General features: G+C 42.8%; 59 protein-coding genes, 1 tRNA gene, 1 other RNA gene and 2 pseudogenes (2 of these 63 cut by a window edge). 28 read left to right on the top strand and 35 right to left on the bottom strand.

Going from position 1 to position 57,144, the window contains the following annotated elements; translation table 11 throughout:
* Positions 1-343 carry the beginning of a mechanosensitive ion channel family protein gene (locus ACK1U4_RS01390; protein WP_419399898.1) on the bottom strand. The gene continues 1,307 nt to the left of window position 1, outside the view, so only the first 343 of its 1,650 coding nucleotides appear in the window; it begins with the start codon at positions 341-343; the stop codon falls past the left edge of the window.
* 260 nt (positions 344-603) lie between these two features.
* Between ACK1U4_RS01390 and ACK1U4_RS01385 the strand changes: the two genes are divergently transcribed.
* Both ACK1U4_RS01385 and ACK1U4_RS01380 read left to right on the top strand, forming a co-directional pair.
* The gene (locus ACK1U4_RS01385; RefSeq protein ID WP_419399897.1) at positions 604-1,044 is read left to right on the top strand and encodes an HIT domain-containing protein; all 441 of its coding nucleotides are present in this window, start codon (positions 604-606) and stop codon (positions 1,042-1,044) included.
* A 258-nt stretch (positions 1,045-1,302) separates the two neighbouring features.
* On the top strand, positions 1,303-2,478 hold the full coding sequence (locus tag ACK1U4_RS01380; protein WP_419399896.1) for an adenylate/guanylate cyclase domain-containing protein: 1,176 nt from the start codon (positions 1,303-1,305) through the stop codon (positions 2,476-2,478).
* A gap of 58 nt (positions 2,479-2,536) precedes the next feature.
* Here ACK1U4_RS01380 and fdx read toward each other — a convergent pair whose 3' ends face one another.
* From fdx to ACK1U4_RS01330, 10 genes are all read right to left on the bottom strand, one after another.
* Positions 2,537-2,875, bottom strand: a complete 339-nt coding sequence (fdx, locus tag ACK1U4_RS01375) for an ISC system 2Fe-2S type ferredoxin (protein ID WP_419399895.1) — start codon at positions 2,873-2,875, stop codon at positions 2,537-2,539.
* A gap of 118 nt (positions 2,876-2,993) precedes the next feature.
* Positions 2,994-4,916 (bottom strand): Fe-S protein assembly chaperone HscA, encoded by a 1,923-nt coding sequence (gene hscA / locus ACK1U4_RS01370; RefSeq protein ID WP_419399894.1) that lies wholly within the window; start codon positions 4,914-4,916, stop codon positions 2,994-2,996.
* A gap of 200 nt (positions 4,917-5,116) precedes the next feature.
* A complete protein-coding gene (gene hscB / locus ACK1U4_RS01365; protein WP_419399893.1) occupies positions 5,117-5,680 on the bottom strand; it encodes a Fe-S protein assembly co-chaperone HscB in 564 nt (187 codons plus the stop codon).
* A 29-nt stretch (positions 5,681-5,709) separates the two neighbouring features.
* Positions 5,710-5,964, bottom strand: a complete 255-nt coding sequence (locus tag ACK1U4_RS01360; protein ID WP_419399892.1) for a hypothetical protein — start codon at positions 5,962-5,964, stop codon at positions 5,710-5,712.
* Complete coding sequence (locus tag ACK1U4_RS01355) at positions 5,948-6,232, bottom strand: BrnT family toxin (RefSeq protein WP_419399891.1); 285 nt, start codon at positions 6,230-6,232, stop codon at positions 5,948-5,950. The genes ACK1U4_RS01360 and ACK1U4_RS01355 overlap by 17 nt, the downstream gene beginning before the upstream one ends.
* 14 nt (positions 6,233-6,246) lie before the next feature.
* Positions 6,247-6,567 (bottom strand): iron-sulfur cluster assembly protein IscA, encoded by a 321-nt coding sequence (gene iscA / locus ACK1U4_RS01350; protein WP_419399890.1) that lies wholly within the window; start codon positions 6,565-6,567, stop codon positions 6,247-6,249.
* A 103-nt stretch (positions 6,568-6,670) separates the two neighbouring features.
* Positions 6,671-7,060, bottom strand: a complete 390-nt coding sequence (gene iscU / locus ACK1U4_RS01345; protein WP_419399889.1) for a Fe-S cluster assembly scaffold IscU — start codon at positions 7,058-7,060, stop codon at positions 6,671-6,673.
* A gap of 57 nt (positions 7,061-7,117) precedes the next feature.
* Complete coding sequence (locus ACK1U4_RS01340; RefSeq protein ID WP_419399888.1) at positions 7,118-7,861, bottom strand: carbon-nitrogen hydrolase family protein; 744 nt, start codon at positions 7,859-7,861, stop codon at positions 7,118-7,120.
* A 140-nt stretch (positions 7,862-8,001) separates the two neighbouring features.
* Positions 8,002-9,219: an IscS subfamily cysteine desulfurase gene (locus ACK1U4_RS01335; RefSeq protein WP_419399887.1), complete on the bottom strand. Its 1,218-nt coding sequence runs from the start codon at positions 9,217-9,219 to the stop codon at positions 8,002-8,004.
* Positions 9,216-9,779, bottom strand: a complete 564-nt coding sequence (locus ACK1U4_RS01330) for an Rrf2 family transcriptional regulator (protein ID WP_419399886.1) — start codon at positions 9,777-9,779, stop codon at positions 9,216-9,218. Before ACK1U4_RS01330 ends, ACK1U4_RS01335 begins: the two co-directional genes overlap by 4 nt.
* Positions 9,780-10,055: 276 nt before the next feature.
* Between ACK1U4_RS01330 and ACK1U4_RS01325 the strand changes: the two genes are divergently transcribed.
* On the top strand, positions 10,056-10,631 hold the full coding sequence (locus ACK1U4_RS01325; protein WP_419399885.1) for a DUF924 family protein: 576 nt from the start codon (positions 10,056-10,058) through the stop codon (positions 10,629-10,631).
* Here the strand turns inward: ACK1U4_RS01325 and queG are convergent.
* Positions 10,605-11,789 (bottom strand): tRNA epoxyqueuosine(34) reductase QueG, encoded by a 1,185-nt coding sequence (gene queG / locus ACK1U4_RS01320; RefSeq protein WP_419399884.1) that lies wholly within the window; start codon positions 11,787-11,789, stop codon positions 10,605-10,607. The two genes, ACK1U4_RS01325 and queG, sit on opposite strands and share 27 nt — an antisense overlap.
* 46 nt (positions 11,790-11,835) lie before the next feature.
* On the opposite strand from queG, the gene pgeF reads away from it, so the two are divergent.
* Positions 11,836-12,681, top strand: a complete 846-nt coding sequence (gene pgeF, locus ACK1U4_RS01315) for a peptidoglycan editing factor PgeF (RefSeq protein WP_419399883.1) — start codon at positions 11,836-11,838, stop codon at positions 12,679-12,681.
* Between the two features lie 98 nt (positions 12,682-12,779).
* Here the strand turns inward: pgeF and ACK1U4_RS01310 are convergent, their stop codons facing one another.
* Together ACK1U4_RS01310 and ACK1U4_RS01305 are read right to left on the bottom strand one after the other, a co-directional pair.
* Entirely contained in the window at positions 12,780-13,556 is a 777-nt protein-coding gene (locus ACK1U4_RS01310; protein ID WP_419399882.1) for a tetratricopeptide repeat protein, read from the bottom strand.
* A 268-nt stretch (positions 13,557-13,824) separates the two neighbouring features.
* Positions 13,825-14,046 carry a (2Fe-2S)-binding protein gene (locus tag ACK1U4_RS01305; protein ID WP_419399881.1) on the bottom strand — a complete coding sequence of 74 codons (222 nt, stop codon included), beginning with the start codon at positions 14,044-14,046 and terminating at the stop codon, positions 13,825-13,827.
* A 223-nt stretch (positions 14,047-14,269) separates the two neighbouring features.
* Here ACK1U4_RS01305 and ACK1U4_RS01300 point away from each other — a divergent pair, with 223 nt between their 5' ends.
* Complete coding sequence (locus ACK1U4_RS01300) at positions 14,270-14,686, top strand: hypothetical protein (protein WP_419399880.1); 417 nt, start codon at positions 14,270-14,272, stop codon at positions 14,684-14,686.
* A 13-nt stretch (positions 14,687-14,699) separates the two neighbouring features.
* Here ACK1U4_RS01300 and ACK1U4_RS01295 read toward each other — a convergent pair whose 3' ends face one another.
* Positions 14,700-15,011, bottom strand: a complete 312-nt coding sequence (locus ACK1U4_RS01295) for a hypothetical protein (RefSeq protein ID WP_419399879.1) — start codon at positions 15,009-15,011, stop codon at positions 14,700-14,702.
* Between the two features lie 149 nt (positions 15,012-15,160).
* Here ACK1U4_RS01295 and tusD point away from each other — a divergent pair, with 149 nt between their 5' ends.
* The 4 genes and pseudogenes from tusD to ACK1U4_RS01275 all read left to right on the top strand — a co-directional run bounded on the left by tusD (position 15,161) and on the right by ACK1U4_RS01275 (position 17,538).
* Positions 15,161-15,568: a sulfurtransferase complex subunit TusD gene (tusD, locus tag ACK1U4_RS01290; protein WP_419399878.1), complete on the top strand. Its 408-nt coding sequence runs from the start codon at positions 15,161-15,163 to the stop codon at positions 15,566-15,568.
* A gap of 29 nt (positions 15,569-15,597) precedes the next feature.
* Complete coding sequence (locus ACK1U4_RS01285) at positions 15,598-15,930, top strand: hypothetical protein (protein WP_419399877.1); 333 nt, start codon at positions 15,598-15,600, stop codon at positions 15,928-15,930.
* 25 nt (positions 15,931-15,955) lie between these two features.
* Positions 15,956-16,303: a TusE/DsrC/DsvC family sulfur relay protein gene (locus ACK1U4_RS01280; protein WP_419399876.1), complete on the top strand. Its 348-nt coding sequence runs from the start codon at positions 15,956-15,958 to the stop codon at positions 16,301-16,303.
* Positions 16,304-16,518: 215 nt separating this feature from the next.
* Positions 16,519-17,538: pseudogene (locus ACK1U4_RS01275) on the top strand (transposase).
* A gap of 93 nt (positions 17,539-17,631) precedes the next feature.
* Here ACK1U4_RS01275 and xseA read toward each other — a convergent pair.
* Positions 17,632-19,098 carry an exodeoxyribonuclease VII large subunit gene (gene xseA, locus ACK1U4_RS01270; RefSeq protein ID WP_419399875.1) on the bottom strand — a complete coding sequence of 489 codons (1,467 nt, stop codon included), beginning with the start codon at positions 19,096-19,098 and terminating at the stop codon, positions 17,632-17,634.
* A gap of 357 nt (positions 19,099-19,455) precedes the next feature.
* Between xseA and ACK1U4_RS01265 the strand changes: the two genes are divergently transcribed.
* From ACK1U4_RS01265 to ACK1U4_RS01250, 4 genes and pseudogenes are all read left to right on the top strand, one after another.
* Positions 19,456-20,586 carry a sulfate ABC transporter substrate-binding protein gene (locus ACK1U4_RS01265; protein WP_419399874.1) on the top strand — a complete coding sequence of 377 codons (1,131 nt, stop codon included), beginning with the start codon at positions 19,456-19,458 and terminating at the stop codon, positions 20,584-20,586.
* Between the two features lie 485 nt (positions 20,587-21,071).
* On the top strand, positions 21,072-21,704 hold the full coding sequence (locus ACK1U4_RS01260; protein WP_419399873.1) for an endonuclease/exonuclease/phosphatase family protein: 633 nt from the start codon (positions 21,072-21,074) through the stop codon (positions 21,702-21,704).
* Between the two features lie 15 nt (positions 21,705-21,719).
* Positions 21,720-22,094: pseudogene (locus tag ACK1U4_RS01255) on the top strand (endonuclease/exonuclease/phosphatase family protein); the annotation flags it as partial.
* Positions 22,095-22,147: 53 nt separating this feature from the next.
* Positions 22,148-22,837, top strand: coding sequence for a TetR/AcrR family transcriptional regulator (locus ACK1U4_RS01250; RefSeq protein ID WP_419399872.1), 690 nt, complete (start codon positions 22,148-22,150; stop codon positions 22,835-22,837).
* 61 nt (positions 22,838-22,898) lie between these two features.
* Here ACK1U4_RS01250 and ACK1U4_RS01245 read toward each other — a convergent pair whose 3' ends face one another.
* Complete coding sequence (locus ACK1U4_RS01245) at positions 22,899-23,039, bottom strand: entericidin A/B family lipoprotein (protein ID WP_419399871.1); 141 nt, start codon at positions 23,037-23,039, stop codon at positions 22,899-22,901.
* A 212-nt stretch (positions 23,040-23,251) separates the two neighbouring features.
* Here ACK1U4_RS01245 and ACK1U4_RS01240 point away from each other — a divergent pair, with 212 nt between their 5' ends.
* Positions 23,252-23,776, top strand: coding sequence for a tRNA (cytidine(34)-2'-O)-methyltransferase (locus tag ACK1U4_RS01240; protein ID WP_419399870.1), 525 nt, complete (start codon positions 23,252-23,254; stop codon positions 23,774-23,776).
* 242 nt (positions 23,777-24,018) lie between these two features.
* On the top strand, positions 24,019-24,213 hold the full coding sequence (xseB, locus tag ACK1U4_RS01235) for an exodeoxyribonuclease VII small subunit (protein WP_419399869.1): 195 nt from the start codon (positions 24,019-24,021) through the stop codon (positions 24,211-24,213).
* Positions 24,214-24,227: 14 nt separating this feature from the next.
* On the opposite strand, the gene ACK1U4_RS01230 is transcribed toward xseB, so the two are convergent.
* A tRNA-Arg gene (locus ACK1U4_RS01230) sits at positions 24,228-24,300 on the bottom strand.
* A 124-nt stretch (positions 24,301-24,424) separates the two neighbouring features.
* Here ACK1U4_RS01230 and dnaE point away from each other — a divergent pair.
* From dnaE to cysE, 4 genes are all read left to right on the top strand, one after another.
* On the top strand, positions 24,425-27,964 hold the full coding sequence (gene dnaE, locus ACK1U4_RS01225) for a DNA polymerase III subunit alpha (protein ID WP_419399868.1): 3,540 nt from the start codon (positions 24,425-24,427) through the stop codon (positions 27,962-27,964).
* A gap of 289 nt (positions 27,965-28,253) precedes the next feature.
* Positions 28,254-28,589 carry an Hpt domain-containing protein gene (locus ACK1U4_RS01220; RefSeq protein WP_419399867.1) on the top strand — a complete coding sequence of 112 codons (336 nt, stop codon included), beginning with the start codon at positions 28,254-28,256 and terminating at the stop codon, positions 28,587-28,589.
* 10 nt (positions 28,590-28,599) lie between these two features.
* Positions 28,600-29,520, top strand: coding sequence for an RNA methyltransferase (locus ACK1U4_RS01215; RefSeq protein ID WP_419421657.1), 921 nt, complete (start codon positions 28,600-28,602; stop codon positions 29,518-29,520).
* 85 nt (positions 29,521-29,605) lie between these two features.
* Entirely contained in the window at positions 29,606-30,565 is a 960-nt protein-coding gene (gene cysE / locus ACK1U4_RS01210; RefSeq protein ID WP_419399865.1) for a serine O-acetyltransferase, read from the top strand.
* Positions 30,566-30,618: 53 nt separating this feature from the next.
* Here the strand turns inward: cysE and ACK1U4_RS01205 are convergent, their stop codons facing one another.
* Positions 30,619-32,079: a S41 family peptidase gene (locus tag ACK1U4_RS01205; RefSeq protein ID WP_419399864.1), complete on the bottom strand. Its 1,461-nt coding sequence runs from the start codon at positions 32,077-32,079 to the stop codon at positions 30,619-30,621.
* Positions 32,080-32,206: 127 nt separating this feature from the next.
* Positions 32,207-33,805, bottom strand: coding sequence for a 2,3-bisphosphoglycerate-independent phosphoglycerate mutase (gpmI, locus tag ACK1U4_RS01200; RefSeq protein ID WP_419399863.1), 1,599 nt, complete (start codon positions 33,803-33,805; stop codon positions 32,207-32,209).
* Between the two features lie 131 nt (positions 33,806-33,936).
* Between gpmI and ssrS the strand changes: the two genes are divergently transcribed.
* Positions 33,937-34,127: non-coding RNA, 6S RNA (gene ssrS / locus ACK1U4_RS01195), on the top strand.
* Between the two features lie 6 nt (positions 34,128-34,133).
* Here ssrS and ACK1U4_RS01190 read toward each other — a convergent pair.
* The 9 genes from ACK1U4_RS01190 to pdxH form a co-directional block, all read right to left on the bottom strand.
* Positions 34,134-35,435 carry an NCS2 family permease gene (locus tag ACK1U4_RS01190; RefSeq protein WP_419399862.1) on the bottom strand — a complete coding sequence of 434 codons (1,302 nt, stop codon included), beginning with the start codon at positions 35,433-35,435 and terminating at the stop codon, positions 34,134-34,136.
* Between the two features lie 149 nt (positions 35,436-35,584).
* A complete protein-coding gene (gene gspK, locus ACK1U4_RS01185) occupies positions 35,585-36,778 on the bottom strand; it encodes a type II secretion system minor pseudopilin GspK (RefSeq protein WP_419399861.1) in 1,194 nt (397 codons plus the stop codon).
* Positions 36,778-37,752 (bottom strand): type II secretion system minor pseudopilin GspJ, encoded by a 975-nt coding sequence (gspJ, locus tag ACK1U4_RS01180; RefSeq protein WP_419399860.1) that lies wholly within the window; start codon positions 37,750-37,752, stop codon positions 36,778-36,780. The genes gspK and gspJ overlap by 1 nt, the downstream gene beginning before the upstream one ends.
* Positions 37,753-37,778: 26 nt before the next feature.
* Complete coding sequence (gspI, locus tag ACK1U4_RS01175) at positions 37,779-38,204, bottom strand: type II secretion system minor pseudopilin GspI (RefSeq protein WP_419399859.1); 426 nt, start codon at positions 38,202-38,204, stop codon at positions 37,779-37,781.
* Positions 38,201-38,821 (bottom strand): type II secretion system protein, encoded by a 621-nt coding sequence (locus ACK1U4_RS01170; protein ID WP_419399858.1) that lies wholly within the window; start codon positions 38,819-38,821, stop codon positions 38,201-38,203. Before ACK1U4_RS01170 ends, gspI begins: the two co-directional genes overlap by 4 nt.
* Before the next feature lie 12 nt (positions 38,822-38,833).
* Complete coding sequence (locus ACK1U4_RS01165; RefSeq protein ID WP_419399857.1) at positions 38,834-39,487, bottom strand: TetR/AcrR family transcriptional regulator; 654 nt, start codon at positions 39,485-39,487, stop codon at positions 38,834-38,836.
* A 90-nt stretch (positions 39,488-39,577) separates the two neighbouring features.
* A complete protein-coding gene (locus ACK1U4_RS01160) occupies positions 39,578-40,366 on the bottom strand; it encodes a TatD family hydrolase (protein WP_419399856.1) in 789 nt (262 codons plus the stop codon).
* Between the two features lie 314 nt (positions 40,367-40,680).
* Positions 40,681-41,580, bottom strand: a complete 900-nt coding sequence (locus ACK1U4_RS01155; RefSeq protein ID WP_419399855.1) for a metallophosphoesterase — start codon at positions 41,578-41,580, stop codon at positions 40,681-40,683.
* A gap of 134 nt (positions 41,581-41,714) precedes the next feature.
* On the bottom strand, positions 41,715-42,374 hold the full coding sequence (gene pdxH, locus ACK1U4_RS01150) for a pyridoxamine 5'-phosphate oxidase (RefSeq protein WP_419399854.1): 660 nt from the start codon (positions 42,372-42,374) through the stop codon (positions 41,715-41,717).
* A 188-nt stretch (positions 42,375-42,562) separates the two neighbouring features.
* Here pdxH and hemF point away from each other — a divergent pair, with 188 nt between their 5' ends.
* Positions 42,563-43,567: an oxygen-dependent coproporphyrinogen oxidase gene (gene hemF, locus ACK1U4_RS01145; RefSeq protein ID WP_419399853.1), complete on the top strand. Its 1,005-nt coding sequence runs from the start codon at positions 42,563-42,565 to the stop codon at positions 43,565-43,567.
* Positions 43,568-43,746: 179 nt separating this feature from the next.
* On the opposite strand, the gene gloA is transcribed toward hemF, so the two are convergent.
* Positions 43,747-44,244: a lactoylglutathione lyase gene (gene gloA, locus ACK1U4_RS01140; RefSeq protein WP_419399852.1), complete on the bottom strand. Its 498-nt coding sequence runs from the start codon at positions 44,242-44,244 to the stop codon at positions 43,747-43,749.
* Positions 44,245-44,448: 204 nt separating this feature from the next.
* Between gloA and ACK1U4_RS01135 the strand changes: the two genes are divergently transcribed.
* Positions 44,449-44,892, top strand: a complete 444-nt coding sequence (locus ACK1U4_RS01135; protein WP_419399851.1) for a hypothetical protein — start codon at positions 44,449-44,451, stop codon at positions 44,890-44,892.
* A 27-nt stretch (positions 44,893-44,919) separates the two neighbouring features.
* Here ACK1U4_RS01135 and ACK1U4_RS01130 read toward each other — a convergent pair whose 3' ends face one another.
* On the bottom strand, positions 44,920-45,555 hold the full coding sequence (locus ACK1U4_RS01130; RefSeq protein WP_419399850.1) for a carbonic anhydrase: 636 nt from the start codon (positions 45,553-45,555) through the stop codon (positions 44,920-44,922).
* 520 nt (positions 45,556-46,075) lie between these two features.
* On the opposite strand from ACK1U4_RS01130, the gene potA reads away from it, so the two are divergent.
* The 5 genes from potA (at position 46,076) to ACK1U4_RS01105 (ending at position 52,104) form a co-directional block, all read left to right on the top strand.
* The gene (gene potA / locus ACK1U4_RS01125) at positions 46,076-47,227 is read left to right on the top strand and encodes a spermidine/putrescine ABC transporter ATP-binding protein PotA (RefSeq protein ID WP_419399849.1); all 1,152 of its coding nucleotides are present in this window, start codon (positions 46,076-46,078) and stop codon (positions 47,225-47,227) included.
* On the top strand, positions 47,220-48,140 hold the full coding sequence (gene potB / locus ACK1U4_RS01120; RefSeq protein ID WP_419399848.1) for a spermidine/putrescine ABC transporter permease PotB: 921 nt from the start codon (positions 47,220-47,222) through the stop codon (positions 48,138-48,140). The genes potA and potB overlap by 8 nt, the downstream gene beginning before the upstream one ends.
* 9 nt (positions 48,141-48,149) lie before the next feature.
* The gene (gene potC, locus ACK1U4_RS01115; protein ID WP_419399847.1) at positions 48,150-48,941 is read left to right on the top strand and encodes a spermidine/putrescine ABC transporter permease PotC; all 792 of its coding nucleotides are present in this window, start codon (positions 48,150-48,152) and stop codon (positions 48,939-48,941) included.
* A gap of 10 nt (positions 48,942-48,951) precedes the next feature.
* Complete coding sequence (locus ACK1U4_RS01110; RefSeq protein ID WP_419399846.1) at positions 48,952-50,097, top strand: ABC transporter substrate-binding protein; 1,146 nt, start codon at positions 48,952-48,954, stop codon at positions 50,095-50,097.
* 90 nt (positions 50,098-50,187) lie between these two features.
* Positions 50,188-52,104 carry an NAD(P)-binding protein gene (locus tag ACK1U4_RS01105; RefSeq protein ID WP_419399845.1) on the top strand — a complete coding sequence of 639 codons (1,917 nt, stop codon included), beginning with the start codon at positions 50,188-50,190 and terminating at the stop codon, positions 52,102-52,104.
* Positions 52,105-52,113: 9 nt separating this feature from the next.
* On the opposite strand, the gene gorA is transcribed toward ACK1U4_RS01105, so the two are convergent.
* From gorA to ACK1U4_RS01085, 4 genes are all read right to left on the bottom strand, one after another.
* Positions 52,114-53,469, bottom strand: a complete 1,356-nt coding sequence (gorA, locus tag ACK1U4_RS01100; RefSeq protein WP_419399844.1) for a glutathione-disulfide reductase — start codon at positions 53,467-53,469, stop codon at positions 52,114-52,116.
* Between the two features lie 122 nt (positions 53,470-53,591).
* Entirely contained in the window at positions 53,592-54,779 is a 1,188-nt protein-coding gene (locus tag ACK1U4_RS01095; protein WP_419399843.1) for an McrC family protein, read from the bottom strand.
* 38 nt (positions 54,780-54,817) lie between these two features.
* On the bottom strand, positions 54,818-56,095 hold the full coding sequence (locus ACK1U4_RS01090; protein ID WP_419399842.1) for an McrB family protein: 1,278 nt from the start codon (positions 56,093-56,095) through the stop codon (positions 54,818-54,820).
* A 131-nt stretch (positions 56,096-56,226) separates the two neighbouring features.
* Positions 56,227-56,532, bottom strand: coding sequence for a rhodanese-like domain-containing protein (locus ACK1U4_RS01085; RefSeq protein WP_419399841.1), 306 nt, complete (start codon positions 56,530-56,532; stop codon positions 56,227-56,229).
* Between the two features lie 340 nt (positions 56,533-56,872).
* Between ACK1U4_RS01085 and ACK1U4_RS01080 the strand changes: the two genes are divergently transcribed.
* Positions 56,873-57,144: the start of a metabolite/H+ symporter gene (locus ACK1U4_RS01080; protein WP_419399920.1), read on the top strand. The gene runs 994 nt beyond the window's last position; only the first 272 of its 1,266 coding nucleotides appear in the window; the start codon lies at positions 56,873-56,875; its stop codon lies off the right edge, out of view.

Here is a 57,144-nt window from a genome sequence, read left to right as displayed (position 1 = left end):
CTGTAGCGGTGTTGTTAATTTGCAACTCACTGTTAATCTTACCCCCACTATCTAACACCGCTTTAAAATCTTCCACAACCTTAGTAGCGTTGCTATTATTGCTAACATTTAGATAACGGCTGGCTAATGCCACATCATTTTTTGCCAATGCTTGCAAAAACCCTTGCACTGTGCCACGAGGCGTATCACGCCCAAAGGTATCTTGGACTTGAGTAGTCGCTGGCGTGCTGGCAGGGGGCGTATCCAGTAACGCATTCGCCATGGGTGAAAAAGCAAGGCTCACCAATAGCAATAAGCTTGAAAATACAAACGTTATCAGTCGATGGGAAAATAAAACAAACATAGCATCATCAAATATCGGTTAAACATTGGCAGTATTTTAGCGAATTTCATTTATGAATACCAATGACTTAAAAAATCATCACCATCGGCTGATTTATTGGTAAGTTTATGACTTTGTTTGCATAAATTGTTTCACTTTTTTGCTGAGAAACTGCTAAAATACGAGCTAATTTTATATCTTAAATGAATTAGATGACAATTATAGTTTTTATTAATTAATACCTTTTAATTTTTAGTTTTTATTAATATTGATGAGAGATTATGTTTAACTTACATCCCCAATTAGCAAAAGATACATTTTTGGTCGGCGAATTCCCCCTATCAACCTGTCGATTAATGAACGATTGTCAATTTCCTTGGTTGATTTTAGTGCCTCGTGTTGCAGGTGTTAAAGAGCTGTATGAGCTATCTGCTAGTGACCAAGCCCAATTTTTACGTGAATCTAGCTGGCTATCCAGCCAACTGGCAAAAACATTCCAAGCGGATAAAATGAACATCGCCGCCTTGGGCAATCAAGTGCCACAATTACATTTTCATCATATCGTCCGTTATCACAATGACTTAGCGTGGCCAAACCCTGTTTGGGGCAATCCTGCGATTCCTTATACCCCACAAGTCCTCAATCATATGCAACAAACATTGATGATGGCGTTGCGTGGGCATCGTGATATGCCGTTTGATTGGCAGATGCAAGTCAACTAATTATGATTTGCATCATCCCATCATTTCAACCTTATTTTAGATAAGTTAGAAAAAATAAATTATTAATCAAGGTGATTTTACTTGCAGTTGGTATTCACAAAAGTATGGCGTAATATTCGACAATCCCAATTCCCTGAATTGTTGGTTTTTTTTGTGGTCGTGATTAGTTTTTTAAGTTTTAAATTACCAAATCCTTATCCCATACTGTTTGGCATTTTATTGTTACTGGGATTGAGTGTATTATCACTTGTTGTCACCTTGCCCCGTCATTTTCTTACCCATACCTCGGTATTGGTTTTATTAGCCATCACCTCAGGGATGTTACAATTTAATTTTTTACCCAGTGTAGCAATTTGGCTAATGATTTTTAGTCGTCTGATGATTAGCCCTAAGCCCTATCTTAACCGCTTGATCATGACAGCTGTACCCATTGCAGTATTGACATTATTAAGTACCCGATATGCTCTACCTGCTCTATGGCTTACCGAAAAACAACAATCCGTTATTGAATTTTCGAGCATTTGTTCTGCAATTATTGTGATTGGTCTTCAAGTATGGCGACTGATTGCTCGCATCCATGACTATCAAATTCAGCTCAATGAAAAACAGTACCGTATTGAAACCTTAGTTTCTATTACCAATAAACTGACTCGCTTTGTACCACCGCAAATTTGGCAACCGATTATCAAAACCAATAGCCCGGTTGCAGTGGTAAACCAACGCCGTAAATTAACTATCTTATTTTCGGATATTGTGGGTTTTACCGATTTGTCTGATACCATCAGTCCTGACCATCTTGCCAATATTCTGAACACCTATTTTGATCGCATGACCCAAATCACCCTAAAATATGGGGCTACGCTTGATAAATTCCTAGGTGATGGGTTGCTGTGTTATTTTGGTGACAGCCAAACCAACAATGAACGTGATAATGCCATTTTATGTATCAATATGGCGATTGATATGAGGCGAGAGATGGGCGTGTTACGCCAACAATGGCGTTTGTTGGGTTTTGAAGGCTTATATGTGCGGTTTGGGATTAATACAGGTTATTGCTATGTGGGTAACTTCGGTAGTCGCAACCGCATGGCATATACGGTAATTGGAAAAGAAGCCAATTTCGCCTCTCGCCTTGAGTCAGCAGCCCAAAAGAACCAAATTTTAATCAGCGAAAGTACCTACCATTTGGTCAGCCATGTACATAACTGCCAATATGTCGGGGAAATTCGATTAAAAGGTTTGCATCAGCCCATGAAAGTATGGGAAGTGCTAGACCCCCAGCAAAATCAACAAAAAAATGACTGGGTTGGCCTAAGTCTACCCGGATTTAATCTACACCTTAACTTCCAAGACATTCGTAATTATGATAGACGTACTATTTTAACTGAGCTAAACAATGCGTTAGAATTAGTGGAAAAGAAAAAATTAAAATAATAAAAAATCTAATAAATAAAGGACGTATGCAATACGCCCCTACATAAACAAGAGTTTTTTAGTGACTTTCAGAGGCGTGATTGATGGTGTATTTTGGAATCTCAATCGTTAAATCTTGGTCTTCGACTATTACTTGGCAAGAAAGACGAGAATCAGGCTCAAGTCCCCATGCACGGTCAAGCAAGTCCGCTTCGACATCATCCATCTCATCAAGGCTGTTAAAACCTTTTCTGACGACCACATGACAAGTGGTACAGGCTTTTGACATATCACAAGCGTGTTCGATTTTTACGCCATTGGCAAGCATACCTTGACATAGGTTTTCGCCTGCATTAAGTTCGATTTGTTTGCCCTCTGGACAAATGCTGTGATGCGGTAAAATGGTAATTTTTGGCATAATGTTCTCGGCTATTTTCACCAAATAAGGTAAGGTGCAGAATACGCACCATTTAGAAATTTATCATTTTTGAATAAGGGCGTATGCAATACGCCCCTACCGTCTGTATCAATCAAACTTAGTTCGTCCAATCAGCGGTCGTTGTCCCTGTCATGGTTTGGCTAACCGCTTGGTTCATAATCAAACTGGCAAATTCATCGCTAAGTTCTTTTAACTGTGATTCGGCATTGGTAAGTTTTTCGGCGTTATTCTCTTGAATTGCTTGTTCGACCAATGCCATTTGCTCATTTAACTGATTGATTTGGTTATCATTTAACAACTGCGAAAATTCCATCATGGCAGATTGTACCGCCAATACTTCTCGTCTTGCTTCGACTTGTTGCTCAATCAGACTACGAGCGTCTTTATCCTGTTTGGCATTATCAAAACCTGCTTGGAGCAGTTTTTCTTGTTCGCTTTCGGACAGCCCATATGAAGGTTTGACTTGGATTTCGCTGTGTTTGCCTGTGGTCAATTCTTTGGCAGTCACCGTTAATTGTCCATTAGCATCAATGGCAAAGGTCACTTCAATCCGAGCCAAGCCTGCTTTCATCGCAGGAATGTCGGTGAGTTTGAACTGTGCCAACGAGCGATTATCCGCCACCGTGTCACGCTCACCCTGTAGCACATGAATAATCATGGCATTTTGGTAATCTTGGTAAGTGGTGAACACTTGCTGGCGTTTGACAGGAATGGGCGTATTACGTGGAATGATGACTTCGGTCAAACCGCCCATCGTTTCTAACCCTAGCGATAATGGCGTGACATCGAGCAATAGCACAGCATTATTTTGTTGGGTATTAAGCAGTTGGTCGGCATATTTGGCAGCCCCTAACGCCACCACTTCATCTGGGTTTAGGCGTGAGAGTGGCTTTTGCCCAAACACTTGCTCAACTTGTTGCTGAATAATCGGCATACGGGTCGAGCCGCCTACTAACACCACGGCATCCAGTTGGCTTGCCTCGATATTGGCATCTCGTAGCACTTGCTCACATACGCTAAAGGTACGCTCGGTAACAGGGGCAATAATGTCACGAAGCATGGCTTCGGTCAATGCACCTTGCCATGTTTGACCGTTTACACTAACGCTCACCTCTACACTTAGGGCATTACTTAATTGTTGCTTGTAGTCTTTAGCAAGTTGGTTCAGGCGTTGTTTATCGTGATTATCCACAGTTTTTGGGTCAATACCTGTTTGTTTAATCAGCCAATTTGCCAATAGACGGTCAATGTCATCACCGCCCAACGCACTGTTACCGCCTGTGGCTAGCACTTCGTACACGCCATGATTCAGCTTAAGCAAAGACACGTCAAACGTACCACCGCCCAAATCATAAATCAGATAATGGGCATCGCTTTGATGTTGCTCTAGCCCATACGCCATCGCCGCTGCAGTTGGCTCATTGAGCAGTCGCAAGACATGAAGTCCTGCAAGGCTTGCCGAGTCTTTAGTGGCTTGGCGTTGAGCCTCATCAAAATACGCAGGTACGGTAATCACCGCCCCCACAATGCTGTTATTCGGTAGGGCAAGTTTGGCACGGTCGTACAAATGGCTGAGTAAAATACTGGAAATCTCAACAGGGTTTTTCGCCCCTTGTGGCGTGTCAATGCTTGGCATAAAGCCATCTTCACCGACCAAGGTATAAGGGTGGTTAAATTTGATATCGGCTTTGGTACGCCCCATAAAGCGTTTGACCGAACGCACGGTATGCTGTGGGAAATCCTCTGCCTTGGCTTCAGCAAAGCTACCGACTAGGGTCTGGTCTTCACCGTTTTCATCTTTGCCAAAGTACACCACAGATGGCAATAAGCGTTGGCAATCAACGCTATTGCCTATCACACCTGACTGGCAATCGCTGACTTTATCACCAATCACTTGCGGTTCGCCAGAGCGTACGACAGCCACCAGTGAACGAGTTGTCCCTAAGTCAATACCAAGGGCATAACGATGGGCGTGGGGTTTGGCGGATTGGTTGGGTTCAGCGATTTGCAATAATGACATAAAATGGCTCAAGACAATAGGTTAAAAATAAATGCACTATAATAGCAAAAAAGCAAGGGAAATTGAATTTATAGCTGTTTCAAATCAGAAATAATACCAATTTTGTAGGGGCGTATTGCATACGCCCTTCGGTGACAATTAGTAACTTGGGCTTATTCAATAAGCCCCTACCTTATCACCATATAAAATTTATTGATTAATCAAACATATAAATCATCATCATTATCGTGTGCTTGGTTCACCAATTCATCAGTCTTTTTGGCAAAATCATGCTGTAATTTAATCAAAAACTTTAACTGTTGGGTGGCAGTTTTGGCGGTTTGCCAGTTTTGTGTTTGATAAGCTTGATAAAAATTCTGCTCAACTTGAGTTATCCAATCTTGCAATTTTGCCTTCAAACTTGGCAACGCCGTCATATCGGCTTCATCAAGCGAAATCCGCAAGTCCATCGCATTATCCAAAAAATCCAAATCTCGGATAGAGTCTTGCAAACCATCCGCTTGATTGATAAGTTCTAGCAGATGGGTCGCTCGGCTATCAGAATTTTTCAGCGTGTGATAAGCAGTATTAATCACGGCAGAGGCTTGTTCATTGCTCAAATTGGCAAGTGACGGTAAGTTTTGAGAAGTCGAAGTTTGATTGGCAGAATTATTGGCGATATCGGGGTGATATTGGATTTGTAGTGTGCGAAAGGTGATATCAAGTTGGTTTTTATCTAGGTTAAAATCAATGGGTAAGCCCATCAGTTCAAAATAATTTACCACGTTTACCTCTTTAATTTGAGAATTTTGCTTTATGCAAAGCTCACACCTTGCATTGCCAACGCATGACGTACCATTTCATTAAAATGGCGTTTAGTTTCACTATTTTGACTCACCAACCAACGTGAAATATCTTCGTCAAGCAAGGTGCTTTCTTTATTAAAACCAGTGTTTTCAAGGGCTTTTTTATCTTGGCGTGCTTTAAGAGCAGGAATTTCTGAAACAGATTTGCCCTGACTAAAATCCATATCACGACAGACTTTATCCAAATTAACGTCTATTTTCATAAGTTTTCCTTTGATGTGGTTCGGCTAATCTTGCAGAAATTATTCTAATATTTTCATCACGAATTGTCCAAATCACCACTAACAACCGATACTGATTACTCATGCCTAGGGTAAAATAGCGTTGTTCACCTTCATAATCACCGTAATCTTCATTGGTAATAGATAGTGGGTCATCGAGAACTGTATCAGCTTCTTCAAAATCAATATCATTGTGAATAATTTGATTGATTGTTTGCTTATTTGAATCAAATTCTAAATCGTCATTCATTTACAAGCATCACCTTAGACCGTAAATGATTCACCACAACCACACTCACCCTTTTGGTTAGGATTGGTGAATTTAAAGCCTGAGTTTAGCCCTTCGGTGACATAGTCCATTTGTAAGCCGTTAAGATACACAAGGCTTTTTGGGTCAACAAAGATTTTGACACCTTGACTATCAAAAGCTTGGTCATTTGGGTCAGCTTGGTCAACAAATTCAAGCACATACGCAAGACCCGAACAGCCTGCCGTACGCACGCCCACACGAATACCCTCGCCATGACCACGATTTTGTAAAAAATCACTGACGTGTTTGGCGGCTTGGGGGGTGAGTTCAATCATAGTTTGCCCCTATCTGTAAGGTGCATTTGACGCACCTTTGCAACATCATTTCATATCATAAGGGCGTATACCCTACAGCCCCTACCAATCACATTGTTAAAACTTAGGCAGTCGCACCTGTTTTTGATTGATAATCTTCAATCGCAGCTTTAATCGCATCTTCTGCCAATACTGAGCAATGCACTTTCACAGGTGGCAATGCCAATTCTTCAGCGATGTCTTTATTTTTGATTTGGCTGGCTTGGTCAAGAGTTTTGCCTTTTAGCCATTCGGTAACAAGTGAGCTTGAAGCGATTGCCGAGCCACAGCCATAGGTTTTGAATTTTGCGTCTTGAATCACGCCATCATCACCGACTTGGATTTGTAGTCGCATGACATCGCCACACGCAGGTGCTCCAACCATGCCTGTGCCGACATTGGGTGCGTCTTTGTCAAAATTACCGACATTGCGTGGGTTTTCGTAATGGTCGATTACTTGGTCTGAATATGCCATGTTATTTCTCCAATTTTCGCTGGTTTTGTCATTTTATGTTGGACAAAACTGGCAATTTTAATTTACTAAAATACTAAACCTATCATTTGTTGTGGTGTCAAACGCCAAAATACCTTGTTTATAAGCTAATTGTGCCACTAATTCACCATTAACATTCCAAATAGATGATTTGCCTGCACATTGATAGCCACCCGATTCACCAATATAATTTGCCATTAATGTCAGCATTTTTTGGGTTTTTGCGACATGGCTAAGATGATTTAAATCGTTATCAACACCTGCCACTGAGTTGCAAACACTGGCGATATACACATCCGCTTGATTGGTTTTGGCTTGCTGATTATGAGCATCTTGTGACAGCTCATAACAAATCGCCAATGCAATCTTTTTATCATCAATCGGTAAAACGATACCTTGCTGACCTGCGGTAAAAACAGCTTGCTCGGTATGGTATAAAATCTGTTTTGAATAAATAATTGGTGATTGATTGGGCTGAAAAATTGCCAAACTGATAAAAATTTTATCTGAATTATCATCAGTTTTTGTTGGTAAACCCACCGCAATCGTCATATGATGAGTATTTGCCAAACTTTGAATTTCAGCCAGTTCTACATCAATCTGTTGTGCGGTCATTGCCAAAAATTTTGCTAAAGTCGGTTCATAACCTGTCAAAGACAACTCTGGAAAAACCAAAATATTAATATCATGCTCAAGGGCTTGCTGAATAAACTTAATGTGTTCAGCAAGATTTGCCTTAATATCGCCTTTGATAGGTTGAGTTTGAGCCACTGCAATTTTCATAAGCGTTTTAACTCACCAATATTTTAAATAAATAGCCGAACAATTTTAAATTATAATCTGTTTTTCCGTGGGTTATGCTTCGCTAACCCACGCTACGAGATTAAATGTTATAAGATAATTTTGTTTTGGTACTTATTCAATCAATGCTCTTGCCATTCAACTTTTGACAAATCAACACCTTCTTTAAACATATCCCAAAGCGGTGACAACGCACGCAGTTTCTCCACCGCCCCACGCATTTGACTAATCACATGGTCAATGTCCGCCTCAGTGGTATAACGTCCCAAGCTAAAACGAATGCTCGAATGTGCCAACTCATCAGGCAAGCCAATCGCACGAAGCACATATGAAGGCTCAAGGGTTGCAGACGTACACGCCGAACCACTCGACACCGCAAAGTCTTTTAGCGACATCATCAAGCTTTCACCTTCAACAAAATTAAAGCTGATATTAACGATATTCGGAATGCTATGCTCTAAATCACCATTTAGATAGATTTCTTCCAAGTCCTTTAGACCGTCCCAAAGGCGTGTGCGAAGCTTTGCGATACGTGCCTCGTCTTCTGCCATGCGAGTTTTGGCAACGGCAAACGCCTCACCCATACCCACGATTTGGTGAGTCGCAAGTGTGCCAGAACGCATCCCACGCTCATGCCCACCGCCGTGCATTTGGGCTTTAAGGCGGACACGAGGTTTACGGCGGACATATAACGCACCGATACCTTTAGGGCCATAAATCTTGTGACCTGAAAAACTCATCAAGTCAATTTTCATGGTTTCTAAATCAATCGGGGTTTTACCTGCTGCTTGTGCGGCATCCACATGGAAGATGATGCCTTTTTCACGCAAAAACTCACCAATACTGGCAACATCAGTCAGCGTGCCAAGTTCATTGTTTACCATCATCAAAGTAACTAACACGGTATCTTCACGCACGGCATTTTTGACTTGCTCAAGGGTAATCAACCCTGTGCCTTGTTGTGGCTCAAGATAAGTGATTTCAAAGCCTTCGTTCTCAAGCTCTCGGCAAGTATCCAGTACGGCTTTATGCTCGATTTTACTGGTAATGATGTGTTTGCCACGACCACTATAAAACTGTGCAGCCCCTTTAATCGCTAAGTTATTTGATTCGGTCGCACCCGAAGTAAAGACGATTTCACGAGGGTCGGCATTGACAAGCTCGGCAATTTGTTCACGTGCGGTTTCGACCGCTTCTTCCGCTTGCCAGCCAAAGCCATGTGAGCGTGAGGCAGGATTACCAAAGATACCGTCAAAGGTCAGGTATTGCATCATTTTTTTGGCAACAGTTTCATCGACTGGTGTGGTGGCGGCGTAATCTAAATAAATAAGCTGGCTCATGCTGGCATGGTCTCCCCAATTTTGGCTGTTTTTTTGTATGTCGTTGTGTGAGTGGTGATATGGCTAAAGCTTTCTTGCTCCATCGGCAATAAGCGAATCGGCTCTTCAGCCACCGAATCTATCATGGACATTTGGCGATTGGCAATGTCACGAACATTTTGTTTGGTAATGAGTTGGGCTAAAGTAACTTGAGATAAATAGGCTTCGATATGCGAAGACAGCCCAGACCATAAGTCATGGGTCAAACACATTGCCCCATCTTGGCAATTACCATCCCCACCGCATGCTCGAGCATCCACGGACTCATCAACGGCAGAAATGATACTCATAATACTGATTTGCTCGAGTGGTTTGGCGATATGATAACCACCCGAAGCCCCACGAGTGCTGACCACCAAGCCTTGCTTGCGTAGTTTGGAAAATAGCTGTTCAAGGTAAGAAATTGAGATTTCTTGGCGTTTGGCGATATCGGACAATGACACAGCATTATCTGGGCTATCTTGTAATGCCAAATCTAACAAAGCAGTCACGGCATAACGCCCTCGTGTGGTCAAACGCATATCAACTCCAAACCTCTTATATTAATCAATAAGGGGTATTATAAATAATTCCGAGTTATTTAGTCAAGATTAAACCTATTTAATCTTCACTGAATATGCTTGGCACTTTCTATAACATGGTGGGCGTATATAATACCACCGCATAAAAGTGTCTTATTTCCAGTTTAAACAAGTATATAAATCTATCCGATTGCTAATTGAAACAACGATCGCCTAAAAATTTTGTTATATTATAGGCAAAATGTCCCCAACACGCAAAACAAGAGAGCCATCATAATGACAACCAATAACCCACCTACCACAAACACACCACAACCAGCAAGGATAATACTGGATTTTTGGTTTTCTGATACCACCAAGCCATTTTGGTTTGCCAAAAGTGATGATTTTGATAGACAATTAACGTATAAATTTTCGGCATTATTACAGCAAGCCAGCCAAGTCGAATTGGGGGACTGGCGAGTGACGGCTCACGGCAGGTTGGCAGAGATTATCGTGCTTGACCAGTTTTCACGCAATATTTACCGAGATACACCACAGGCATTTGCTCAAGATGGCATGGCGTTGGTATTATCGCAAGAGCTTGTTAAACAGGCAGATTTTGCAGAAATGAATGAAGTAGAGCGAAATTTTGCGTTAATGCCATTCATGCACTCGGAATCGGTAAAAATTCATGAGCAAGCGGTAGGGTTGTTTGAGCAGTTTGCCAGTAAAAATACGTTGGATTTTGAGTTAAAGCATAAGGCGATTATTGATAGATTTGGGCGGTATCCGCACCGTAATGCGATTTTGGGGCGTGAATCAACGGATGAAGAAATTGAGTTTTTAAAACAGCCGAATTCGGGTTTTTGATAATTGTTCACCAATCGCCCAATCAATATGTTCTTGTGTATTCTCGCTGACAGTTGGGTGTTTTGCCTTGAGTTTCTCAATAATCTCTTGGCTAAATGGGGCATTACCCAATGCCACCGCCACATTTCGCATCAAATTCTCATAGCCTGTCCGCCGTAATGGACTGCCTTCTGTTTTTGCCAAAAATGCTTTTTCATCCCACGCCCACAATGATAATAAATCTAAACTATCCAACGCATGTCGTGGGTTAAAGTCGTCAATCGTTGCCAATTTTACAAATTTATTCCACGGACAAATCAACTGACAATCATCACAGCCAAAGACTCGATTGCCGATTTTAGGGCGGAGTTCGACAGGGATTTTACCCTCAAGTTCAATCGTCAAATATGAAATACACAGCCGTGCATCGACTTCATAATGTCCTGTGGTAGTCTTTTTGATGGCATGGGTGGGGCAAACGTGAATACAGGCTCGGCAACTGCCACAATGGTTATCGCTATTTGGCTCATCAACAGGCAACGGTAAACTGGTAAACAACTCCCCCAACACAAAAAAAGACCCTGATTTTTTATTAATCAATAACGTGTGTTTGCCTGTCCAACCCAAGCCCGCTTGCTCTGCCAATGCTCGCTCAAAAATCGGGGCAGAGTCGCTAAATGGGCGGAAGATAAAACCCTCGGCATATTGCGGATAGTCGGTTTTGAGTTTGTCATGGATACGATTGGCAAGGGTTTTGAGGCGTTGTCGCATGGTTTTATGGTAATCTCGCCCCCTTGCATAGCGTGCGATAATGGCATGATTGGGGCGGTCATTGTCGGCAACGGTGCGATTGGCAGGTTTACTGACCAGATAATCTAACCGTACACTGATAATGCTTTGCGTTCCCTCGACCAGTAACGCAGGGTTGGCACGTTTGTCATGGTTTTCTAAGAAAAAATTCATCTCGCCATGTTTGCCGTCTGCTAGCCAACGTTTGAGGTTTTCTAATTGTTTGGGGAAAATGGGATTGTTGGGACTGACAAAACCACAATCGGCAAAACCCAACTCAAGGGCTTGCTGTTTTATCCAAATGGCTAAATCAACGAGGAAATGGGCGTTATTGCTATCCACGCAAGGTATTTTGGCACAATGGGGTTTTGGCTGAAGCGAGTTTGACATATAATCAGAGAATCAACATTAAAAAACGTAAAATTGGATAAAAACCATGTCTTATCTTGTATTGCATAAAGATGCAAATGTATTGGTGGTGCAAACCACCGTTGGCGAGTCGCCTGTGTCCGCTACCCAGCCGTATGGTGGCTATAATTTGGGCTTGCACGTTGGCGACCATGCCGAATCTGTGTATCAGCATCGAGCGGATTTATTGGTACAACTACAACAAGCAAGCCACCCATCAACATCAGACACACGCAATATCAAGCGGATTGATTGGCTCACGCAAGTACATGGTAATCAAGTGTATCACGTCACCGAACAGTTGCATACCCATCCCATATCGGCGGATGCTCATATCACCACATTGCCTAGTGTCGCACTGGCAATTATGACGGCAGACTGTGTGCCTGTGATGATAGCTACAGAAAATGGTGAGGTAATTGGGGCGGTACACGCAGGTTGGCAAGGTTTGGCAAAAAATGTGATTGCTAACACCATTCAAAAAATGGCCCATCAAATTGATATACAAAATCAAGATTTGACAGCTACCGAATTATATAAAGTAACACAAAACTGGCAAGCGTGGGTTGGTGCATGTATTGCATCGCAAAATTATGAAGTAGATAACCGTGTTAAAGATGCGATATTATCAGTGCTTAATGTGACAGAGGCACAAGCTAATCTTTTGTTTAAACCAAGTGAAAAAACAGGACATTATTATGCCGATTTAGCCAAAGTCGCAGAATTACAACTTAACGCCTGTGGCATAGCCAATGTGATGCAAAGTGGACTGGATAGCTATGCCGATGAGCGTTTTTATTCGTATCGCAAACAAACCCAAGATAATTTGCCAAATACAGGGCGGATGGCGACTTTGATTATCAAAAAGGGGTAGCCAAAAATTGTAGGAGCGTAATACTTACGCCCTGTTTGACATTTTAAGTAGGGGGCTTATACAAGCGTGTAGGTTGGGCGTTATATTTTTTAATAGCGTTATTTTTTTGACTTTGCCTGCACATATTGCAATTCTTGTCGTGCGACATTGTCTTTGGGATTGATTTCTAGGCATTGTTGGTACAATTTTTTGGCTTTTTCATAATCGCCTTGTTCGGTTGCAGAAAATGCCATACCTCGCAATGCACGGGTATACTCAAAATCTTTATTGCCAGCAGGCGAAAACTCGCTAAATTGTGATGCCATTTCAAAGATATCACCTGCGGACTGCCAATCTCGCTGAATTTGGAATAGATGCCCGATTTCGCTTGCCACTTGAGAATTAAAAGGCGATAGTTCAAGGGCTTGATGGTAAGCGGTTAATGCTTGCGATGGTTGATTTTTTTCTACTAATATAAAACCCTTTAAATACAATGCCGTTACCCATTCATCATGCAAGATAATAATTTCTTTTTGTTTTTTATCAATCGCTAACTGAGTAATGACTTTTGCTTGTTCAACTGTTCGACTACTATACACAGGGGCTTTACTATTAGCGTATTTTTGTTGATAGCTATCAATGATAGGCTGAACAGTGGCTAATGCTTTGTCGAATTGCTTTGCCATCATCAGCTCTTTGGCTTGGGGTAAGGCAATTTGTGCTTGTTTATCAAGGGTGGGATTATTCTCAAACCGAACATTGATACCTTGTATGGCAACTTGTTGCACCACAGTATCATTGGTTGATATTTTGGTTTTGGCAAAGCCAGGTTGAATAATGGCAAAACTTAAACTAATAACCATCGCCAATCGAATGGCAAGTAGATGTTTGTGCATGATGTTTCCTTTTTTGGCACTTACGCATTTTTATAATACACAGGTTGAAATTATATTGGGTATTTGAATATCAAATGATTGTCATTAAGCTTAAGAATAATACAATCAAACTCCGTGGGTTACGCCAAATAGACAGCTAAATCTTGCTAGGATTTGTCTTATTTTGAAGCGTTTTACTATAGCAAGAATTTCTATCAGACACCACTATCCTTTTATACAACCAAAATCCTTTTATACAACCAAAAAAAATTATGCGTAAGCCTTATCATTAGGCAACTTGTTGCTCATACAGCGTTTGATGGGTCTTGGGATTAAAAATAGCCACCGCATCATGGTGTTGTTGCAAATAATCCTCAATCATCGGCTGACAGCCACCACAGCAGGTCGCCACATCCAGCTCATTTTGCAGTGATTCAAGCGTATCATGCCCTTGACGAATGGCTTCTTTAATTTGGGCTTCTTTGACGGCATTGCAGATACAAACGAACATTGGTCTTCACCTTTTGGATAAAATCAATATACATATAATAATGATAATTATTATTATTTGCAAGTAGATTTATCATCCAAGTTTTTTTAACATAAGTCTACTATAATGCACATTAATATTATATTACCTTCACACAGATGACCTATTTGTAGGGTATAATACGCCAACTGTTCAAAAAACGACCACATTATCATTTCATCCACCTAATTTATTTGGAGTTGCTATGAACCGTTCTACCAATTTGGCTAAAATCAATAAAAAAGCGTCAAAACTGTATCATCAATCCGAAGAATTTGGGTGGAATGTCCCTAAAGTCATGCAAAAACGCATTAGCATGATTAGCCAACAAAATCCTCTAGACAATGCCAAAGAAATGCGTGAAATTGAAAAAATGTTTATGGAAAAACCGTGGGCATTTTTGGAATCATGGCAACAAATGATGCTTCAGTCGCTAATTACCCAACAAAACTTCAACCAATCCATGTTTGATAATTGGTTAAAATTCAGTATTGGGCAACCGATTGCGATGGAGCGTGTGATGTTGCAATTGAGCGATGACACCTTAAAAATCTTTGAAAAAGCCATGCAACCGATTTATAGCACCGTCAATGCCAATGCCAAACGCCTAAAAAATGTTTAACAGCCGTATTGGATTACGCCTTGGATTTATCATGGCTAAATACTTGGAAGGTGGGTGATGGCGTGGTGGCATTCGCACTTATGGCAGTGGCAGGCCTGATTGGCTGTTCAGTGTTTGAAGTGGGTGATTGAGCTGATTGATTGGTTTTACCAGTGGCTGACTCAACGGTCTTTAGGGACTGTGGGGCATCGTCACTGGTCAAATCGCTGGTCCATAAAAACTCATCCGCCAAACGAAAAGCATCAGCGACCACATCAGTATCACCTTGATTTAGTAAAACTTTCATAACTTCTAATGCAATCTGCTCTCTTTTAGACAATGACATAGTTTTCCTCAAATGGTAGGGTATGTTTGGGGTGGGTATTTTAACAGATTCCATCGTACAATTTACAGGCATTGATTTAAAATCTAGCTTAATTCAGCGGTTTTTTGTTAAAATATCAAAACATTCATACCGATTCATGTCCCAAACTTATGACCTTCTCTGTCCCAACCGTTTTATTATTGACCCATGCCCCCGACCATCCCAGTACGGCTAAAGGCTTGCAATTTGCCAAGGATTTTTATCAGCATTGGCAAGGTGAATCGCCTGTCGCACTCAAGATTTTTTTATACAGTGATGCGGTAATGCTCGCCAATCGCCTAAGTTGGCGACCTGCGGATATGCCAAACCCTGCCCATGATTGGCAACAATTTGCCCAACAGCATGATATCACCCTGCAAGTGTGCGTGAGTGCAAGTCTGGCTCGTGGCGTGACTGATGCTGACAATGCCAAACGTCATGGCTTACAGGGCGATAATTTGGCAAATCATTGTGAATTGATGGGATTGGGCGAATTGGCAATACACCTGCATCACAGTGAGCGACTGGTGCAGTTTTGATAAATAAAAAGTTGATGTAAGGAAATGCTGTGAAAATTTTTGTGGATATTACCTCAGAGGACTGGCTAGTATGCCAAGAAGCCCTATCACTGGCGTTGGCATTGGCAAGTTTTGAGCATGACATTCAACTCAAACTTGGCGAAGGTTTTTTAAGTCATGTAATGGCAGAGCCGACAGGTAAACTGGCAAATATGCTCAGTTCGCTTGAGCTATATGATTTGCAACAGGCGTGGATAGCCCACGAGCTTTGGCAAAAAATTCAACTATCTAAACTGGCTGATGAGAAGCAACTTGTATGGCTCACCCAAGTGATGGAAATGCCAGAACCTTTGCCAGTATTTGAACAGCAAATAACATTATAATTTGATAAAAAGACTGACTATCATTATGCCAACTTCTACCTCGCCATCCAACCCTTTATCCGCATTATCACTGGACGAAGACGGGCATTTACACAATCATTTGGACTGGACAACTGACCACGCCCAACGCCTTGCTGATAGCTTAGATATTGAACTAACCGAACAGCATTTTGCCATTTTATTGGTGGTGCGTGAGTATTACCAACGCTTTAGCCACCCACCAACCACTCGCCCATTGATTAAGTTTTTAAACCAAGCCTTGCCAGAATTGGCAATTGATAATGCTAAATTACAAACCTTATTTAACACAGGTTTGGTCGCTCGTCATGTCAATCGCATTGCGGGGTTGCCAAAACCTGCCAATTGTTTGTAACACACATGATGCCAAGCCCAAAAATCAAATCTGTAGGGGCATAATGCTTACGCCCTGTTTAACATTTTTAGGACTTACGCAAAAATGCCATTTGTAGGTTGGGTGGAAGCATGACACCCAACATAAACCATTCAAATTGTTGGGTATCGCAAGCTCTACCCAACCTACGATTTGGTGAAATGCGTAAGTCCTAATAAAATATAGTAGCATAAGGCATGACAAAAAAATCAATCACACGCATAGACTACTGCCAATACCTAATGGTGAGCCAAACCAACTACACACTCACCTACTATGCAGAGCATCACCCCAAAGAAATAAGTCATGACCGCATAAATCGTTACCTGCGAAATGACAGACTAACCCCAAGCCTAGTTTGGGAAAAAGTCAAAAATGACATTATTACAGACCCAGAAGACTACCTTATCTTTGATGACAGCATACTCGAAAAAAATCACAGTCATAAAATCGAGTTAGTTAACAAACAATACAATGGCAACGCACATGGATTAATCAAAGGCATCTGCATTGTGAACTGTGTTTACGTTAATCCAAAGACTCATCAATACTGGATAATTGACTATCGCATCTATGACAAAACCAGTGACGGCAAAAGCAAACTTGACCACTTATAAGATATGCTAAAACACAGCATCAAGCATAAACAACTAGAATTTAAATACGTTCTCATGGACACATGGTATGCCACCAAAGACATCATGTTGTACATAGATAGATTAAAAAAGATTTATTATTGCCCATTAAAGTCTAACCGTAAAGTGGATGACTCAAAAGGGTTAAACCCCTACAAACAAGTCAGTCAGCTTGTATGGACAGAGCAAGAACAACAAAACGGCAAACTGATTAAAATACATGGCTTTCCCAAAGACTACAAAGTGCAACTGTTTCGGGTTGTGGTTAATGACAAACGCACGGATTGGATAGTCACTAATGACACCACTCAAGATTCGGTGGATGACACACGATTGGTGTGTGCCATTCGTTGGAAGATTGAGCAGTTTCACCGAGAGATTAAGCAGTTAACAGGTATTGAGCATAATCAGTGTCGTAAGGCTCGTATTCAGCGTAATCATACTTGTTGTGCTATGCTGGTTTGGGTCTGCTTTGCTAGACTTGCTAGTCAGTTAGGTAAAACGATGTATCAAATTAAGCAAGGGCTTCTTGATGACTATATTTGTGAGCAACTTCGTTGCCCTACAGTTAAGTTTGCGTAAGTCCTAAGGGAATTAAATCAGAAATAATTTTTTGAAATTTTGGGTGTATGCAATACGCCCTTACAAAATTGCATAAATCCTAAAATGCTTGTATTACAATGACTTGGGTATAATTGCCATCACTTTTGCCTCAAATTTGCCATCTTGCATTTCAATCATCAAGGCTTGGCTTTCAACAAAATCATCTATACTGGTAAATACTTTACCATCTCCTTGTGGGGAATAGTTTCGCACAATTGCATAACCTTTTGCCAAGATATGACTGGGATTTTGCAATAAAATCATCGTCCGCAGTTGCTCGGTGTGCTGGCGTGCCTGTTTGACCTGATAAAAACTGGCATTTTTTATCAGTTGCAATTGTTGATGACTGGCTTGTTTTGCCAAATTGAGCTGATTTTTAGCAAGATTTTCAATACGAATAAATTGCTGTTGGCTGTCGTGTTTGGCTTGTTTTAGCGATTGTTTGGTGATTTTTTCGATGTCCAAAAACGCCTTTTTTGCGGTTTGGGTGACATTGATTAACTGATTACGAATCCCTGCAATCACCTTGGACGGCGTGTCAAAGCTGACTTGAGCCACCTCGTCCAATAGCACATGGTCACGCTCATGCCCAATGCCGACCCACACAGGGTAGGGTAGTTCGGCAACCAATGCCGATAGTTCATAGTCATTGAGATACGCCAAGTCCCCAACCGCACCGCCCCCTCGTATGATGACAATTAGGTCAGGGGTAAAGCCTTGTTTTTGCAAAGATTTTAAGCCTTTGACGATGGCTTCTCGAATTTCTTGCGGAGCATGATTGCCTTGAAATGTGGCATATTGGTAATGAAAATGACAGGCATTTGCCTTGTCTAACGCATCGGCATCGGCTCTAAAATCGCCCAATCCTGCGGCATTTTCTGGGGCGATAACCAACACATTTTGAATATCAAATGGCAACGGCAAGGATTTGTTCAAATCCAACAAGCCTTCTTCGATTAGTTTGGTGAGCATTTGTTGGTATTGCTGTGCCAAATCGCCCAGCGTGTAGGTCGGGTCGATGTCGTGAATGGTGACGGCAAAGCCATATTGGGCGTGAAAACTCGCCGATACATTGAGCAGGACATTTAGCCCTTTATCAAGGCTCATACCTGTGTTCTGCTCGAATTTTTTGAGTAGCCGTGGGGCGTTACTTCGCCACAGGTTGCCACGACAACTGGCAGTGATTTTGCCTTGGGTGTCTTTATCCGCCAGTTCAAAGTAATAGTGACCGCCCTTGCTCGATAGGCTACGGATTTCGGCTTTGACCCATACGGTATGGGCAAAGGTTTCGCTGACGACCAGTTGCACGGCATTAAGGTAGTCGGCAAGGGTCAAGACGGTGTTTTGTAGTTCGGCTTGGGCGTGTTGGTAGTCGTCTTGTTGGTTGAGTTGTTGCTGAATTTTTTGTTGTAATTGGCGATTGAGCGTTTCGCTATCCGCATCTTCGGCATCGTCAAGCAAGGCAAGTAGCATATCGTCATCAAGGTTGTTGATAAGATTTTCGATAGTCTTGAGGGTTTTTGGATTGGGTGTGGGCATGGTTTTTTAAGTAAATTAGCAATAAGATAGATTTGTAGGGGCGTATTGCGTACGCCCAGTCGCAAGGTGTATTTATAGTCGTTTAAACTAGAAATAAGACAGTTTTTGTAGGGGCGTATTGCATACGCCCAAAATTTAAAGTCTTATTTTTGATTTAATTCACTGTAACGCACCATTTAAAAAGCTGATTTCCAATGCAGTATTTTAACAGTTTTTTAGCTCAATTTTTATCAATTTGCAATAACACTCCAGTTTTTGATATTCCAAAATCATATAAACATAACCCAACTCACCATTAGTTTTTGCATAAGATTTTGATTAACATAGCCCAAAATATATGACACTTTGGGAATGACTATGAAAATTTTCACCAATCAAAAACTATCAACCAATCAAATTTTAACCAGTATCACCCTTGTGGGTGTCACCGCTTTGGTGGGTTGCTCAAAAGCCCCTACCCAACAAGCCAAATCTAACGCTTCTGCCACAGACTCAACCGCCACTGCCCCAAGCGACCCTAATAATATCAAACTGTTAAACGTATCGTATGACGTGGCAAGGGATTTTTATAAAGACTACAATCCGACCTTTGTCAAAGATTTTGAAGCCAAAAATGCAGGCAAAAAAATCGAAATCCAACAGTCACACGGTGGCTCAAGCAAACAAGCGTTAGCCGTTGCCAATGGCTTGCAAGCCGATGTCGTCACCATGAACCAAGGCTCGGACGTGGAATTATTGGTCAAAAAAGGCTTGGTCGCTCAAGATTGGCGACAACAGTTCCCTAATGAAGCCGTGCCGTACACCAGTACCGTGGTGTTCCTTGTGCGTAAGGACAACCCCAAAGCCATCAAAGATTGGTCAGACTTGAGCAAAGATGGTGTGCAAATCGTGTTGGCAAGCCCCAAAACATCAGGCAATGGGCGTTATGCGTTTTTGGGGGCGTATGGCTATGGCTTACACAGCTTTAATAACGACCAAACCAAAGCCCAAGATTTTGTCAAAAAACTGCTAAAAAACGTGCCTGTTTATGAAAATGGCGGACGGGCTGCCACCACCACCTTTTTACAACGTCAAATCGGTGATGTGTTAGTGACCTTTGAAAACGAAGCCAATTTGGCAGTGAAAAAATTCGGACAAGGTCAAGTGCAAATCGTTTATCCAAGTTATACCGTGACCGCCAGTAATCCTGTGGCGATTGTCAAAAGTGTCACCGATAAAAAAGGTACGACTGAAGTTGCTAAAGCATATTTGGATAGTTTATGGTCTGATTCAGCTCAACAATTATCTGCAGATTTGTATTTACGCCCAAGTAATGAGCAAATTTTGGCAAAAAATGCGGATAAGTTACCGCCAATTAACACCTTCCGCCCACGAGAAGTGTTTGGGAGTTGGGATGATATCATGGGCAAATTCTTTAAAGATGGTGGCTTATTCGACCAATTGGCTGACCCTAACAGCACCACCGCCCCTGCCAGTAGTCCGAAATAATCGTTATTTATGTTACTCAAAGCCAAGTCTATTTGATTTGGCTTTTTTGTTTTGATGCAGTAAGAAAAAAACACAACTTTAACACGCTATTGCAATTTGCTAAAAAAGAAGAGTTGTTAAGCTGTGATATTTATTGATGTTAGTCAACAAAAAAGCCTTATTAATTGTAAGGATATCGGCAAATATTAGTTTTTTTTGTAAAAAATACTCGACAATGGATATATGTCTGATTATAATGCACCCAATCACTACAGATTTATCTCGTTTATCCAACATTTTTCTCCTTTTGTCCCAATTTTTGTAGGTTTATAAGTATTATTAGGATATAATGTATTTGTTTTTCGACATATTGTCGATTGTTTGATAAAAATTTTTGATAAACTGATGGTAGAAAGCCGAGCAGAATTAACCCTAATGCACATTGTCTAATTGGGTTATGCGTGACCAAGCCTAAAAAGCGGGAAATCTAAAAAGAGGATAGTAGGGTGAGTAAACCATTTATTGTGGCAACTGCCAATTTATTGAATTTTGCGTTACCCAATCGGACGTTTTATCACAATACGCCTGCTTATACTGAGCAACAATATCATGCCAAAATTGAGGCATTAGCTCCCTTATTTCAGCGATTGCAATCGGATGTAATTGGTTGCCAAGAAGTGTGGGACGAGCAAGCGATGATTGAGTTATGTCATCGGGCAGGGATGGATGATTATTATGTCGCCTTTCCAATGGCGAGTAATCAAGCCCAAAGTCCGCTGACGCAGGGTCATGGGGCGATAGGCACACCCTCGGTGGGGTTGGTATCACGCTTTGAGATTGTCAAATCTGAATTATTAACCCAAATGCCTTCGGTCGCTGTGCTGGACATCCCAGATGTTGGTTTGTATCAAAGTTTTAATCGTCCACCGTTGGTCGCAGATATTCGTTTACCCACAGGGGCATTGGTGACTGTGATAGTCGCCCACCTCAAGAGCAAACGCCCTGATTATTTGGAAGATGCCAACGGCGAGCCGTTAGAAGATAAACAAGACCCATTGATTCGAGTGCGTGCCAAATTACGTAGCTTATGTATGCGAGCCTCAGAGGCGGCAGGTATCCGCCAAGTGGTGATTGAGTGATTACGTAATAATAATCAGCCCTTGATTTTATTGGGTGACATGAATGACGTGATACAAAGCGAAACATGTCAGCTATTAAGTGAGGCAGGCGAGGTATTTTATGATAAAGCAGTGCGAGATATTGTGCTGTACGATGCCTCCTCGGTGCAAACACGCAATCATTGGTTACGAGATGTGGCTTATACCCACATTCATCAAGGGATGCCAGAAGTATTAGACCAGATTTTGGTATCTGAACAGTTTTTAAAAGATAGTAAATTCGCTTTAGGCGAGGTGCTACAGGTCGATTATTTTAATGACCACCTAAAATTCGTATATGAACAGCGTCCGACCGACCACGGTTTGGTTAGAGCTCAAATCATGTTATACGATACCCTCAGCAATCATTAGTTTTTTGTGGTGACTGCTGTCAAAGCAGTATTTTGTTAAACTAGGAGTACACAATGGCAAGTTCTTATGATGAAAAAATCGAAGATGTATTGGCAGATTCAGAGTTAGCCCGTCGTCTTGTTCCCAATAAATTCAAATTCACCAGCCAACAAGGTCGTTTACGCCGTCAAAAACTATTGGCAGCTGCCAAAGAGTTAAGTGCTACACGTCCAATTAGCCAAATCACCTTAGCAGATGTTTGTGAAAAAGCAGACATTCCACGTGCATCAGCCTATCATTTCTTCCCAAATGTTGAAGCGATTTTCTTGGCATTGCGTTTCTTAAATGCGATGGAAATCTTCAAAAAACTTGAAGCCGTTGACTCACAAAAATACAGCCGTTGGCAAGCCTACGTCACTGCATTGGTTGATACTGGTGTTGAAGTGATTCAAGCTGACCCAACTGTTGCTCGTTTGATTTATGAAACCAACACCCCTGATTTTGAAGGCAATGCTTTCGGTAGCGAAATCGAAAAAGAAATCAGTAACTTGGTTTATGACAAACTATCAGCCCATTATAAAATGCCAAATCTTGACACCATCAAACAACAATTATTGGTGGCTTATGGTCTAGTGAATGGCGTATTTACCTTGGCATACCGTTCAGAGCAAAAAATTACTGACAGCTATCGTCAAGAAGCCATCACCGCAGTGATTGCTTACCTACGTTGCTACCTACCAGAAAACTTGCCAAAAGCAGGTTAATTCCTCTGGTGTATAAAAAAACCCATCGGCATTGTCGATGGGTTTTTTTCTTTTATCAAAATTACATTTTGTTTTCAACTTTTTGAGCAGTGGTTGATACTGCATCGCCTGTTTTTGAAACATCTTGACCAAAACCTTTGATGGTATTACAGCCAGTTAATACGAATACAGAAGCGACCGTAGCAAGGATTAATTTTTTCATAAGTTTGTCCTCAATTGGATTTTTGATTAAAATAAAGCTTTGATAAAAGTCGCATCAATCAAATGGCAACCTTTAGTAAATTTATCTTAACCGCTTGTCGCCAACACCGCCATAGCGATAATGTAACGTTTTAGTAGTAATTGTCATTGATATGTTAAAAAATATTGCAAATTCATAAAGCTTATTAATTTTTTGTAAAAAGGAAGTCAGCCATGATTCATGTGGTGCTTGTCAATCCCAAAATGCCCAGTAACACAGGCAATGTTATTCGCTTATGTGCCAACACAGGGGCGATGTTGCATCTAGTCGAGCCATTGGGGTTTGAGCTAGAAGATAAAAAACTCCGCCGTGCAGGGCTAGACTACCACGAATGGGCAAATGTACAAGTGCATCAAGATTGGCAAACTGCCCTAGATGCCTTGCAACAGGCTCACGTTGAGCGAATTGTGGCACTGACCACCAAACTTAGCCAGCCACTATATGCCCAAGATTTTAGCAGTAATAAAAACATTGCGTTGGTATTTGGCTCAGAAACCGCAGGCTTGGATGACGAGATTCGTAGTAGCATTGGGGCGGATAATTGGCTACGTTTGCCGATGTTGCCGACCTCTCGTAGCCTTAATTTATCCAATAGCGTGGCGATTACCTTGTTTGAAGTATGGCGACAACAGGGCTTTGGGGGCGACACAGGGCAAAGTATCGGCTATGATAACCTTGTGCCGTATGACCCTAAATAATACTATAGTAGGACTTACGCAAAACCATAAATTTTTGCGTAAGTAGAATAAATAGGACTTACGCAAAAATGCCATTTGTAGGTTGGGTGGAAGAATGACACCCAACATAAACCATTGAAATTGTTGGGTATCGCAAGCTCTACCCAACCTACGATTTGGTTAAATACGTAAGTCCTATCCCTGTAACTTTCAATGGTGCGTAAAACATACCTTACGAAATCCAATCAATTCAAGGTGACAACATGACCCAACCCCAAGACTTTAAAACTGCCTATGACATTTTGCAAAAAAACGCCCAAACCCTGCAAAACAGCCAAGAACCAAATATTGATGAACTGATGAATATTGTCGAAGAATCTATCAATGCCTATAAAGTATGCCAAAATCGCATTGATGCCGTAGAACAAGCGTTAAATCAAGCATTTGAAACGCAATAAATGACAAATAAAAGTCCGCCCATCGGGACTCGAACCCAAATCGGTCGCTTAGGAGGCAACTGCTCTATCCTGTTGAGCTATGGGCGGATATAGCGTTATTTTAGCATAAAACCCACTGCAAAATCATACCAACTCCCACCACTTTTATCAAAACCCACCCCAAAACATAGTATAATACGCCTTTATAAATTAGGTATAAAAAAGGCAACGCATGGCATTTGTACATTTTGGTATTCACAGCGAATTTTCCATTACCGACTCGATTATCCGTATCAAATCATTGGTAAAAACCGCCAGTAAAGACGGACAGCTTGCCCTTGCGTTGACCGATTTATCCAATCTATATGCCACGGTAAAATTTTACAAAGCCTGCCTTGATGCAGGGGTCAAGCCGATTATCGGCTCTGAAGTGTATTTGGACAATGACAGCACCACGGTGACTTTGCTTGCCAGTACCCAAGAAGGCTATCAGAACTTAACCAATATCGTGTCATTGGGCTTTACTGATGGGCAAGTATTGGGCAAACCCATCATTCGCCGTGAGTGGATTTTTGAGCGTGCCACAGGCGTGATTGTACTTTTTACCGAAAAATCAGACGTGGGGCAAGCCATGCTATCTGGTCATGTCGAGCGTGCCGATGAGTTGCTAAATGAGTGGCAAGCCGTGTTTGGCGACCGTGTGTATTTGGCAATCAAACGCACCCACCGCCCCAATGAAGACCGTTTTATTGAGCAAGCCATTCGCTTATCCCAGCAATATCATGTGCCGATTATCGCCCATAATGATGTACGATTTTTGACCAAAGACGACTTTGAGGCACATGAAGCAAGGGTGTGCATTGCCAATTCGCAAGTGCTTGCTGACCCGACTCGCCCCAAAAATTACTCCGCTGAACAACACCTTAAAACCCAACAACAGATGACTGAGCTATTTAGTGATATGCCTGCGGTCATTGACAATACGTTGGAGCTTGCCAAGCGTTGTAACGTGATTTTGACCCTTGGGATTAACGTGTTGCCAGAATTTCCGATTCCAGAGGGCGATACCATCGAAACGTTTTTTCGGCGTACCTCGCAAGAGGGCTTAGAAAGACGCTTGGAAAAACTGTATCCACCAGCCAAACGTGGCGATAATTGGGCAGATATCCGCAAGCCTTATAATGAACGTCTTGAGTTTGAGATTAATACCATTTTGCAGATGGGCTTTCCGGGTTACTTTTTAATTGTGATGGATTTTATCCGCTGGGCAAAAGCCAATGATGTGCCTGTCGGGCCGGGGCGTGGTTCTGGGGCGGGTTCGTTGGTGGCGTATTCGCTGAATATCACTGACCTTGACCCTTTGGCGTATGATTTGCTGTTTGAGCGGTTTTTGAACCCAGAACGTGTGTCGATGCCTGACTTTGACGTGGATTTTTGTATTGAGGGGCGTGACCGTGTCATTGAGTATGTCGCCCAAAAATACGGTCGTGAAGCGGTATCGCAGATTATTACCTTTGGTACGATGGCGGCCAAAGCCGTGGTGCGTGACGTGGCAAGGGTACAGGGTAAATCGTATGGTTTGGCGGATAAAATTTCTAAATTAATTCCCAAAACCCCCGGTATTTCACTAGCCGAAGCGGTGGAACAAGAGCCTCAACTCAATGATTTACTCCATAATCCAGACAATATGGACTATGACGATGCCAACGAAATTTGGGAAATGGCGGTCAAACTTGAAGGTATCACTCGCAATGTGGGTAAACACGCAGGGGGCGTGCTAATTGCCCCCAATCGTATTGCCGACTTTAGTGCAATTTATTGCGATGATGAAGGACATCGAGTCAGCCAGTTTGATAAAGATGACGTAGAAGCGGTCGGTTTGGTCAAGTTTGACTTTTTGGGCTTGCGAAATTTGACCGTGATTCATGCGGCGGTCAAAAATATCAATGCCAGACGTGCCAAAGAGGGCGAACCGCCACTGGATTTAGAAACCCTACCCCTTGATGATAAAAATGCCTATAAATTACTTCAAGACGCTCATACCACGGCGGTGTTTCAGCTAGAAAGTACAGGGATGAAAAAATACCTTGCCAAGCTCAAACCCACCAATATCGAAGACGTGATTGCCATGTGTGCCTTGTACCGCCCCGGCCCGCTCGATGCTGGGATGGTGGATATGTACATTGACCGCAAACATGGGCGTGAGGTGGTGGCGTATGACCATGAACGCCTTGAGCCGATTCTTGAAAATACCTATGGCGTTATCGTGTATCAAGAGCAGGTGATGCAAATTTCGCAAGCCATGGCAGGCTATAGCCTTGGTGGGGCGGATATGCTACGCCGTGCGATGGGTAAGAAAAAACCCGAAGAAATGGCAAAGCAACGCACTACCTTTGTCGATGGGGCGATTGGTCAAGGCATTGACGCAGGGCTGGCAGGTGGCGTATTTGACTTGATGGAAAAATTCGCAGGCTACGGTTTTAACAAATCCCACTCGGCTGCCTACGGTGTGTTGGCGTATCAAACTGCGTATTTGAAGCATTATTACCCCAGTGAATTTATGGCGGCGGTCATCACCTCGGACATGAATAATACGGATAGCGTGGTGTTTTTAATCAATGATTGCCGAGAAAATTTTGGATTAACAGTCGAAAACCCTTGTGTTAATCATTCCAATTGGCAATTTGTACCAAAAGATAAAAAAACCATCGTATATGGCTTGGGCGGTATCAAAGGCGTGGGCGAAGGGGCGGTCGAATCCATCGTAGAAGCTCGCCAAACAGGGGGAAATTTCACCGATTTATATGATTTTTGTCAACGAGTGGACACACGAAAAGTCAATAAACGCACCCTTGAAGCCTTAATAAAATCAGGCTGTTTTGACACCTTTGCCAGCACTTTACGAAGCGATTTGTCCGATGACCGAGGCTTTGACATTCGTGGGGCGTTGATGGCAGAGCTACCTAAAGCCGTGCAAGCTGCCGAACAACAACGCCAAAATGACAATCTCGGCATGGTGGATATGTTTGCTGAGATTGCCGAAGTCACCGCCCCACCGCCACTGCCCCATACGCCAATTTGGTCAGATGCCGAACGGCTTAAAGGCGAAAAAGACACCTTGGGGCTATTTTTGACAGGGCATCCGATTGACACCTATCGAGCCGAACTCAAACGCTACACCCCCAACAACCTCGCCAATTTAAGCGAAACCAAATATGGCGATACCGCATATTTTTCTGGGCTTATCATGGATGTTGCCAATTTTGGTAATCGTTCGGTGATTCGCCTTGATGATGGCACAGGGCGTATTGAGGTGAGCTGTTATGCGGAGCGTTTTGCTCGTGTCAAAGACAAACTAAAACTTGAAACCGTGGTCATCATTCAAGGCAAAGTGTCCGAACGTGAAGGGCAACTGTACGGCACATTAATCAATGTCTTAACTTTAACAGATGCTCGTAAACGTTGGCTAAAAAAAATCTCAGTCAAAATCGCTGGCGATGACATGAATTTATTGCAACGTTTAGAAGGCTTAATCGTCACCACTGAACCGCAAGCGTTTGAGCCTGTCAATGACCCACTTGACCAAGACCCAACGTCAGACGGCAACGAACCACAAAAATTGGGCGTGCCTTTACAGCTATGTGTGTATACGGATGAGGCGATTGCCAATATTAATATGCCACCGCATTGGCAAATCACCCCAGACGAAGCCACACTGGAACAACTGCGAAACTGGGTGGGTAATGATGCCATACATTGGCAGTTTTCTTAATAGGACTTACATAATTAAGACTTACGCAAAAATGCCATTTGTAGGTTGGGTGGAAGAATGACACCCAACCTAAACCATTCAAATTGTTGGGTATCGCAAGCTCTACCCAACCTACGATTGGGAAATGCGTAAATCCTAATAATTTCATATTCAACGAAATCATTAAAATTTGTTTAATTAACCATTAAAATTACGGCAAAACTAAGTTATAATGATTATTTTAGTAAATATTATGTGTATGAGTTAATTATTTATGACAATCTGTGTTTTTTAATAAAAGGATATTTTGATGAGCCATATTAGTATTCCCCAATTTGAAGAGCTGAAAGAATTATTGGAAGATGATTTTGTCGATTTAATCACAACCTATATGCAGGACAGTGAAAAACGTCTGACCGAAATGCAAACCGCCTTTGACACCGATGACAATCGCCTTGGCTATGAGGCTTCTCACAGCCTTAAAGGAGCAAGCTCAAACCTTGGTGCGACTAACCTTACCGAAATGTGCTACCAATTACAAGAAATTTGCCGTGGTAATCAAATCAAAAAACACCAACAATTGATTGATGAAATTGTCACTGAATGCCGTGCGGTCAATGCCCAAATTACCAGTTTGATTGCTTAATTTGATGCCCATGATGTCCGACACCTCAGCGATGCTCACCACATTTTTGGCAAATATCCGCATTGTCATGGTGAATACCACCTTGCCTGCCAATATTGGCTCAACCGCTCGTGCCATGCACACCATGGGGCTGAGTGATTTGGTGGTGGTCAATCCCAAACGTCCAATTGATGAGGATGCCTATGTCTATTCGGCTGGGGCAAGAGATATTTTGGACAATGTGACCCTTGTCGATAGCCTTGAGCTTGCGATTGCTGACTGCCATTGGGTCATGGCGACCAGTAGCCGTCAACGCCATATTCCCAAACCTGTGATGACCCCTCGTCAAGCATCCCATTTTGCCATTGATAATTTTCTGCAGTTTATTCAACAAGCCACACATAATCAAGATATTCACCCACCACACACCAAACAACAAGCCACTGACCAACAGTCATCATCTTTTTTACCAAAGGTCGCTTTGGTATTTGGGCGTGAAGACCGAGGGCTGACCAACGAAGAATTGCAACTTGCTAATTTTCACATTCAAATTCCTGCCAATCCTGCCTACCCTGTGCTAAATGTGGCAGCCGCCGTGCAAGTGATTGCCAGTATTTGGTATGAAGTGGCAGAAGAAAGACTGTTAAATATCAATATCAAAGCTGATAGCGACTTACCGCCTATCCAGCCTACCCAACCCACTCAAGAATCTGATGCCAACTGGCATAGCATCGCCCTCCCCCAACGCCAACAATGGGACGAACCTGCCATCACCCATGCCCAACAAGTGGATTTGGAAAATCATTTTTTACAGCTATTACAGCACGTGTCACTCTATAATCCCAGCCAATCCAAAATGATGCCCCAACGCATCAGCCGTCTATTTGGGCGGTTACAGCTTGATGTCAAAGAATACCAACTGCTAAAAGCCTTGCTAGCTAAACTAAAGTAGCCCTCATTGACTATTTTCCCCACCCCAACAATCGTGATATCATAGCGGTTTTAGCATCTATACACTTTTGCGTTGAGGAATCTTTATGTCAATCACTCGCACCATTCGCCAACTCCCCCAACGTTTTGCTCGCATCAAATTGGAACTACAAGAAGACCTACAAGCCGTATTTGAACGTGACCCTGCCGCTCGCAACACCCTTGAGGTTTTATTGACCTATCCGGGTGTTCATGCGTTGTTAATGCACCGAGTCGCCCATCAAATGTGGCAACATGACCAAAAAGGCATGGCTCGCATGGTGTCATTTGGCAACCGTTTTTTGACAGGCATTGAGATTCACCCTGCCGCCAAAATTGGCAGACGTTTTTTTATTGACCACGGTATGGGGGTGGTGATTGGGGAAACTGCGGAAATTGGCGATGATGTGACTTTATATCACGGCGTGACCTTGGGGGGCGTGTCGCTCAATGAGGGCAAACGTCACCCCACCCTCGAAGATGGTGTCGTGGTGGGAGCTGGGGCAAAGGTATTGGGCGGTTTTACTGTGGGGAAATATGCCAAAATCGGCTCAAATGCGGTGGTGGTTAAGGAAGTTCCTGCTGGGGCGACCATGGTTGGTAGTGCAGCAAGAATGATTCACGATAAAGCCTTGGTTCACGAATTAGAGCCTGATAATACCCATAATAAATCGGCTAATACGACAAATAATGCCAACGATTTGGCTCAAAATAACGATAATACAACCCATCTAACTAACACTTCAACCACCAAGGCATCATCAGATTGTCAAGAAGCCAGCAAAACCCAACTTGAGCAAGCAGGGGGATTTCACCAATACGGCATCGACCCCAATACCCAAGACCCTGTTGCAGTGACCTTTGTCAAAATGCTTGAGCATATTCGCCAGTCCGAAGCTCGCCTTGATGAATTACAAACTGCCATGTGTAGGCTTGACCCCAACTTCTGCAAAAAACAGTATGCTAAATTGCGAATTGCTGATTTAGATGCCATTGACCCACGGTTTTATTCAGAAGATGAGTATTAGGTAGATAGCCCCCTCTTTCGCAAAGAGGGAGTTGGGGGAGATTAAAAATACGATTAAAACGCTTGAGTCGCAGGGCTTGGTTCAAACCGATATTGAGCGGTTGGCACGCTTTGTTGCAGGTGATTGACCACATCATTTTCCCAGTATAATTCCGTATTGGCAAGGGGATAATCGGACTTGACGCCAACCCCATCAATTTTTTTACCCAGTCCAGAGTAGTAATGAGCCACGGTAAGTTTGACCGCTTCATTATCATTGAGCGGAATGATACTTTGGATTGAGCCTTTGCCATAGCTGGTTTCGCCATAGATTTTGGCACGGTTATTTTCTTGCAAGCTACTGGCTAGCACTTCAGAGGCAGAAGCAGAATAGCGGTTTTGTAGTATTGCAAGCGGAATATTGGCAAACTGCGGATTATCTTGGGTTTTGATTAATTCTTGTAAGCCTTGGCGATTTTTTACTTGCACCACAGGTTTATTTGCCATAAATAAACTGGCAACATCATTGGCGGCCGATAGCACACCCCCTGGATTGTTGCGGACATCCAATACAATGGCATGAAATGGCTGACGCAAAGCAGATAAGGCGGTCAAAACTTGTTGCTTGGTGGTATTTTGAAACACAGGAATTTGTACCACTGCAATGCCTCGCATCACACGGGCATTCATGGTTTGTTGCTCGACCAGTGTGCGTTGTACCAATACATTGTGCTTACGCCGTCCGACATCGGATACCACCAGTTTGACTTGCGTGCCTGCAATACCAGATAATAATTGATTAACATCTTGTTGGGTCTGCTCATCGGTCAGTTTGTTATCATTGATTTGATGCAAGTAATTGCCTTGGCTAATCCCTCGCTGTGACGCAGGGGAATTGGCTAACACTTCATCAAATACCCACGCTTTGACATCATCATGGTAGCTGACTTTTACCCCAATACTACCAATATCCCCCTCGGTAAATAGGCGTAAATTCTCAAATGCTGTCTTATCCAAATATTCCGAATAGGGGTCTAAGGCAGTCAATGTCCCCATCATAGCATTGGCAAATAAATCCTCATCATCAACTTCATTGACATATTCTTGACGCACGACATCAATGAGTTTGACAAATTTTGCCACGGTTTGGGGTGATACTGCTCCGAGTGGTACTTGGGCAATGTTGGGGGCAACAGGCGGTAAGTCGACTGTAGGTGTTTGTGGGGTGGTTGGGGTTGGTACTGGGTTTGGCGTGGGAGATTCAGTGGTCGGCAGTGGCATATCATTGCCAATATCCACTTCACCGCCATCATCTTCAGCTTCGCTGTTATTGGGATGCTCGCTCATTGGTTGATGGTTATTCGCCATCACTTGCGTAATGGTAGAATCAAGCAGCAATGCGGTGGGCTTATTTGGCAAGCTCGCCCCCATTGCAACGGTCGTGAAGGCTTGAGGGGCAAGCATCAACATCAAGCGAATCCCTAAATGAAGCTTAGGACGGTTGTCAGATTGCAATCTAAAAGGGGGCGTACGCATTGTCTTTCTGCCTTTTTTGTTTTTATAGTTAAGTAAATCAAAGATAACCGTTTGAAATTATGGGCGTATGCAATACGCCCCTACAAAACTTGTCTTATAATTTACATAACGATACCATCCAATACTATCAAACCAATAAATTCTGCCCTGTCATTTCGCTTGGCTGTGGCAGTTGCATTAATGCCAACAATGTTGGGGCGATGTCTGCCAATTTACCACCTTCACGCACCTGCATGGCTGGCGTGGCATTTTCATTGACATAAATCAATGGTACAAGCTCGGTGGTGTGCTGAGTATGCACTTGCCCACTTTCATAGTCTTGCATTTGTTCAACATTACCGTGGTCAGCCGTAATCAGCAAATGTCCATGATTGGCAAGTACCGTATCGACAATCACTTGCACACAAGTATCCAAGGTTTCCACCGCTTTCACGGCTGCTTCAAATTTCCCTGTATGTCCCACCATGTCGCCATTGGCATAGTTGACAATCAACACATCATATTCCCCCGAATCAATCGCTTGTTTGAGCTTTTCGGTGACTTCAAACGCACTCATTTCGGGCTGTAAATCATACGTGGCGACTTGGGGTGAATTGACTAAAATACGCTGTTCACCTTGGTATTCCGCCTCACGCCCACCACTAAAGAAAAATGTAACATGAGCATATTTTTCGGTTTCGGCAATACGAAGTTGGGTTTTGCCCAAATTTTGTAAATATTCACCCAAAGTATTGACCATCTCTTTGGCATCAAAAGCAGTTTGGGTCAATGGATGGGCTTCAATTTCATCGGAAAATTTGGTCAAACAGACAAAACTGGCAAGTTTTGGGGTTTTTTGACGCTCAAAGCCTGCAAAATCCGCCAATAAAAATGCTTGCGAAATTTCTCTGGCTCGGTCAGCACGAAAGTTCATAAATATCAAGCTATCATGGTCATTGATTGTACCAAAATCAGCAGGTTTATCAACATAACGAACCCATGTTGGTTCGACAAATTCATCGGATTTGTCATCGGCATACGCTTGCTCAATACCCTGCATCGCAGAATCGACTACATTGGTGGCTTTGGCTTGGGTCATCAGCTCATAGGCTTTTTGTACACGTTCCCAACGCTTGTCCCTATCCATCGCAAAATAGCGTCCAATTAGGCTTACCAAATATACCTTGCCAGTATATTGGGCATTAAGGCTTGCAATACTTTGTTCAAAATCAGCAATAAAAGTATCTGAGCTTTTCGGTGGGGTATCACGCCCATCCAAAAACGCATGCACAAATACGGATTTGACCCCTTGTTGCAATGCCAATTCACACATAGCGACCAAATGGTCTTGATGCGAATGCACACCACCATCCGATAATAACCCCATGATATGCACGTGACCGCCTTCGGCTTTGGCAGATTGCACCGCTCCCACCAAGGCTTCATTGCTAAAAAAATCCTTATCACGAATAGCATTGTGAATACGAGTGGAATCTTGGAACACCACACGCCCTGCTCCCAAATTCATGTGTCCGACTTCTGAATTACCAAATTGACCATCTGGCAAGCCAACGTCTTGATGCGAGGCAGAAATCAGCCCATGCGGAAAGTGTTGGTAGATTTTATCAAGATTTGGGGTGTTGGCATTGGCGATGGCATTGTCACGAGGGTCTTCTCGATGTCCAAAACCGTCAAGAATCATTAAGACATGGGGGATTTTTTTGTTGGTAGTAGTAGCAATTGACATGATAAAACCTTTGGTTAACAAACAATGACGAATTCCACAAAATATCGGTCGATTATAGCATAGCTTTTTATGCTCAATACACTGGGTTTTGATGCAGTTTTTGCAATGACTGGCAAAAACTGCTAAAATATCCTTATCTGGGGTATTCGCCAGTTGATGTTATTACCTGAGCTGATAATTTACCTTAGGGTATGCGTTCTTTCCGCTTGTTGTGTATGCCTGCACCTTTGGGTGTATCAGGAAACCTTAAGAGTGGTTGCCATACCCACCCTGAACGTTACAGTTCATGGGTTCACATTGACAGCGATACTCTGGATACCTTCTGATGTTAGTGCCCCAAAAACACAAATTTTGCCAATAAAATCACCGTCAACACCCACACAGCTGGGCTAACTTCACGATGGCGACCACTCACAAGTTTGGCAAGCGTATACGTGATAAATCCCAACGCAATCCCATCTGCAATCGAAAATGTCAATGGTGTTAATAATAAAACCACTGCCACAGGTGACGCTTCGGTCAAATCGTCCCAATCTACCTCACGCAAGGTAAATAGCATCAATACCGCAACATAAAAAATTGCCCCTGCCGTGGCATACGCAGGAATCATGCCTGCCAGTGGTGCAAAAAACAATGCCAATAAAAACAACACACCAACGACAATAGCGGTCAAACCTGTGCGTCCACCTGCCGCCACGCCTGCGGTACTCTCAACATAACTGGTAACGGATGATGTACCCAACAACGAACCTGCTACCGCTGCCGTTGAATCAGCAAACAAAGCTTTACCCAAATTTGGGATGTTACCATCCGCTTTCATTAAACCTGCTTTTTTGGTCACGCCAATCAGTGTGCCTGAGGTGTCAAACAATACCACAAATAAAAAGGCAAAAATCACACTGACCATCCCCACATCCAATGCCCCAGCAATATCCAATTGCATAAAAGTGGGAGCGATTGACGGCGGTGCAGAAATAAGCCCTGTATAATGCGTTTGCCCAAACAACAAACTAATCACAGTGATAATCAAAATTGATAACATCACAGCTGCAGGGACTTTCCGCTGAACAAATACCACAATCAAAAAGAAACTCAAAATCGCCATCGCAGGGGCAAAACTGGTCAAATCTCCCATTGTCACAAAAGTAGCAGGGCTGGCGACAATGATTTCGGAACTTTTTAGGGCAATAAATGCCAAAAATGCTCCAATCCCAGCCACAATACCTTGCTTGAGTGTATAAGGAATTGAATTAATCAGCCATTCTCGAAGCTTAAAGGCACTGATGGCGACAAACAACAAACCTGAGATAAATACCGCACCCAATGCCACTTGCCAGCTTTTTCCCATGCCCAATACCACAGAGAAAGTAAAAAAGGCATTGAGTCCCATACCAGGGGCAAGGGCAACTGGTAAACGAGCGATAAAGCCCATCAAAAAACAACCAATCGCAGAAGCCAAACAAGTAGCGACAAATACCGCTCCTTTATCCATGCCTGCTTTTGCCAACATATCTGGATTGACAAAAATAATATAAGCCATGGTCAAAAAAGTGGTTAAACCTGCCAAAAATTCGGTTTTAACAGTAGTATTGACATCATCAATACCAAAATAGCGTTTCAAAGCATCCATAATCACTGCCCTAAATTAACAACTTGGATAAAACTTGAGAAAAATAATGGCGTAAGCACCATCATTCTTGGGTAAACTTATAAAAAAACGCCTATTTTACATTATTTTACAAAAAAATATTCTAAAAAATATACCCTCAAAGTCACAAATTACTCAGGCCTTACCGCCAAAAACCGCCGATTAAAGGCTTGTACCTGTCCATTATGCGTCACTGAGTTGGTGGGATTATTTAACCCATTATTGGCATTGGATGCAGGGATTTTGGCAATTTGGCTAACCAAATAACGGCTTTTATCGTCAACTTTCACCGCCACCACCGATTCAAATACTCGGCTATCCACCGCCAATAAACCATTGACTGCTTGTTGTTGACCGCTGATACTGGCAAACACAGGCTGTTGCCAAAATTCATCAAGGCTTTGCACTGGCATGGCAGTCGAACGTTTACTCGCCCAACTTGCCAACTGGCTCATATCTAGCATGCTGTTTGGGGCATGATTGTTTGAGTTGTTATTTGAATTATTATTTTGAGCATTGTTGGCATTAGGCGTGCCGTTAGGATTGGCATTTGAGCCATTTTGTGAATTGCCATTGTTATCCGTATGAGCATTATTGCTATTATTGGCATTTTCTTTAGCTGGGCTAACCATCGGCAAAATGCTCAGTAGCGATGGCTGAACGGTATTGACATTCATCGGCACAAAAAACGGCAAAGCTGTCAGCAGGGGTTTTATCTTTGCCAATTTTTGTTTATCCATTCCTCGCACATACACCAGTTCGTCCACCGCCAAAAATGGCTGATTGGCAATCGCTATTGGCATGGGTTTGCCTGTGCTTTGGTAATAATCCGCCTCTGCCCCACCTTCTGGCGTGGGGTCGCTGTCAGGGTCTTGCCAGTCTAGCACGGCAAATGCCACATTCGGCTCGATATCGTGGCTTTGCAATAAGGCTTGAAAAAATGCCAACGCCTGTTTATCCACCTTACCATCATGGTATAAGTTATTGATATTAAAAAGACTGGCTTGGTCACGAATTTGCACTTGCACCGCACCACCTGTCACAGGATGACTGGGAATCGGCTTTGCCCAAGCGTCTTGCACGCTGTCGGTTTGGTTGATTTGGCTATCTTTATCAATCAACTCAATGGCGATTGCCTCGCCTGCCAACGCATATTCGTACATTTGCCCTTGATTTTTGGTCAATTCATATTGGCGGAGCATGACCTTTTGGCTGGCAAGCATACTGCCTGCGATGATGGTAATTGCCACCACCAATAATAAAATCGTCAATAATGCCATACCCTGCTGTGTTGGCATAGATACTTTTTTATCAAATTCTTTCATCAATCGTCCCTCTGTGGTGAGCCAGTGGGCTGAATGTTCGTATTCGTATTGGCACTGTTATTAAGATTGGCTGAATTATTGGTATTATTTGTACCATTGGACAATTGATTTTGGGTGTTTGATGATGAGCCTTGATTGCTTTGTGATGAATTGGTTTGTGCAAGTTGCCCTAATTGAGGGGCTTGGCTCGGCAAGGCAAATTGCCATGTAATCGGCTGACCTTGGTAAGTAAAACTCACCGCCACGCCTTTGGGTAGTTGTTGATAAGGGGTCAAATCCAAACTTGCCACCGTACTGGCGGTATTTTGATTGGTGTTAGTATTGGCTGTCGCAGTCGCACTGTTATTATTATTGTTATTCGCCGTGGCTTGGGCTTGTTGCAAGGTTTTTGGGTCTGGAAAACGACTGACAGGCTCTGGCGTTAATGCCGTCCATTGCAGATTTTCCACCGCATTTAGCACCACGCTTTGACTAGGGGTTTCTTGATTGGCATTATTGGCATTGGGATGCAATTGATAAAATCGCTGTTTCACCAGTTTACCATCCATCACCACATAGCGAATTTTCGCCAAAGTGGGAGGCGGATTGAGCCGTGGGTCTGGACTGGCAAACCGCACAAAGTCCACTTGCTGTGCGTTTAGGCTAAAGGTTGGGGCAAGATTGGGGGGGATGGCTTGTGGCTGTTGTGACTGCGTGGCATTGGCAGATAAACTCACCCCCACAGGCATCACCACGTAATTATTGACTTGGGCAAAATCTTGCGAAAGCTGTAAATAGGCGTATTCAAGCTCGCTTAATTGGGCAATTTGGCGTTTGGCTTGGTCACTGGCTTTATTCAAGCTATCCATAATTTGCCACCCTGCCATTGCCAACATCGCAAAAATCATCAACGCCACCAATAGCTCAATCAAGGTAAAGCCTTGTTGGGGCTGACGTAAATGGCTAGGTAAAGCTGGGTGAAAATGTGGTGGCATCGTGTGGGTACGGCTCTTATGCGTGGTTAATGTTGGTTATCCATTTTACGAATCGTCCCTTCCAAACTAACAATCGAATGCCCAACATTGCCTTGGGTCACAGGGGCGACTTGTATCTCGACTTTTTTTAGCGTATCCGAACCTAGCCCTACCAACTCACTAGGGGCAATGGTCACTTGCCACGCTTGACCGCCCATTTGGGCTTGGCGAGTTTCGGAAGCGGTCAACCACGTTTGCTGAATACGTAAATCCGCCAAGGTATTTTGGGCGACAAAATACGCCAAACTGCGTTGCTTCATATTACCGACTGACTGCACATAGCTACGACTGGCTTGACTGGCGGACACAGCAACCACTGCCAAAATCGCCAATGCCACCATCACCTCAATTAAGGTAAAGCCTCGTTGTTGGTTCGGTAAATTTGCAAAATGCTTGGCAATCACATGGTTCATTTTGCCAACTCCACTGCCCCAAATTGATTAATAATGATGGGCTGTCCAATCGGGTAAACCGTGCTATCGTTAGGATTGGTCTTTTGTAAGCTAATCTGCACAGGCGTGGCTTCCCCTGTCCCAAACCATACCACAGGCGGTGCTTGATTACCCACAAGCCAATTCGGAGCTTGTTGATTTATCAGCATATTATTCATCGTATCAAGTGTTTGAATATTGACAGTGATATTATTTGGCACATCAAGGGGTGGTATTTGCTTTTCGAGTTGCCAACTGGGGGCGGTGGGTTTGGTATTAGTAGTCGTGCTGTTTGTGGGATTGGATGAATTGGCATTGGTAAGTTTAACCACCATCAATTGGCTAGGGTTATCGCCTTGTGCCAGTTTAATCGCCAGTCCGTAGGGTTGCATTTGCTCACTGGCTAATAACCGAATATGGGTTAAATTACTTTGTAAATGTTCATAAAAAGCCATATTTTTACGATTATCACTACCACTCACCGATAAGGTCATCATGCCTGCAAAAATCGTCATAATCACAATCACCACCATGATTTCCACAAGGGTAAAGCCGTGTTGATGAGGCGGTTTTTTGGTGATAGGGGCAAATGATGGCATAAATTCTTTTACTTAAACCTCTGGAGGCATACCCTCATACGGCAAATGCCCAAACATCCCTTCGGTTCTGCCTTTTGGGTACTGCTTTGGGATATCCAAAATCTGTTGCACCAACGCCAAGCGAAGCGTATCTCGCCTGCCCAAATAACGTTGATAAAAACTCGAATTCAGCAAGCCTGCCCCACCCTGCCCCATCGCCCAAATGGTCGCCAAATAATCTCTGGTACTCAAGCAACTATTTTGCGATTGCAGATAATGGGTGGTCAAGGCAATCACTCGCTTCATGCGTTCACGGCGAATATCATACAATTGAGAAAATAGCTTATTTAGCCCTACGCTTGAACTGGCAAGGCGTTCCTCGATTTGGTTGAGTAACATGGCTTTTTGTGGGTTTAACAAATGACATAAAATAAACCGTGACACCCCTGCCGAAATCTCATCATCAATCAAACTCACTGCCAATAAATGCTCTTCATGGCGGATGATAATACGTAAAAACAGCTCATCTTTACTGGCAAAATGCTTGTACAGCGTGCCTTTGGCAAGGTCAAGTTGTTCCGCTAGATTATCCAACGTGATATCACCTTCGCCAGAATCCAGTAATAACTGTTCGGCAACGGCTAAGATAGTTTCTTCACGATGCTTAAACTGCTGTTGACGACTCATCAATCACTCCAATCACAAAACTTTAAACTTGCCAGTTCATTTTGCCATATCATACATGACCGTTTAGTCATTGCCAATCACTTTTAACGATTATTGATATTGGCTTAATAGCTGATTAAAATTTTCATCGGTTTGTTTGGCAAATTGCTCAATCGGCAAGCCGTATAATTTTGCCAAAAAGTCCGCCACATACGGTACAAAGGCAGGTTCATTGGGCTTGCCACGCTTTGGCACAGGGGCAAGGTATGGGCTGTCGGTTTCGATAAGAATACGGTCAATCGGCAGTTTTTTTGCAACGTCTTGCAATTCGGTAGCGGTCTTAAAGGTAACAATCCCCGACAATGAGATATAAAAGCCCAAATCCAAGGCTTTTTTGGCGGTGTCATAATCCTCGGTAAAACAATGGATAATGCCATGCTCGGCTTGTTCGGCTTTTAGCACATCAATGGTGTCGGCTCGGGCATTGCGAGTATGCACGATGATGGGTTTTTTGAGGGTTTGGCTGGCGTGGATATGCTCGGCAAAACTGCGTTTTTGCTCATTGATAAAATCTTGTGACCAGTAATAATCCAAGCCTGTTTCCCCAATCGCCCACACATGGCTTGGACTGGCAAGCTCGACCAAATTCTCAGTAGTAATTTGGCGTGGGTCTTGATGAATCACGTCTTGGCAAGGGTGAATCCCTGCACTCATACCGAGGGTCAAGCCGTCAATGTCGGTCTTGATAAGCTCGCCAATCGGTGCGTATTCGTCAAAGTCACACATAATCGCCATGATGCGATGCACGTTGGCATCTTTGGCGGATTGTAGGGCGGTGCGAATATCGCCATGATGGGTGAGGTCGAGGCGATTAATATGGGCGTGGGTGTCGGTGAACATTATGGATAAATACCTGTTTTTAATAATATTTTCTATTTAAAAAATATCGTTATACAAATAGTTAGACAAAAAAACCTATTAAATTAATAGTGCATAACTCTGGGCTGAGAATTTTATATGCTAACACTCTAGATATAATTGATGCAACCTAACGGTTAAAAGAAGTCATTGCACGAAAATATACCTACACATGATATTTTTAAAAATTTTTAACGTTCTTACTTACCAGCAAATAAAAAGTCTGAATCTGCGAGCCATTGGTTTGGCTTTCTAGTTTTTGATATTAAATGTATCAAGGTTATTTCGTATTAAAGCTACTTACTCACATCAATAAACACCAACTCTGGATGATTAAAAAAGCGTGGCACTTTGGTACTTTCCCTCGCCAGCCCTCGGCTGACGATTAAATGCGTGGTTTTCGCCTGTTTAGCATTTGTCCCGTTAGCATTTGTATTGTTAAATATCCCCTCAAACGCATACTCACCCCCTGCATACTTGGGAAATAACCCTTGATTAGGGGCGATTAACCCATTCATCAGATACGGAATCCGCCATTGACCGCCATGAGCATGACCCGACAACACCAAATCAAACGGATACTGTTTATATTCATCTATCCGCTCTGGACGGTGCGATAGCAACACATTGACGCTTTCAGCTTTCGCTTGACTACCCAACAGTTTCAGCTCGCTATCAAACGTGCCACTATCAGGGTCGGACAGCCCAAAAAGCACAATATTGGTATTGGCGATTGGGACTTGTTTTCCCATAATTGGGGTAATGCCATAGCTTGAAATACGTTTTAGGGTATCAAGGCGTTGCCCACTGGGAAGCCACCATTCATGGTTACCATCGACATAATAAGTCGGTGCAATGGCGGAGAGTTGCGACAGCAAGATATCGGTATGGGTAAACGCCACGTCATCATCATAAATATCACCGCCCAATAAAATCACATCTGGGTGATTGGCTTTTAATTTATCGACAATGGTATGTTGATTTTCACCATAATAACAACCATGCAAATCGGTGAGTAACGCAATTTTAAATGCTTGCTTTTGTTGATTAGCGGATTGGCTAAACTGGGGTGCATGGATGGTGTAATGCACTTCTTTTAGTATAAAAAAGTACAAGCTCACCAATACCAGTAATATCAAAGCGATAAGGCGTTTTAGTAGCGGTTTTTTAAGTTTTTGCCAAGATAATGTCATCATTTAACCATCATTTTTAACCATTAACGAATCACAAACGCCCAAATTTTAGCAGAATAAAATTATGATTAAGATGGAAAATTGATGAAATCGTGGATAGATTGGGGTAACAATCTATCCTTCCAGCATCGTATAATTTATGGCAGTAACCGTTCCATCACCCATGCACCATCCGCTAATGAGTACACAATGCGGTCGTGCATACGGTTGGCTCGCCCTTGCCAAAATTCGATTTTTTCTGCGACCAATTCATAGCCACCCCAAAACTCAGGCAATGGGATATCTTTGCCTTCAAATTCTGAGGTGAGTTGCTCAAATTTGGCGGTCATGGCTTCACGGCTTGCTACCACGCCACTTTGTGGTTCGCTGACCCAAGCACCGATTTGGCTATCTCGTGGGCGTTGGTGGTAGTAGGTTTCGGACTGTTCTCGGCTGACCTTGCGTAACGCCCCTGTGATTCGCACTTGACGCTCAAGGCTTGCCCAAAAAAATAAGGCTTCGGCTTGTGGATTACTGGCGATATCACTACCTTTGGCACTGTCATAATTGGTATAAAACACCAAGCCCACGCCGTCATTGGCTAGTTCGACAATTTCACGCATCAGCAAGGTACGCACACTGGGCTGATTATCACGCCCACACGTGGCAAGATAAAACGCATAAGCTTCGCCAACTTTTTCATTCACGGCTTGCTCGACCCATGTTTGCAATAATGGATAAGGGGTATTTGGCAAATCTTGTTCGGTCAATTCACCTTGTTCATACGATAGACGTTGACTGGTAAAATCAATACTCATAATAGTCGTCCTATATTTAAATTTAAGTCAATTGTGGCGTTTTATCAACCTCATGCTACTATACTTTTAGGCTGTTTTGCAAAATTTTTGAGCTTTTCGCCTCCCCCTCCATTATAATAACCAAGACAATCTACAAAGTATGATTCAATAAAATTTTTACTAAGCCAAATATTGTTTTGAGAAAACCCATGCCAAATACCGCCCTAAGCCCCAATATCCAAGCCGTCCGCACGTTTTTATTAGACTTACAAACTCGCATTTGCCAAGCCCTCGAAGCCCAAGAACAATCTGGTGGCATAGACGGAGCAACGGCTAGCAAATTTCTGATTGACGAGTGGGAACGCCCAAGCGAACAAGGCTCAAATCAAAACATGGGCGGTGGTCGCTCGTGCGTGATGCAAGGTGGTGAAGTCATCGAAAAAGCAGGCGTGATGTTTAGCCATATTTTTATCAATCACCTACCCCCAACTGCCACGGCTCGCCATCCCGAATTGGCAGGTCGTCAAGCTCAAGCCTTGGGCGTGTCACTCGTGGTACATCCCAAAAACCCCAACGTCCCGACCAGTCATGCCAATGTCCGACTATTTATCGCCGAAAAGGACGGCTGTGAGCCGATTTGGTGGTTTGGTGGTGGTTTTGATTTGACCCCATTTTATCCTGTGGTCGAAGACTGCGTACATTGGCATCAAGTATGCCATGATTTATGCCAGCCTTTTGGCGAGGCGGTGTATCCTAAGTTTAAAACATGGTGCGATGAGTATTTTTATCTACCGCATCGCCAAGAACAGCGAGGCATTGGTGGCTTGTTTTATGATGATGTCAATGAGTCGAGCATGGGTTGGGATTTTGATAAATGCTTTGCCTTTATGCAGGCGGTGGGTAATGGCTATCTCGATGGGATTTTGCCAATTTTTGACAAACGCAAACACACGCCCTACACCCAAGCCCAACGTGATTTTCAGCTTTATCGCCGTGGTCGCTATGTCGAGTATAATTTGGTGTATGACCGTGGGACGTTGTTTGGGCTACAGTCGAATGGGCGAATTGAGTCGATTTTGGTGAGTTTGCCACCGCTGACTGGGTGGCAATACCGCTATGAACCGCTTGAGGGAACGCCAGAATTTGAATTGACGGATTTTTATCTAAAACCGACAGATTGGCTAAACTTGTCTAAATCATTTATAAATATATGATTTTAAATAAATTAATAGCCGTAAGGTGGGTTTCACGCACCATTCAAAATCAATATCGTTAATTGGTGCGTATGACGCACCTTGCCTTTATGGGACTTACGCAAAAATATCGTGTGTAAGTTGGGCGTAAGCATTACGCCCCTACAAAACCTGTTCTATTGCTAAGTTAAACAACTATACTATGCCATCAAATTCGCTTGGACAATTTCAATCCAATAACCGTCTGGGTCTTTGATAAAGGCGATATTTTTCATACTGCCGTCTTCTGGGCGTTTTTGGAATGTCACATGATTTTGGTCAAACCATGCCACCGCTTGCTCAAGGTTTGGCACGCTAAAGCAAATATGCCCAAAGCCTCTAGGGTCGCTGTTGCCATTATGATAGCTAAAATCTGCTTGATTTTCTGTGCCGTAATTATGGGTCAATTCCAAAATACCACGCTGACTAAAGGTAAATTCAGCACGTTTGGCTTCATCGGTGGGTAAATTTGCCAGTTCGCTATCGGTCAATTTTGCCAAAAAATATAAATCAAATTCAGCATTTGGGTAAGATTTTTTATGCAATAAGGTCATGCCCAAAATATCTTGATAAAACTTAAGCGATATTTGGGGGTCTTTAACACGAAGCATGGTGTGGTTAAAGGTGAAATTTTGGGTGGAGGTTAAGGTGTGCGACATGATGAATATACCTAAATCGAAAAATTGAAATTAAAACAACATCAAGAAATTTATTGAATTTTATCGAAAAACCATAAAAAATAACAATAAGATAGGGTGTTTTTTTGTTGTATTTTATAAGGAATTTCGCTATTGTATACGTTAACAATGTCGATTAACGGTGCTATTAATCTGATAAACAGATGACCACTTAGGGGATAAACCATGATTCTTTGTACCATTTCACAATTTACATGTATTGTTCCTTACCTTAGCCCTAATATCATCGCCACCCACCAGATTACCACTGATGAATTGGATTTTTTTCAATTAATTCAAACTTACCAACAACAAAGCACCTATAATGAGAATGATTTGGTATATTTGATTGAACGTTATGAGCGGATTTTTCCCCAAGTTAACACCCCCCGCTTAATTGCTCTTAACCTTATCAAATACCATTACGAACTGCCAGAATTGCGGTTTGATAATAGTATCTTGCAACAATATCAAGCCACACTTAAGAAAAATACAAACAAGGACATTGCCCAAGATATCAATAAGCCTCGCCCATTATCAACACCAAAGATTGCCAAGGCACAAGCTGTTGCAAATGATGACCATGATATTGACCCTGTTTTAAAGCTTGCGTCTGGGCAGTTTAATTAATGGTCACAAGGATTAGGAATGAGTTTGTTAATCAAAAAAATTCACCAATCCTGTTTCTAGGTCGTATACCGCACCGATAATCATCAATTGTCCGCTATCGACAGCATCTTCCAAAATACGTGAGCCATGTTGCAGTTGACTCACTGACATACGTACGTTGGCTTTAATGCCTCTCTCCACCAACTCATCAGCATCCATATCATCCCCATTGGCAGTATAAATTTCGTGCAAGTTGTACACGCTTGGGCGGATACGGTCAACAATCGAGCGTAAATTTGGCGAAAATTGTTGGTCTGGGTTAATGAGTGTTTCAACACAAGCGGTCACTGCCCCACAATGCGAATGTCCTAACACCACAACCAATTTTGTACCAAATTTCTCGGTAGCAAACTCAACTGAGCCAATCTGTGAGGGAGCGACCACATTACCCGCTACCCGAATTACGAACAAATCCCCTAACCCTTGGTCAAATACGATTTCAGCAGGGACTCGTGCGTCCGAACAGCCCAAAATAATCGCAAAAGGGTCATGCACTTGGGTCAAAGCATTGCTTGCTAAGAGTGTGGCATCAGGATTTTTAACACTTTCAACAAAGCGTTGATTACCGTCTTTAAGCAGTTGTAGGGCTTGCTGGGCGGTTTCTGGGCGTTGCGTGTTTGGCATGGTGATTTCCTTGTCCTATTTTAAAGTCACGTTTTAAATAATCTGATACGGTTTGAAATACTGAATTAAAACAGCCTCCTTTAGAACCCCCTCTAACTCCCCCTTCGCAGGGGGAGAACCGTTCCCTCCCTTGACAAGGGGAGGGCTAGGGAGGGGTTAAATTAAGATTTTTAATGAATTTCTACAGTTTAAAAAAAGGTCTAATTAAGCTATTGGTATTGTAACGATTTTTGGGGTGAAATAAATGTTTTTTTCTGACAAAAAACGGTTACATTTTTTAACATGAAGCGTTATACTTGACTAAAAGTTTAACCGTAGTGTTAATCAAACGTGATATATCACTCAATTGATAAAAAGGTGACAACACCCAAAAGAACCATACGGACACGACAATCTCTAGCAAAAGGATGAATCGCTAGGGGCAAAAGGGCGGTTAAAATCTTTCGTTGCGACTTAACCTTGTGTGTGCGTATTTAACATCAGCCCCTTTGACGTGAGCCTTGCTCAAGAGACCGTGCCTATGTCTGCAACGCCAAACACTCCTGTCCTGCCAAATACCTCGGCAAACAAACCCAAAACCCTACTGCAAATCCGTCACATTTCCAAAGCCTATGGCGATACCAAAATCCTAAATGATATCAACCTTGATATCTATGATGGGGAATTTTTGACCTTATTAGGGCCGTCTGGCTGTGGTAAAACCACGCTATTACGCTTGATTGGGGGCTTTGAGATGCCAAATGGTGGTAGTATGCACCTTGATGGGGTGGATATCGCTAACCTGCCTGCCGAGCAACGCCCGATTAACACCGTGTTTCAGCAGTACGCCCTGTTTCCGCACATGAATGTGTATGACAATATTGCCTATGGCTTAAAGCTCAAAAAAGTACCAAAAGCCGAAATCGACCAACGTGTGCGTGAAGCCTTAGCAATGGTGCAACTAGAACACACCATCAACCGCCGTCCACAAGACTTGTCAGGTGGTCAACAACAACGCATTGCTATCGCTCGTGCCGTAGTCAATCGCCCAAAGATGCTGTTATTAGACGAGCCGTTGTCCGCCCTTGATGCCAAAATGCGGGTGCAAATGCAGTCAGAACTCAAACGCTTACAACGTGAAATCGGCATTACTTTTGTGTTCGTGACCCACGACCAAGAAGAAGCCTTGTCGATGTCTGACCGTATTGCGGTGATGAAGAGTGGTGTATTTCAACAGATTGATACACCGATTGGCATTTATGAAAGTCCTGCCAACTTATTTACTGCTAACTTTATTGGCGAAACTAACTTATTCAAAGCCAGAGTGTTGGGCGTATCTGATAAAACCATCAAGGTGGAAGTGACTGAGCAAGTTCACGGTTATCATCCTGTGCGTGATTTGCCTCGACCAAAATTTGATGTACAAGTCGGTCAAACCGTGAATTTATTACTTCGCCCAGAAGATATCCGTATCTATTATACCTACGAGGGACATGATGGCTTGATTGGTAATGTGGTCGATAGTAGCTATAAAGGCAGTACGCTAGACTCGGTAATTCGTCTAAAAAATGGCAATATGGTCAGAACGTCCGAATACTTTAACGAAGACGACCCAAATTTTAATTACAAACTCGGTCAAGAAGTGCGTGTTGATTGGGTTGATGGTTGGGAGTGGATTTTGCCAGATGAATAATTCAGCCACCCCTCCGACCCATACTGTAGCTACTACCCCACCAGCCACCAAACAAGCAGGGCGTACCTTTCAGCGAGCCACTTTGTTTGTAATTTGGGCATGGTTAATTATTTTTGCGTTATTGCCAAATTTATTGGTGATTATTGCCAGTTTCTTGACCCGTGATGAAGATAAATTTCTAAAATTACCTGTCACGCTTGAGAATTATTTACGTTTTATTGACCCATTGTACCTCAAGGTATTTTTGCATTCACTTAGCATGGCAGGGATTACCACACTTATTTGCCTATTACTGGGTTATCCGTTTGCGTGGTTTATCAGTAAAGCCAGTAAAAAATGGCAATCGCTACTCATGCTATTATTGGTAATTCCGTTTTGGACAAACTCACTGGTGCGTCTATATGCGGTGAAGCTGATTATGGCGGCGAATGGCTTGTTAAGCTCGGCACTTATTGGCATTGGGCTAATTGATGAGCCGTTGCAAATTCTTTATACCCAAAAAGCCGTCATTGGCGGTCTAGTCTATCTGCTATTTCCGTTTATGGTATTGCCTTTATATGCGGTGTTTGTTGATTTGCGTGAGGATTATGTCCTAGCTTCCAAAGACTTGGGGGCGAACAAATATCAGACATTTTGGCATATTGTTTTACCCTTGACCACCCCCGGCATTATCTCTGGCGTGCTATTGGTGCTATTGCCTGCGATGGGAATGTTTTATGTCGCTGATATCTTGGGCGGTTCTCGTAACTTATTGGTCGGTAATATCATCAAGTCGCAATTTTTGGACGCACGAGATTGGCCTTTCGGAGCGGCAGCCAGTGTGCTGTTGACCGTGGCGATGGCAGTGCTGATTATGGCGTATCGAGCCAGTAGCAAGCGTATCGGCAAAACCGATTATAATGAAGTAGCATAAGGAGGCGATATGAGCAACTCAATGAAATGGCTATCTCGCCTGTATTTGACCCTGATGTATTTGATTATGTTTGCCCCGATTGCGGTGATGGTGGCGTTCTCGTTTAATACCTCAAAAGTCGGCTATAGTTGGGGTGGTTTTAGCACCCACTGGTATAGTGAACTGTTTGATAATGCAGGGATGATACAATCCGCCATTAACTCAGTGCTATTAGCAGTGGTGGCTGCGACCATTACCACAGTGATTGGTGGACTGACCGCATTATCTTTGCAACGCTATGATTTTAAGGGCAAGTCGGTTTTACAAAGCCTATTATTTGTACTGATGATGTCGCCTGAAATTGTGCTGGCGATTTCCCTATTGGCATTATTTTTGGTATTGGGTATTCAATTAGGGTTTGTGACGCTGTTAATCGCTCATATTACCTTTTGTTTACCCTTTGTAGTGATTACCGTGTCCGCTCGTTTGACCAGTCTTGATAACCGTGTACTAGAAGCAGCAAGGGACTTGGGAGCAAGTGAATTTACCATGATTCGCACCGTACTTGTGCCAATTATTTTGCCTGCGATTTTGGCAGGTTGGGTACTTGCCTTTACCCTATCGCTCGATGATGTGGTGGTTTCGACCTTTAACACTGGCCCTGACTTTGAGATTCTTCCACTAAAAATTTATTCGATGGTACGTGTCGGGGTCAAACCTGAAGTCAATGCTGTCGGTACGATTTTATTGGCGATTTCACTGGTGGGTTTGGTGATTTCTCAATTATTATTGGCAAAAAATGCCCCAACTGAAAAACGTTAAGGAGTAATACATGGTAAACATGATAAATAGAAGACGTTTTTTGGGTTATGGCTTGGGCTTGGGTGGTGCGGTGCTGACTGGTGGCTTGGCAAGTAGCTTAACAGGCTGTCAAAAAGACACAACCACTGCAACTACCGCAAGCGAGGCAAGTGCTGTCGCCCCAACTACAAAAGGCGGTAAAGTCGTCAATGTATATAACTGGACTGAGTACATCTCGGAGCAAGCGTTAAAAGACTTCACTGCCGAAACAGGCATTGAGGTCATCTATAGCACCTTTGACTCAAACGAAGCCATGTATGCCAAATTAAAACTCATGAATGGCAGTGGCGATTATGATGTGGCGTTCCCTGGAACGGATTTTGTCGATAAAATGCGAAAAGAAGGGATGCTCGAAAAACTCGACCATGCCAAATTAAGCAACTTTGGCAATTTGGCAAGCACCTTTATCAATGCCCCTTTTGACCCTAACAATGAACACAGTATTCCGTATCTGTGGGGGTCATCAGGCATTGCTGTGAATACCCAACGCATTGACAAAGCCATTCTTAGTTCGTGGAATGACCTATGGAAGCCAGAATTTGAAGGGCGAGTCATGCTGATGAATGACTTACGTGATGTGTTTACCATGAGCTTGCTAACGCTTGGCTACAACGGTAGCACCAAAGACCCAGCCCATATCAAACAGGCATATGAAAAACTCACCAAACTGATGCCGAATGTGCGAACTTTCAACTCAGATGCCCCTCGGATGCCCTTCATGGAGGGGGAAACCTACCTAGGCTTGGCATGGAATGGCGAGGTCATCATGGCACAAGACCAAGGGATGCCAGAGCTGGACTTTGTTTATCCCAAAGAAGGGGCGATTATGTGGATGGATAATATGGTCATCCCAAAAAATGCCAAAAATCTTGACAATGCCTATAAGTTTATTGATTTTATTTTGCGTCCAAAATACGCCGCTATGATTAGTGAGGAAATTGGCTACGGCTCACCAAATGAAGCTGCCAAAAAAGAAATGCCTCCAGAATTGGCGAACAATCCGATTGTGTATCCGCCTGCTGAATTGCTGAAACACGCTCGCTTTCGTGAGGATGTCGGCGATGATACGATGGCTTTGTATCAGCAATACTGGGATAGGCTAAAAGTAGATATGTAGTGGTTTAACAGGCTTAAGCCACTGCATATCATGTCAAAAAAGTGTTTAAAAAAGAAAATAAGTAGCAAAAAATACAAACTAGGTATCTGCATGACGATTACTCGAAGAGATTTTTTAAACGGCACTGCCATCGCTATTGGTGGTACGGCAACAGGTTTATTGACTGCTTGTCAAAAAACCAGTACAACAACCGATACGACCAAAGCCACTGCTTCTAGCACCTCGGCTTCTGCCTCAACCCATGCCACACCTAATAGCAACTATCCACCTGAAAAACTCGGTTTGCGAGGTAATCAGCAAGGCAGTTATGACGTGGCTCACCAAATGGGTTGGCAACACAAGAGCTTCGATGTGACGACCTTAGACAATGAAGGCGACTATGACTTGGTGGTGGTCGGTGCAGGTATCAGTGGTTTGTCCACTGCCTACTTTTATCAACAACGCTTCCCATCCGCCAAAATCCTTATCTTGGATAATCATGATGATTTTGGTGGACACGCTAGACGTAACGAATTCCATGCGGAGCTAGACGGCAAACCTATATTTCGCCTCAGCTATGGCGGTAGCGAGTCGATTGACTCACCAAAATCCCATTACAGCTCACAAGCTTTGAACCTACTCAAAGCCCTTGGTATTGACTACCCAAAATTTGAGCAGTATTTTGACCAAAAATTATTCGACACACTCCAGCTAAAAAAAGGCGTTTTCTTTAACAAAAAAACCTTTGGACACAGTAAAGTATTGGCTCAAGAGCCTGATGCCAGCAATGCCGATAAATTTTTTGCCAATGCTCCGTTATCAGATACCAGTAAAAAAGAGCTGATTGCCCTTTATCAACAACCCAAAAATTATCTTGCCTCTATGCCAACTGGCAAACGAACCAACTACCTAAAGTCTATTAGCTATGACAAGTTTTTGACCGACCATGTCAAGCTATCGGCTGAAGCCAAAGTGTTTTTACAAGATATCTGCCTTGAATATTGGGGCTTTCCCATTGATGGCTTATCGGCTTGGGATGCGTTAAATGAAGGCTATGCAGGCTTTGACAAAATCGGTATCAAAGTTGAAGCAAGCGATTCTGAGCCTTATATTTACCACTTCCCAGACGGCAATGCATCGATTGCTCGTTTATTGGTGAAAAAGTTAATCCCCAATGTGGTCAGCAATCCTGAACATAGCCAAAATATGTCAGCGATGGAAGCGATTGTCCTAGACCAATTTGACTATAATGAGCTGGATAAACCCAATCAAAACGTTGCTCTACGCCTTAACAGCACCGTGGTACAGGCAGTGAACAACCAAGACGGTAAAGTCACTGTCGGCTATCAAACAGGCGATAAACTACATCGTGTTACCGCAAAACACACCGTACTCGCTTGCTACTCAGTCATGATGCCACATATCGTTCCGACACTACCGACCCAACAAAAAGACAACTATCACCAAAATGTCAAAGTACCGCTGATTTATGCCAAAGTGTTGGTCAAAAACTGGCAAGCGTTCAAAAAACTGGGCGTATATCATCTGTATTCACCCACTGCCCCTTATTGCCTTGTCATGCTAGACTATCCTGTGAGCATGGGTGGCTATGATTATCCCAAAAACCCTGATGAGCCGATGGTGATTCATTTAGCCAGTATCCCTGTTCCGTATGGCAAAAATACCACCTTGCGAGAGGCTTGCAAACAAGGTCGTAGCGAATTGTATCGTAAAAGCTACGAGGACTTGGAACGTGAAATGCTGGCACAATTACGAGAAATCTATGAGCAAGCGGGTGAAACGTTGGATGATAAAATCTTGGCGATTACTATCAATCGTTGGGGACATGGTTATAGTTATGAAGAAAACATTCTGTGGGATAAACCTGCGGAGGCAGAAAAAGTATTAGCCTCTGTCAAAACGCCACTGGGTAATATTCATTTTGCAAATAGCGATGTTAATTGGCAACCTTATGCCAATGCCGCCATTGACCAAGCGTGGCGAGCAGTTGGTGAAATAAAGGGTTAATTTTTTGACTTATCTCATCGTCACAAACTCTTCTGACCCTGTTGGGTGAATCGCCACCGTATCATCAAAATCTCGCTTGGTCGCTCCCATCTTGATTGCCACCGCAAAGCCTTGAATCATCTCATCCACCCCAAAGCCCACACCATGCAAGCCCACGACTTTCTCATCCTCACCGACACAAATCAGCTTCATCTGACATGGCTCACGATGTTGGGTAATCGCACTATACATGGGGGTAAAACTTGAGCGATACACGGTGACTTTATCATTTGGATAGTCTGTCTTGGCTTGTTCTTCGCTCAAACCTATCGTACCAATCGGCGGATGGCTAAAAATCACAGTCGGTATCAAATTATAATCCAAATGCTCGTTTGGCTTGTTGTTAAACAAACGCTCCGATAACCTGCGACCACTTGCCACCGCCACAGGAGTTAGCTGTACACCATTTTCGATAATATCGCCCACGGCATAGATACCATCGACATTGGTATTTTGGAATTTATCGACTTTGATAAAGCCTTGAGCATTGACCGCAACGCCCGTTACCGCAAGGTTGATGATATCGGTGGCAGGCACACGACCTGTCGCCCAAATCAGACAATCCACCGTCAAAGTTTCGCCAGAATTAAATAAAATGCTTAGGCTATTATCGCTATTTTGGCTGATTTTTTGCGGTACAGTTTGGTAATGAAAGTGAATACCATCTTGTTGCATAATGCCACTTAAGGTACTGACGATATCGCTGTCAAAGTTTTTTAACACCTTATCACCACGCACGATTAAATGCGTGTCACTACCCAACGCATTCATCACGCCAGCCAGCTCGACACCGATATAGCCAGAGCCGACAATCGCTACCCGTTTTGGCAGTTCAGTCAACTCAAAAAAACCATCCGAATCAATGCCAAGCTCTGCCCCTTCGATGTTAGGGCGAGATGGTCGACCACCTGTGGCAATCAAAATATGGTCAGCGGTGATAATCTCACCATTCACCTCAACACTGTTTTTATCAACAAATTTGGCAAAGCCCTCGATGACATCCACGTTGTTTTTTGACAAGCCACTGCGATACGACTGGTGAATCCGTCCGATATAGGCTTGGCGATTCTGCACCAGTTTAGTAAAGTCAAAGTTTTTAACGTCCAACTCAAAGCCATAATCAGGGGCATAGTTGTGAATGGCGGTTGCCATATTCGCACCGTACCACATCACCTTTTTCGGCACACAGCCGACATTCACGCACGTGCCACCCAGATGCTTGGCTTCGATTAACGCACATTTTTTGCCATAGCTTGCTGCACGATTGATTGAAGCGATGCCACCAGAACCGCCACCAATGGCGATATAATCATAATGTTTTGTCATTATTGTTCCTATTATTTTAAATGAATTGAATGTTATCGGTATTGTAGCAAATTTATATGGAAATTCGATTGATAAAATTTTACCAAAACGATTGAAAAAACCAAACATAAAAACACTATCGGTCAATTTTTATCATCATCCAATACCCAAAATGGCACAAGATAAAACTGGGTTGGATTAGCGTGCGTTAAATTAATAGTTTGACGTGTTTTGTGTTTATCCAATGTTGGTACAATCAGCCACGCCTCACTCGCCCCAAATTGACTGGCATAGGTGAGCAACTGATACATATCTGACAGACTAATGTCGCCCACATCTCGCACAGTTTTCCATTTTATATCCATGACTTTGACAGTATCTTGTGACTTGACCAAAATATCTGGCTTCATTATTAGCTGTTTATCAAGTGTCAAAGGTTGGGAAAACTGCTCGAACACCTCAGCGTTTTCTGTCAAACTTTGCTTTAATTGATGACCGACCCATTTTTCAAAGGCGAACTGCATATTAATCAGCAAGGCTTGCGATTGGCTTTGTCCTTGCCCACTGGCTTGGGTCAGGGTCAGTAAGGCGTAGCAAAAAGCAACCAAACGTGCATTATGGTGAGCGATGGTGCTGGGTAAAGCGGATAACTCTTGCTGAGATTGGTAAAAAGCTTGTGCATATTGACTCGGCAAAATGGTGCTAACCGCTTGCCAATCGCATGATTCTCTTGATAAATCGGGCGGTAACCCTCCAATCAAGTGGCGTAGCGTTGCTTTTATCAGTTGATTGCAAGCGGTATCAACAGCAAAATGTTCGCTTTGATGAAAAAACTTATGTGGTTGATGGTGGTTATGTTGTAGTTGTTGTTTAACCAGCAATTTGCCTTGTAAATACGGCTGATTTTGCTCAAAGCCTTGATACTGGCGATTGGGCTGATAGCGTTGAAAACCTTGCCAAAAGGCATGAGCAAGCCAGTCATTCAGCGGTAGTTGAGGATTGATAGGGGTTTGTTTGGCAAGATTTGGCAGATTTTTGGGTGTTAAGGTATGCCAAATATCCTTGAGCATCCGCTGTAGCCATTGGCGAGTTTGTTTAATTGATTCGGCATTAGCGTTATTCACTTGGCTAATTTTGGGTAAAATTTCGAGTTGATTGCCACTCGGTAAGCCAATCACGCCAATGTAATGGCTGACTTTGAGTTGCCATTGTTGTTGTTTTCGCCCAATGCCAAAGCCGTCAAAATTCTGCTCAATTAGCCAATCAAAATCGGTGGGATGGGTGAAATTGGCTTGGGTTAAAATGGCGTGTTCAAAGGTGGTGATTATCATGTAAAACTCATCCAAAATTCATCCATCGCCATTTTTTGCTAACCGCCAATAGCCAAGTAAGTATTGATACTTTGCAATGCCTTTTTATTGATTGAAAAGGCATTTTGCATTGGCATAAACCCAAATTGCTGACTATTTTCCACTACCTCAATCACGTCACGCCCAAAAATCACCTGTAAAATCTGCCCATTATTTTGGCACGCCTGCCCCACTTGCGGAATGATGGACTGCTCAAACGCCACTGCCAACTCATCCAAACGCTCAATACCCATCAAAAAACTATGCCCCAATTGGCTATCTTTACCCAAAGTTTGACAGATTTTTTGGTTTAAAATGGTTAAAAGGTTTGTCAAATCTATTACGCTATTATCAACCACTATTTGCCCCAAAATTTGTGGCTGTGGCTCACATTCGACAAATTGAAAACGCCTACGGAACGCCAAATCCAGCGGAGCGAGCGAATGGTCTTGCGTGTTCATGGTGGCATAAATATCGACATTACTCGGCACGCTAAACGGCTTGCCCGAATACGCCAAATTCACCGTCATCGCATTTGCCTGCCCTGCCCGTTTGCTTGGTTCAATCAGCGACATCAACTCACCAAATACTCGACTGACATTGGCTCGGTTAATTTCGTCAATCAACATGGCGTAGCGGTGGTTGGGGTTTTGTTGGGCTTGTTGGCAAAGCTTGAGGAATGCCCCTTGTTCAACGCTGTAGGTCATCTGTCCGTTATCATTAATTTTTGGGCGAATCCCCTCGACAAACTCTTCATAGCCATAGGCTTGGTGAAAACTAACAAGGCTAAACCGTTCAATTTTCTGCACGTTTTGCCTTTGAATACTGGCTTGGTAATCATCCAGTTGGGCTTGTAATGGCTGTAATAAAGGTAAACTTTCTTCTAGTAAAAACCAGTTGCTTGACTCATCTTTATCAAAAAAGGCTTGGCTTGATTTATTTTTCACCAAAACATTTTTTGAATCGGTAGGGCTAAACTGTTGAAGCGTTGACCATGCCGTGTTTGCAATCGCTTTTTCACGATTGTTGATTTTTAACTTAGTAATAAAAAATTCGTGGGCTGTAATTTCAGCGACTTTTAATAACTGCTTACCTTGTCTTCTTTCATCCAAAAATACCAAACAAATGACCTCTCGCCAACTTAACGGCTCGACCAGATTTTTTAGCAAATCCTCGCCTGTCGCCAGTGGCAACACTTCGGTATATTGTTTGGCAATTTGTTGCAGTTGGTAGGTTTTGCCTGTCCCTGCTACGCCTGTAAAGATGATATTTGAAGGAATTTGGTTTGGATTGCTCATATTTGTCAAATGAAATTATCGTAAAAGGTGCTATGTAGGGGCTTATTGCATAAGCCCAATCCAAAAAATTTTGCATTAAATAGGCGTATTCAATACGCCCCTACAAACTTGGAAAAATCAAACCATCAGTTTTATTCACTAACAATCGTCATCCCTGCCGATTTTGCCCCTCTTGTACCACCTTGCAAAATCACAATATCACGGCTGTCATCAAAGCTATCAAGCAAGGTTGCCGACTTGCCTGCTCTTGTGCCACCGCCACACAGCACATACACAGTGCCGTCTGTTTGGTTTAACAAGTCATTGGTGAGCGTGTCTAATGGGTGGTTTTTGGCATATTCGATATGTCCTTCTTTATAGGCTTTTTCGTCACGTACATCCCAAATAGTATCGTCTTCGCTTGGGGTAAAGTTGGTAATCGATAACTCTCTAATCATTTGTATATCCTAGTTAATTTAATGGAAATTAAACTGGCGTTATTATGAAAAATACATCAGTTTTATGCAAGTATAACCCCCTTTATTTATAAAACTAAATTTGATTAATAAAAAAATATCTATCAGTCTATGCATTTATCATAACAAAAAGTTTTTTTTCGAATAAAAATATTTCTTTTAGTTTTACTTTGATTCACAGTTCTGATAACTTATAGTAATAGTATGGAAACTATTTAGTTTATTTGTTAAGGAGACTTCTGTGTCAAATATTGCCTCTCATCCAATTGACCATCACGACATACCTTTACGCAACGACCCAAAGAAAGTTGCTTTGGCTTCGATGATTGGAACAGCGATTGAGTTCTATGACTATTACATCTACGCAGCCGCTGCGGTATTGATTTTTAACACCCAATTTTTTGACAAAACCGACCCAAATGCAGCGATGTTATTTTCATTGTCAACTTTGGCACTGGCATTTATTGCTCGTCCTGTTGGCTCGGCGTTGTTTGGACATTTTGGTGACAAATTAGGACGTAAAAAAACCCTCGTTGCATCACTATTGACGATGGGCTTATCCACCGTGGCGATTGGCTTGTTACCAACTTATGC

Origin of the sequence: Moraxella sp. TY6 (assembly GCF_048551375.1) — a bacterium.
Lineage (GTDB): Bacteria > Pseudomonadota > Gammaproteobacteria > Pseudomonadales > Moraxellaceae > Faucicola.
This window is presented reverse-complemented; position numbering and strand designations above follow the sequence as displayed.

Bases quoted from the DNA above. Each gene is read 5' to 3' on its own strand.
- fdx (WP_419399895.1), bottom strand. From the start codon at position 2,875: ATGCCAAAAATTACCATTTTACCGCATCACAGCATTTGTCCAGAGGGC.
- ACK1U4_RS01220 (WP_419399867.1), top strand. From the start codon at position 28,254: ATGAGCCATATTAGTATTCCCCAATTTGAAGAGCTGAAAGAATTATTG.
- pdxH (WP_419399854.1), bottom strand. From the start codon at position 42,374: ATGAGTATTGATTTTACCAGTCAACGTCTATCGTATGAACAAGGTGAA.
- ACK1U4_RS01130 (WP_419399850.1), bottom strand. From the start codon at position 45,555: ATGCCAAACACGCAACGCCCAGAAACCGCCCAGCAAGCCCTACAACTG.
- ACK1U4_RS01335 (WP_419399887.1), bottom strand. From the start codon at position 9,219: ATGAGCCAGCTTATTTATTTAGATTACGCCGCCACCACACCAGTCGAT.
- ACK1U4_RS01105 (WP_419399845.1), top strand. From the start codon at position 50,188: ATGACGATTACTCGAAGAGATTTTTTAAACGGCACTGCCATCGCTATT.
- ACK1U4_RS01265 (WP_419399874.1), top strand. From the start codon at position 19,456: ATGAAAATTTTCACCAATCAAAAACTATCAACCAATCAAATTTTAACC.
- gspI (WP_419399859.1), bottom strand. From the start codon at position 38,204: ATGAACCATGTGATTGCCAAGCATTTTGCAAATTTACCGAACCAACAA.
- ACK1U4_RS01085 (WP_419399841.1), bottom strand. From the start codon at position 56,532: ATGATTAGAGAGTTATCGATTACCAACTTTACCCCAAGCGAAGACGAT.
- ACK1U4_RS01300 (WP_419399880.1), top strand. From the start codon at position 14,270: ATGAACCGTTCTACCAATTTGGCTAAAATCAATAAAAAAGCGTCAAAA.
- ACK1U4_RS01090 (WP_419399842.1), bottom strand. From the start codon at position 56,095: ATGAGCAATCCAAACCAAATTCCTTCAAATATCATCTTTACAGGCGTA.
- potA (WP_419399849.1), top strand. From the start codon at position 46,076: ATGTCTGCAACGCCAAACACTCCTGTCCTGCCAAATACCTCGGCAAAC.
- hscA (WP_419399894.1), bottom strand. From the start codon at position 4,916: ATGTCATTATTGCAAATCGCTGAACCCAACCAATCCGCCAAACCCCAC.
- dnaE (WP_419399868.1), top strand. From the start codon at position 24,425: ATGGCATTTGTACATTTTGGTATTCACAGCGAATTTTCCATTACCGAC.
- ACK1U4_RS01215 (WP_419421657.1), top strand. From the start codon at position 28,600: ATGATGTCCGACACCTCAGCGATGCTCACCACATTTTTGGCAAATATC.
- xseB (WP_419399869.1), top strand. From the start codon at position 24,019: ATGACCCAACCCCAAGACTTTAAAACTGCCTATGACATTTTGCAAAAA.
- xseA (WP_419399875.1), bottom strand. From the start codon at position 19,098: ATGCCCACACCCAATCCAAAAACCCTCAAGACTATCGAAAATCTTATC.
- ACK1U4_RS01305 (WP_419399881.1), bottom strand. From the start codon at position 14,046: ATGTTCGTTTGTATCTGCAATGCCGTCAAAGAAGCCCAAATTAAAGAA.
- ACK1U4_RS01330 (WP_419399886.1), bottom strand. From the start codon at position 9,779: ATGCGTTTGACCACACGAGGGCGTTATGCCGTGACTGCTTTGTTAGAT.
- ACK1U4_RS01250 (WP_419399872.1), top strand. From the start codon at position 22,148: ATGGCAAGTTCTTATGATGAAAAAATCGAAGATGTATTGGCAGATTCA.
- ACK1U4_RS01095 (WP_419399843.1), bottom strand. From the start codon at position 54,779: ATGATAATCACCACCTTTGAACACGCCATTTTAACCCAAGCCAATTTC.
- ACK1U4_RS01135 (WP_419399851.1), top strand. From the start codon at position 44,449: ATGATTCTTTGTACCATTTCACAATTTACATGTATTGTTCCTTACCTT.
- ACK1U4_RS01385 (WP_419399897.1), top strand. From the start codon at position 604: ATGTTTAACTTACATCCCCAATTAGCAAAAGATACATTTTTGGTCGGC.
- potB (WP_419399848.1), top strand. From the start codon at position 47,220: ATGAATAATTCAGCCACCCCTCCGACCCATACTGTAGCTACTACCCCA.
- cysE (WP_419399865.1), top strand. From the start codon at position 29,606: ATGTCAATCACTCGCACCATTCGCCAACTCCCCCAACGTTTTGCTCGC.
- gpmI (WP_419399863.1), bottom strand. From the start codon at position 33,805: ATGTCAATTGCTACTACTACCAACAAAAAAATCCCCCATGTCTTAATG.
- ACK1U4_RS01155 (WP_419399855.1), bottom strand. From the start codon at position 41,580: ATGATGACATTATCTTGGCAAAAACTTAAAAAACCGCTACTAAAACGC.
- ACK1U4_RS01160 (WP_419399856.1), bottom strand. From the start codon at position 40,366: ATGTTCACCGACACCCACGCCCATATTAATCGCCTCGACCTCACCCAT.
- ACK1U4_RS01340 (WP_419399888.1), bottom strand. From the start codon at position 7,861: ATGAAAATTGCAGTGGCTCAAACTCAACCTATCAAAGGCGATATTAAG.
- ACK1U4_RS01240 (WP_419399870.1), top strand. From the start codon at position 23,252: ATGATTCATGTGGTGCTTGTCAATCCCAAAATGCCCAGTAACACAGGC.
- ACK1U4_RS01165 (WP_419399857.1), bottom strand. From the start codon at position 39,487: ATGAGTCGTCAACAGCAGTTTAAGCATCGTGAAGAAACTATCTTAGCC.
- iscU (WP_419399889.1), bottom strand. From the start codon at position 7,060: ATGGCATATTCAGACCAAGTAATCGACCATTACGAAAACCCACGCAAT.
- ACK1U4_RS01355 (WP_419399891.1), bottom strand. From the start codon at position 6,232: ATGAATGACGATTTAGAATTTGATTCAAATAAGCAAACAATCAATCAA.
- ACK1U4_RS01110 (WP_419399846.1), top strand. From the start codon at position 48,952: ATGGTAAACATGATAAATAGAAGACGTTTTTTGGGTTATGGCTTGGGC.
- potC (WP_419399847.1), top strand. From the start codon at position 48,150: ATGAGCAACTCAATGAAATGGCTATCTCGCCTGTATTTGACCCTGATG.
- gspK (WP_419399861.1), bottom strand. From the start codon at position 36,778: ATGAAAGAATTTGATAAAAAAGTATCTATGCCAACACAGCAGGGTATG.
- ACK1U4_RS01280 (WP_419399876.1), top strand. From the start codon at position 15,956: ATGCCAACTTCTACCTCGCCATCCAACCCTTTATCCGCATTATCACTG.
- gspJ (WP_419399860.1), bottom strand. From the start codon at position 37,752: ATGCCACCACATTTTCACCCAGCTTTACCTAGCCATTTACGTCAGCCC.
- ACK1U4_RS01245 (WP_419399871.1), bottom strand. From the start codon at position 23,039: ATGAAAAAATTAATCCTTGCTACGGTCGCTTCTGTATTCGTATTAACT.
- iscA (WP_419399890.1), bottom strand. From the start codon at position 6,567: ATGATTGAACTCACCCCCCAAGCCGCCAAACACGTCAGTGATTTTTTA.
- ACK1U4_RS01295 (WP_419399879.1), bottom strand. From the start codon at position 15,011: ATGTCATTGTCTAAAAGAGAGCAGATTGCATTAGAAGTTATGAAAGTT.
- pgeF (WP_419399883.1), top strand. From the start codon at position 11,836: ATGTCTTATCTTGTATTGCATAAAGATGCAAATGTATTGGTGGTGCAA.
- tusD (WP_419399878.1), top strand. From the start codon at position 15,161: ATGACCTTCTCTGTCCCAACCGTTTTATTATTGACCCATGCCCCCGAC.
- ACK1U4_RS01360 (WP_419399892.1), bottom strand. From the start codon at position 5,964: ATGAAAATAGACGTTAATTTGGATAAAGTCTGTCGTGATATGGATTTT.
- queG (WP_419399884.1), bottom strand. From the start codon at position 11,789: ATGTCAAACTCGCTTCAGCCAAAACCCCATTGTGCCAAAATACCTTGC.
- ACK1U4_RS01325 (WP_419399885.1), top strand. From the start codon at position 10,056: ATGACAACCAATAACCCACCTACCACAAACACACCACAACCAGCAAGG.
- gorA (WP_419399844.1), bottom strand. From the start codon at position 53,469: ATGACAAAACATTATGATTATATCGCCATTGGTGGCGGTTCTGGTGGC.
- ACK1U4_RS01310 (WP_419399882.1), bottom strand. From the start codon at position 13,556: ATGCACAAACATCTACTTGCCATTCGATTGGCGATGGTTATTAGTTTA.
- ACK1U4_RS01170 (WP_419399858.1), bottom strand. From the start codon at position 38,821: ATGCCATCATTTGCCCCTATCACCAAAAAACCGCCTCATCAACACGGC.
- hemF (WP_419399853.1), top strand. From the start codon at position 42,563: ATGCCAAATACCGCCCTAAGCCCCAATATCCAAGCCGTCCGCACGTTT.
- ACK1U4_RS01190 (WP_419399862.1), bottom strand. From the start codon at position 35,435: ATGGATGCTTTGAAACGCTATTTTGGTATTGATGATGTCAATACTACT.
- gloA (WP_419399852.1), bottom strand. From the start codon at position 44,244: ATGTCGCACACCTTAACCTCCACCCAAAATTTCACCTTTAACCACACC.
- ACK1U4_RS01205 (WP_419399864.1), bottom strand. From the start codon at position 32,079: ATGCGTACGCCCCCTTTTAGATTGCAATCTGACAACCGTCCTAAGCTT.